Source organism: Agrobacterium sp. MCAB5, from assembly GCF_052114365.1.
In the GTDB taxonomy this organism is placed as follows: domain Bacteria; phylum Pseudomonadota; class Alphaproteobacteria; order Rhizobiales; family Rhizobiaceae; genus Agrobacterium; species Agrobacterium tumefaciens.
Genome location: NZ_JBFREP010000005.1, coordinates 283,232 through 339,969 on the forward strand (window position 1 = coordinate 283,232; position 56,738 = coordinate 339,969).

Genomic DNA, 56,738 nt, shown 5'->3' on the forward strand with positions numbered 1-56,738 from the left:
CGCCATCCGCCGCGGCCTGGATGCGGCCGGGCACCAGAACGTCGGCATCATGGCCTATGCCACGAAATTCTCCTCCGGCTATTACGGTCCGTATCGCGAGGCAATTTCGACGGCCGGACTGCTGAAGGGGGACAAGAACAGCTATTACATCAGCCCCGCCAACGGCATGGAGGCAATCCGCGACGCAGCGCTTGACGTGGAAGAAGGTGCTGACATGCTGATGGTCAAACCCGGCTTGCCCTATCTCGACATCTGTTGGCGGCTGAAAGAGAATTTCGGGCTGCCCACATTCGCCTATCAGGTGTCCGGTGAATATACCCAGATCAAGGCAGCGGCCATGCATGGCTGGATCGACGGCGAGCGCGTGATGATGGAAACGCTTCTCTGTTTCAAGCGTGCGGGCTGCGATGGCATTCTGAGCTATTTCGCAGTGGAAGCCGCACGCAAACTCGCGAAGGGCTGACAGCCGACGCTTATTGTATTCGGTCGTTTTCTTCCCATATTGTTTGCTGACACGGAATGCTGCCTGACGAAAAGCGCGTTTCGAGCTGTCATGTCTTCTCAGGAGAAAACGACCGATGAACCTCGACCAGAACCCTACCTATGTCGCACCGGACGACTGGCGCGCCTATAGCGGCGTACTGAGCCGACGGGTCTTCGCGTTCCTGATCGATTACGCGATCGTTCTCCTGCTTTGCATTCCAGCCGCCGTGATCGTCTTCTTTCTCGGCGTGATTACGCTGGGTCTCGGCTTCTTCCTCTATCCGGCCTTGTTCGTCATCGTCGCGGTCCTTTATTTCGGCGTGACGCTCAGCGGCCCGTCGCAGGCCTCACCCGGCATGCGGGCGATGGGAATCGCGATGGCGCGCATGGACGGACGGCGAATCGATTTCCTTCTGGCCACCGTGCACATTGCGCTTTTCTGGATCATCAACTCGGTTTTGACGCCGCTTATCCTGCTTGCAGGCCTGTTTACGGAGCGCTCTCGCCTCGTTCATGACTTCCTGCTCGGCACCGTCATGGTCAGAACCTACTGATATAAGGGAAAGCCACGAAAACGTGGCTTGCATATCAGGCAAATACCGCATGGTGCAGTTGACGTTTTCCGTCATTTTGCCATTCTGTGACATTATGCATGTCGCTTGAAGCGTCGCCGCACCCCGTGAAATCGCGGCGCGCTTTCACAACAGACGCAGGAGGCGATCACGGTTCGATGAACACGCAGGCGACGCCCTCTCCCCAATTCTATCTTACGGCACCGGCCACCTGCCCCTACTTGCCGAACCAGATGGAGCGGAAGGTTTTCACGCATCTGGTCGGCCCGCGTGCGTCGGAAATGAACGACCTTCTGACCCAGGGCGGCTTCAGGCGTTCACAAAACATCGCCTATCGCCCGGCGTGCGAAACCTGTCGAGCTTGCGTTTCCGTGCGCATCCTTGCCGAACAGTTCCAGCCGACGAAATCGATGCGGCGCGTTCTCTCCATCAACAAGGATGTCGTCGCCACCGTTCATGCCGCTGAGCCATCCACCGAACAGTTCTCACTGTTTCGCCGCTATCTCGACCATCGGCACCAGTCAGGCGGCATGTCCGAGATGTCGGCGCTCGACTATGCGATCATGATCGAAGACACGCACGTCAACACTCGCATCATCGAATACCGTGTGCGAGAGCCCGGCTCCGGCATCGATTCCAGCAAACGAGGTGAACTTCTCGCCGTAGCGCTGAGCGATGTGATGAGCGACGGGCTGTCGATGGTCTATTCCTTCTTCAACCCCGATCTAGAAAAGCGCTCGCTCGGCACTTTCATGATCATGGATCACATCACCCGCACACGCGCGCTCGGCCTGCCGCACGTCTATCTTGGCTACTGGGTCGATGGTTCTGAAAAGATGGGCTACAAGACGCGCTACCACCCGCAGGAGCATCTGACACCGCGTGGGTGGGAGGTTTATGTGCCTGCGGTAGAGACAGCCGAATAGATCAGTCCAACAACGGCATTGTCTCCACCCTGACGACCATGTTATAACTTAGTTATAACAGGAGTTGGCGTCATGAACATCACAATCCGGAAAATCGGTAATTCCGAAGGCATTATCATCCCAAAAGAAGTCCTGGATCGCATGGGTCTCAAGACGGGTGATACCCTTGAACTAAGGGAAGTCTCCGGGAACATCGAACTCGTCCCTGAACAAGCGGATTTGAGCGAGCAGCTTGAAGCTGCCCGGCGCGGCATGAAGAAATACCATGTGGCGCTGAGAGAACTCGCAAAATGAAAAGAATTAAGTGGCTGTCCCGAACTTCCATTGAAATAATACATCGGGAACAACTTGTTGAACATGGTGGCCTGCAAGGTCTAAAAGACGAGAACGCACTTGAGGCAGCTTTGGCACGCCCCCTTCACAAAGCCGCCTACGGTGAGGAAGACGCTCTAAGGCTTGCATCCGCCTATCTTTACGGGATAGCCCGCAACCACCCATTTTCAGATGGAAACAAACGAACCGCGTTTCTAGCGGCCTACACCTTCTTGTTCATCAACGGCCATGAAATCCACGCCGAGCAAGCTGATGTCATCGCTTTTGTTCTCGACGTCGCTGCCGGCAACATTGATGAGGACGGCGTTTATCTTTTTCTACGCGACCACGTCGTCCCACTCGATTAAACGGAAGCGCCGCACGTCTTTCGATATGCGGCGCTTCTTCTGTTTATATCGAGAGAGGACGGATTTACCCGCCAAATTTCCCGCTACGCGGAAAGCCCTTCGGTACGGTGCGGCCAACGGTGGCGCGGTCTGCCAGCCATTCGCGCAATTCCTCACCGACCTTGGTGAAGAGGCGCCCGGCCGTGTCGGACCAGCTCAAGCCGTCTGCGAGCGCGAAACATTTCACATCAACGACGCCGCCGTCCTTGTAGCGTTGCAGGCGCACGCCCTTACCGCGTGACATTTCCGGCACCTGCGACAGCGGGAAGGCAAGCAGCTTGCGGTTTTCGCCAACGACGGCGACATGGTCGCCCGTAACAGGTACGGCGAGCTTGGCTTCGTCAGGCATGGCGACATTCATGATCTGCTTGCCCTTGCGGGTATTTGCGACCATTTCGCTTTCGGCCACGATGAAGCCGTTGCCGCCAGTCGAGACGAGCAGAAGCTTGCGCGACGGATCGTGAACGAAGGCCGTCAGGATGTCCTGATCGTTCTCCATATCGACCATGATGCGGATCGGCTCGCCGTGACCACGCCCGCCGGGCAGCTTGTCGGCGCCGAGCGTGTAGGCCTTGCCACCGGTGGTCAGCAGCAGCAACTTGTCGGTCGTCTGCGCCGGGAACGCGAGCTTCGGGCCATCGCCCTCCTTGAAGGTCAGAGCCGACGTATCGGACATATGCCCCTTGAGCGCCCTGATCCACCCCTTCTGCGAGATGACGATGGTGACCGGTTCCTTCTCGATCATCGCCTGCTGGATGGCCTCGATGTCGGCATCCGGCGCATCCGCAAACTGCGTGCGGCGACGGCCGATCTCCGTTGCCTTGGCATATTTCTTTTTGACCTCGCCGATTTCCCAGGCGACGGTCTGCCATTGCTTTTCATCGGAGGCGAGCAGACCCTCGATTTCAGCCTTCTCGCTGCTGAGTTCGTCGAACTCCTTGCGGATTTCGAATTCCTCGAGCTTGCGCAGATTGCGCAGACGCATGTTGAGGATGGCTTCGGCCTGATTATCGGTGAGTGACCACTTGGCCATCATCACCTGTTTCGGCTCGTCCTCCTCGCGGATGATACGGATCACCTCATCGAGATTGAGATAGGCGACCAGCAGGCCGCCCAGAATCTCGAGCCTGCGATCGATGGCCGCAAGACGATGGCGGGAACGGCGGACCAGCACGTCCTTGCGGTGTGCCAGCCATTCGCTCAGCACCTCGTTCAGCGCCATGACCTTCGGCACCCTGCCAAGCGACAGTACGTTCATGTTGAGCGGCAGGCGGCTTTCAAGGTCGGACAGACGGAACAGCGATTCCATCAGCAGCGTCGCGTCGACAGTGCGGTTTTTCGGAACCAGCACGATACGCACGTCTTCGGCCGATTCGTCGCGGACATCCTCAAGCAGCGGTAGTTTGCGGGCGAGCAGCAGCTCGGCGATCTTTTCGATCAGCCGCGATTTCTGCACCTGGAACGGGATTTCGGTGATGACGATCTGATAGCCGCCACGTCCGAGGTCTTCCGTTTCCCATTTGGCGCGCACGCGGAAACCACCGCGCCCGGTCTTATAGGCTTCGAGAATGTTCTCGCGGCTTTCGATGATCACCCCGCCGGTCGGCAGGTCGGGGCCGGGAATGAATTCCACCAGCTTTTCAACCGTCGCATCCGGATGCTTGATGAGATGCAGAGCTGCGTCGCACAGTTCATGGGCGTTGTGCGGCGGGATGGACGTCGCCATGCCGACGGCAATGCCGGAGGCACCGTTGGCAAGCAGATTGGGGAACGCGCCCGGGAGGACGACCGGCTCCTCATCTTCCTCATTATAAGTAGCGCGGAAGTCAACCGCGTCCTCGCCGATGCCTTCGAGCAGCAGCGCTGCCACATCGGTCATGCGTGCTTCGGTATAACGATAGGCGGCGGCGCCGTCGCCATCGATATTGCCGAAATTGCCCTGCCCGTCCACGATCGGATAACGCTGCGAGAAATCCTGCGCGAGACGGACCAGCGCATCGTAGACCGACTGGTCGCCATGCGGATGGAACTTACCGATAACGTCACCAACGATACGGGCGCATTTCTTGAAAGCCGAGTTGGGGCGGATGCCCATTTCGCTCATGGCGTGGATGATGCGGCGGTGAACCGGCTTCAGTCCATCGCGCACATCCGGCAGCGCACGATGCATGATCGTGGACAAGGCGTAAGCGAGGTAGCGCTCTTCAAGCGCCGCCTTCAAATCGACCGGATGAATGTTATCGTCTCCGCCTGACGGAGGTACAAGATTTTTTCCCATGGTGCTTGACTAGCGGAAATGCCGATTCCCGGCAAGGAATTCGGGGGTCTCGGCTGTGGACGAAACGACGCCTTTTGTGAGGATTTTTATTAACTGCGTTGCGAATGCCGCAATGCCGCCGTCATACGAATCGATCTAAATCCTGTAGACCTTTGAATAATCGCGAATATAAATGTCACCATTCACATTTAGAACACGGTGCACATCCGCACATTGAGGGAAGAAACACTATGAGACTGAAATCCACCCGGCAGATTCTTTTCGCAAGTGCCGCGCTTCTCGCGCTTTCCGCACCGGCATTCGCACTGGATGGCAACGACGTTCTGAAAAAGATCAACGCCGCCTACGCCGCACAGGGCGGTGAAATCGCCGCCGGATCCGTCGCCGTCAACGGCGACACGGTGACGCTGAACGGCGTGACCTTCAATGCGGCTGCCGATCCGGCCAAAAAAATTCCGGTCGGCAACGTCACCCTTGAAGGCGTCGAGGAAAACAACGGCGGCTACAAGATCAAGAACGCGCGTTTCGACAATGTCGATTACAAGCAGGAAAACGTGGAGATCAAGGCCAACGACATCTACATGTCGGGTATCACCATCCCTGCCGATGCGACGACGGGCACGATTGATGCGCTGATGTTCTACGACGAGGCGCATAGCGGTCCGATTTCCGTCTCCATCGACGGCAAGCAGGCTTTCTCGCTCGAGGAAAGCAGCGCAACGATGTCTGTCAGCGACGACAAGGCCTCGATCGGCTTCGATCTCGACGCATCCGGCTTCAAAGCCGATCTCAGCGAAGTCAACGATCCGGCCACGAAAGACGCAATTGAAAAGCTCAATCTGCAGGCCCTTTCCGGCAACATGACCATGAGCGGAAGCTGGGAAGTTGCCTCCGGCACCGTAGACGTCGAGGAATATGCCATCGACCTCGACAAGGTCGGCCGTCTCAACATGTCGTTCGGTTTCTCCGGTTACACACTCGCCTTCATCAAATCGATGCAGGAGACGGTGAAGGCGCAGGCTGCAAATCCGAACAAGGAACAGGCCGAACAGGCAGCGGGCCTTGCCATGCTCGGCCTGATGCAGCAGCTTTCCTTCGTTAATGCCGAAATCAGCTTCGAAGATGCCAGCATCACCAAGCGCGCCATCGACTACGCTGCAAGCCAGCAGGGTATGACCAGCGATCAGCTTTCCCAGACCATCAAGGGCATGGCGCCCATCATGATGGCTTCGCTCAACGTTCCGGAATTGCAGAACATGGTGTCGGCTGCGATCAACGCCTACATCGACAATCCGAAGAGCTTCTCTATCTCGGCCGAACCGGAAAAGCCGGTTCCCTTCCCGATGATCATGGGCGCCGCCATGGGCGCGCCGAACACCCTGCCGACAATGCTCGGCGTGACGGTGACGGCAAACGAATAGCACAACAAAAAGCCCCGGTTACGCCGGGGCTTTTTACTTCCGGTCAGTGGATTGAGGCTGTCGCTCCATCCTGCTTGTCGTGCAGGGCGAAACGGTCGATCATATGGGCGCTCGCTTCGTTGACGCCGATCACCTCGACCGTCTTGCCGGTCTTGCGGAATTTCAGCACGACCTTGTCCAGCGCACCGACAGCCGAAATGTCCCACAGATGCGCCTGTGTGACGTCGATGGTGACCGTTTCCACGTCTTCGGCAAAATCGAAGGCGGCAATGAAGCTTTCCGTCGAGGCGAAGAAAATCTGCCCATCGACGCGGTAGATGCGGTGCCGACCATCCGCGACAAGCTCTGGACGAACGTGGAAGAGTTTTGAAACCTTCCCAGCGAAAAACACGCCGGAGAGAAGCACACCTGCGAGCACGCCTTTTGCGAGATCATGGGTCGCCAGCACGGTCCCGACCGTTACCAGCATGACGATGCTGGAAGACGGTGGATTGCGGCTGAGATCGAGAATCGAACGCCACGAGAAGGTGCCGATCGAAACCATGATCATGACAGCCACAAGAGCGGCCATTGGAATGATGCGGACAAGATCATCCAGCACCAGAATGAGGAACAGCAGGAAGGCGCCCGCCACAAAAGTGGAGAGCCTGCCCCTGCCGCCGGATCTGACGTTGATGACCGACTGGCCGATCATGGCGCAGCCGCCCATCCCGCCGATCAGCGCGGAGGCTATGTTGCCTGTCCCCTGCCCGATGCATTCCCGGCTCTTGTTGCTGCCGGTATCTGTCATGTCGTCAACGATCTGTGCCGTCAGCAGGGATTCCAGGAGACCGACGGCAGCCAGCGCTGCGGAATACGGAAAGATGATCTGCAGCGTTTCGAAAGTCAGCGGCACCTGTGGCAGGGCGAAGACCGGCAGCGTCGAGGGCAACTCGCCGAGATTGCCGACGGTGCGGATATCCATGCCGAAAAACACCGCTACGCAGGTCAAAACGACGATGGCGACCAGCGGCGACGGGATGATTTTCGTGACCAGCGGGAAGAGATAGATGATCGCAAGACCAGCCGCGATCATGACGTAGGTTGCGACAGGCACGCCTATCAGCTCGGGCAATTGCGCCATGAAGATCAGGATCGCCAGCGCATTGACGAAGCCGGTCATGACTGAGCGAGAGACGAAGCGCATCACCCGCCCGAGCCTTGCAAAGCCCGCAGCGATCTGCAGCACACCCATGAGGATGGTCGCCGCAAAGAGATATTGCAGGCCGTGTTCCTTCACCAGCGTCACCATCAGGACGGCTGTGGCGGCGGTTGCCGCGGAAATCATGCCCGGACGGCCACCGGTGAAGGCGCAGACGCAGGCAATGGCGAAAGAAGCAAACAACCCCACCTTCGGATCGACGCCGGCGATGACGGAAAAACCGATTGCTTCGGGAATGAGCGCGAGTGCGACGACAATGCCGGAAAGCACATCGCCGCGAATATTGGAAAACCACTCACGTCTGTAAGTCTGAAATCTGTTCATTTGATTTTTTCGCAAAGTATGACGCACCGGCCGGAAACGTGTCCGGTAGATTGAAAAAGAATGTCGGTGCTTTGCGTTGTCTGGCGGATCGGCGGCCAGAAGAGCCACCCGGAATTTCACCGGGTCCGTGGTGAGTGGTCCACCTATAGACGGCAAAAAAGCGGGCAGCAAGTTGCATGCCCGCTTTTCGATGCTGGCGATGCGCCTTACGAGGCTTCGCTGCGACCAATATTGGTGTTGTGCTGGGTTGGGCCGGTTCCCGACCAGTCGACCCTGCGGGTTGCGAACATGGTGGCAGCAATGGCGATGAAAGATATCAACGCGCCGGCCAGCAGCGCATATTCATCCTCATTCAGAACCAGATACATGACCCCATAAGCCACCGCCAGAACCGTAAACAGGGCTATCCCGTTCTGACGGCTATCGGTTGCGCTTCCGAGATAGGAGGAGATCAGGAGCGCTGTCAGAAGCGACGCCGCAGCATAGGCGATGGTGAAGCCCGTATGTTCCGCAAGTGCGAGCAGCAACACGTAGAAAACGATCAGCGCCAGCCCCGTCAGCACGTACTGGATCCAGTGCACGCTGCTGCCGCCCCTCAGTTCGACGATGAAGACGGCCAGGAACACCAGAGAGATGAAGCCTATCGAATATTTGAGTGTCCGGGCGATGATCTGGTAGAATTTCACGGGCTCGACGAGGTTGATCCTCATCAGACTGTCGGTCAGCGGCAGGCGCGAACTCTCGACCACGCGGTCTATGCCCCTTGCGAGATAGGGGATTGTCCAGTTGGCCGTGAAATCCGAGGCTGTGACGGTCTTTTCCTCCGGCAGGAACAGGCCTTCAAAGCCGGGATGCGGCCAGTTGGCCTTGGCCGCCAAACTGGTGGTCTGGCCGGCGGGCGCGACGGCAAAGCTGCCGGAACCATTCAGGGAGAAGGCTATATCGAAATCGAAGCCTTTCTCGACAAGGCCTCTTTCGATCGATCTGTGCACGCCGGCATCGGACCTGATGGACATGTCCTGCGCACCCGTGCGGGGCGCTATGACAGAGATATCACGCATGCCGGGATCGAACGGCAATACGGAACCGCCATCGATCCTGACACCGGCGCTCGAGCGAATGCCGGTCATATCCTGTATACTGAGAACGAGAATGGCGCTGTCGAGGCGGGGCGTGCCGGAGAAGCGGGCGAGATCCTGAAGGATGCCGGCACCGAACCGGCCTTTGAGGACAAGGTCGCCATTATAGACCGGCAGGCTGTAGATCGACAGCCGCTTCTCCTCGGTCTTCAGATCGGCCGTGACATCAAGCGTTTCCGGCATGACCAGCGCCCATTCGGTCGTGCGATCGACGATGCTCTGGCCGTTCACCTCGCGGCGTCTTTCCACGTCGAAAGGCACGGCGAGATAAGGGCCGTTCACCACCTGATCGCCACCCCAGCCGCTGGCGATACGGCCCGAAACATCCTCGGCCCGAGAGGCGCGCTCTTCCGTCAGCGCCCAGACGAGAAGCAGCGGTACGAGCAGAACCATCGATATGAAACCGATCATAAGAAACTTGGCGCCCGGTGAGCGCAGGCTGACGGCGAAGCCGTTGCGAGGCGGGGCTGGCGGCATCTGCCCACCGGCCGGGGCGAGGTCTTTTTCCGATTCATGTGCCATTCTGAAATCCTTATAAATATGATCGCGCCGCAACCTCAAGCGAAGTTCGGCCGGCGCTATCCCAAGTTTAAAATCCCCGATAGTCTTTGCGTCCCCAAAATGAGCGCAAAACTATACTGGGATCGGATTCCGGCTGATTACGTTCGGAATTCCGTTAAACTCGCGGTAAAATTGTGACTTTCACACGTTCGTTGCAGAAACAGAAAGGGCCGGCGTCGCCGCCAGCCCTTTTGTTCAAAACCCGTGGCGGTTGAGATCAGTCCTTCTTGGACGGAACCACGCGCAGCGCCAGCTCGCGAAGCTGGGTCGGCGTTGCCGGGGACGGCGCGTTCATCAGCAGGTCCTGTGCCTGCTGGTTCATCGGGAACAGCGTGATTTCGCGCAGGTTCTTCGCACCAACCAGAAGCATGACCACGCGGTCGATACCGAAGGCGCAACCGCCATGCGGAGGCGCACCGTACTGGAAGGCGCGGTAGAGACCGCCGAAGCGCTCTTCCACGTCGCTCTGCGACAGGCCGACCTTTTCGAAAGCCTTGACCATCAGCTCGGGCGACTGGTTACGGATAGAGCCGGAGGCGATTTCGAAGCCGTTGCAGACCGCGTCATACTGGAAAGCCTTGATGGAGAGCGGATCCTGTCCTTCCAGCGCTTCCATGCCACCCTGCGGCATGGAGAATGGGTTGTGGGCGAAATCGATCTTCTTTTCTTCGTCGTTGTATTCGAAGAAGGGGAAATCGACGATCCAGCACATTTCGAAACGGTCGCGGTCAATCAGGTTCAGCTCGTCGGCGGCACGGGTGCGCGCCTCGCCGGCAAACTTGTAGAACTTGGCGGGATCGCCCGCGACGAAGAAGCAGGCGTCGCCCGCCTCAAGGCCAAGCTGCTGGCGCAGCGCCTCGGTGCGTTCCTCGCCGATGTTCTTGGCAAGCGGACCGGAGCCGGCAACCTTGCCTTCTTCTTCCTTCCAGAAGATGTAGCCGAGGCCCGGCTGGCCCTGGCTCTGCGCCCAGGCGTTCATGCGATCACAGAATGCACGCGACCCACCGGTCTTGGCCGGGATAGCCCAGACCTGCACCTTGGGGTTGGAGGCGATCATGTTGGCGAAAACCTTGAAGCCCGAGCCATCAAAATGTTCGGTCACGGCTTCCATGACAATCGGGTTGCGCAGGTCCGGCTTGTCGGAGCCGTATTTACGGATCGATTCGTCATAGGGAATGCGCGGCCATTCTTTCGTCACCGGCTTGCCTTCGGCAAACTGTTCGAAAACGGCCGTCATCATGGGCTCCATCGTGGTCCAGACGTCTTCCTGGGTCACGAAGCTCATTTCGACGTCGAGCTGGTAGAATTCGCCCGGCAGACGGTCTGCACGCGGGTCTTCATCGCGGAAGCATGGAGCGATCTGGAAGTAGCGGTCGAAACCGGCCACCATCAGAAGCTGCTTGTACTGCTGAGGGGCCTGCGGCAGCGCGAAGAACTGGCCTTCGTGGATGCGCGAGGGAACGAGGAAGTCGCGCGCGCCTTCCGGCGAGGATGCGGTGAGGATCGGCGTCGTATATTCGGCAAAGCCCAGATCGCCCATACCCTTGCGCATGGAGGAGATGATCTGCGTGCGCTTGACGATGTTCTTGTGCAGGGTTTCGCGGCGCAGGTCGAGGAAGCGATACTTCAGGCGAACATCTTCGGGATATTCAGGCTCACCGAAGACGGGCAGCGGCAGTTCCTTGGCAACACCCAGAACCTCGATCTCCTGCGCATAAAGCTCGATCTCGCCAGTGGCCATGCCCTTGTTGATGGTGTCTTCGGACCGCGCCTTGACGAGACCGTCAATGCGGATCACCCATTCACCGCGCACCGTCTCGGCAACCTTGAAGGCCGGGCTATCGGGGTCGGCCACGACCTGGGTAATGCCGTAGTGGTCGCGAAGGTCGATAAAGAGAACGCCGCCATGATCTCGCACGCGATGAACCCAACCGGAAAGGCGAACGGTTTCGCCGACGTCGGACTTGCGGAGAGCGGCACAGGTGTGGCTGCGGTAACGATGCATTTTAATATCCTGGAGCGTGTCGTGGGCCAGATGGGCGGCACTGTCGAAATTTGCCGGAAAAGCGCATGACCAGCCCGATTTGTCAAGGCAAAGCACAACAATGTCGCGTTCAGCCTGTCCTTTCGCGCACCTTCGCTTTAGATAGTGCTTATTCAGCCCGCCAAACCGAGTCGGCCCGCAATGAGCCAGATCAGACCTCTTATCCCGCTTCTCGTCACCGCCGGCATTCTGATTGGCGGCAACGGTCTGCAGGGAACCTATATCGCGCTGCGGGGCCTGTCCGAAGGGTTTTCGGCCAGCACCATCGGCCTCATCAGCGCCGCCTACAGCATCGGATTCGCGCTCGGCTGCATTTCGGTGACGCGTCTTCTGCGCAAGATTGGCCATATCCGCACCTTCGCCACCATGGCGGCGGTCGCATCGGCCGCCTCGATCGCCATGCCGCTTGTTCTTCATCCCTTGTTCTGGATGTTGATGCGCTTCGTCATCGGTATTGCGGTCGCCTGTCTTTTCGCCGCGATCGAAAGCTGGATCAATGCGCAGGTGACGAATTCCAACCGTGCGCGCACGCTGTCCATCTATCGTTTCGTTGATCTCGGTTCCGTGACGCTCGCCCAATATATCATTCCCGTCGCCGGCATTGACGGGCCCGTGGTGTTTTCGCTGATCGCCATGGCGCTCACGCTGTCGCTGGTGCCGATCTCGATTGCCGACAAATCCAACCCCGCGCCGCCGAAACAGATCCCGTTCAATCTTTTCGCGGTGTGGCGCATCTCACCGCTTGCCGTCGTCGGCTGCGTGGCTGTCGGCCTCAGCATGGCGGCGTTTCGCAACATCGGGCCAATCTATGCCGAACAGATCGGCCTTTCCGTCACCGCCATCGCCACCTTCATGAGTGCGGGCATCATCGGCGGCGTGGTCTTGCAATATCCGCTCGGCGTCTATTCCGACCGTTACGACCGCCGCATCATCATTCTCGCCACCACGGCGTGCTCCGTGATTGTCGGTCTCTTTCTCGCCCTGTTCGCCGGCTCGGACGAATGGAGCAACATCATCGGCGTCTTCGTGTTCGGCGCCTTTGCCCTGCCGCTCTATTCACTCAGTTCCGCCCATGGAAATGACCATGCCAAAGAAGGCGAACATGCGATGGTGTCTGCCGGGCTGCTGTTCTTCTGGTCGGTGGGTGCAACCGTCGGGCCGCTGCTCGCCTCCGTCCTGATCGATCAGTTCGGTCCCAAAGCGCTGTTCAGCTACACGGCCGCGATCCAGATCGTTTTCATCGCCTACACCATATACCGGCTTAGGGTGCGCGAGGGTGTACCCGTTGAGGAGCGGAACTGGCGGTTCCGCCCGCTTTTGCGCACCTCGGCCTATTTTCAGAAGCTGGCCGCCCCTGCACCACCCAAAAACGACGGGCCGACGCCAAAACCACCTGAGAAAAACGATCCTTGAGCCTTCAAAAGCGGGCTTTGTATTGACATGCGCCCGGCAAAGGGAAAGTAAGACGGATAATTTTCACGAGTGGCCATTTGCAATGATTGAAACGACTGCCGCCCTCGCCGAAGCCTGCACGGAACTGGCGAAATCGGAATTCATTACCATCGACACCGAGTTTCTGCGTGAGACGACCTTCTGGCCCGAGCTTTGTCTCGTGCAGATGGCGAGCCCTACCCTTGAGGTACTGGTCGACCCGCTCGCCAAGGGTCTCGACCTAACGCCGCTGTTCGAACTCATGGCCAATCCCGATGTCGTGAAGGTTTTCCATGCGGCGCGTCAGGATATCGAAATCATCTATCATCTTGGCGGGCTTATTCCGCACCCGATCTTCGATACGCAGGTCGCGGCCATGGTGTGCGGTTTCGGCGATTCGATCTCTTACGACCAGCTGGTCCAGAGGATCAAGAATGTGCAGATCGACAAATCCTCACGTTTCACGGACTGGAGCCGCCGCCCGCTGACGGAAAAGCAGCTGGATTATGCGCTGGCCGACGTCACCCATCTGCGCGATGTCTATCTGGCGCTCAAGGCGCAGCTGGAGCGTGAAGGCCGCTCGCTTTGGCTGACCGAAGAGATGGACATTCTGGAATCGCGCGAAACCTATGACATGCATCCCGACGATGCCTGGCTGCGGTTGAAATCGCGCCTGCGCAAGCCGACGGAACTCGCCATCCTCAAATTTGTCGCCGCATGGCGTGAACGTGAGGCGCGGTCGCGCAACGTGCCGCGCTCACGCGTGCTGAAGGACGATGCGATCTTCGAAATTGCCCAACAGCAGCCGAAGGACACCGAGGCGCTGTCGCGGCTTCGCACCATCCCGAAGGGCTGGGAGCGCTCTTCCTCCGGCACGGCCATCATCGAGACCGTGAACGCGGCGCTGGCACTTCCGAAAGAGGAAATGCCGAAGGCGCCACGTCACAGCCACGCACCGGAAGGCTCCGGCGCTGCCGTGGAGCTGTTGAAAGTTCTCCTGAAGCTGACGGCAGACAAGCACGGCGTCGCAGCAAAGGTCATCGCCAACAGCGAAGATCTGGACAAGATCGCTTCCGAGGGCGAGGCTGCCACCGTGGCAGCGCTGACCGGTTGGCGGCGCGAACTGTTTGGCGATGTGGCGCTGAAGCTCATCAATGGCGAAGTGGCATTGCGTTTCGCCGGCAAGAAGGTCGAGGCGGTTGATGTGGCGGTGAGCGAGGCCTGATCGCCCGCGCCTCGCGCAGTTTTGCGCATTGTCCGGACGCAAAAGCGCCTCTGCTTTTACTGGACCTGCGCCAACCCAAATTTTGCCCGCATCGCGGTCCATCTCTTTGCAGATGGTCTCGCTTTGAGGGTATTTCCATGAAACCTGCCCGTGCTCTGCTGTTGGCCGCATCTATCGCGGCCGCAGGCATTTTCCCTACTCTTTCATCCACGTCAGCGCGCGCCGATGACGGCAAGGTCGATCTTCAGGGCGAATGGACGACCGATTGCCTTAAGATCGGCAAGAACGATCGTCACGGCATCGTCACTCGCATCACCATACGCGGTGGCCGCATGCATGCTGTCTCACAGATTTACGCCCGCAGCAGCTGCCAGCAGCCCACGGTGCAGGTGCGTTACGAAGGCACGCTGGATGGTGGCCTGAAGGACAACGACAGCATGCTCTTTGCCCATACCGTCACCTCAATCGCCATGACACCCAACGACCCCGCGGTTGTCGAGCATTATAATGGTGACCCGAAGGGTATCGGCTGCGGGTTCACTGGCTGGAAAGAGAATATTCCCTTCGATGTCGATGGTCGGACCTGCGCGGCCATCACCTTTGCCAGCAAGGGAGAAACCCTGTTCGACCGGGCATGGATAGACGGCAACCGGCTGCGTTTTGCCGCCTTCCCCGTCACATGGTCGAACCGCTCGCCGGACGACCGTCCGCAATCCCCGCTTGAAACGGTCTATTACAGAACATCCTATTAAGTAGTAGAGCCGGGTTCACAGCCCTTTTGCGGCAACGGGGCAACAGCCTTTCCAATCCTTCATGTGACCTTACCGAATGGTCACTTTTTGCAGCGCATTTTCCACATTAATGTCGCATATGACCTGAACAGAAGCTTCGCCTGACGGGGGCACGACGCTTCCCTTCCCCGAGATCAAGAACCGACATGAGAAAATTGCTGCCCATTCTGGATTACGTGGTGCTCTTCGTTGCCGTGGCCGGCAGCGGCGTGGCCTACGCGTTTCTGGAATACGGCGGCGGCGCGCTCATTGGCGCCACCTATGCGCTGTTCGCCTGTGCGCCCATCCTCGCCTTCGAGCGTGGTTACGTGCTGCCCGGTCTGTCGCGGCAGGTTAGCGCATTGCCGACACCGGCCTATATTGCCGTCGGCCTCATCATCTACGCCGTCCTCGTCTTCTGTGGCTTCGGGCTTGGCGGTACCATTCTGTGGGTTAGCGGCATATTTCCCGGCACCTGGAAACGGGCGGTGCATGCCGAGGTGCAGACACTGATCTTCACCCTTATCGTCTGCGGCATCATCGTTTTCATCATGCGCGTGCGCGAACTGCTGGGCCGTGACATCTTCATCGATCTCATACTTGGGCGCTATCGCCGTCCAGTCAGCGAAGACCGCGTCTTCATCTTCATCGACCTCGTCGGCTCCACTTCGTTTGCCGAAACCCATGGCGACCTGAAGGCGCAGGAGTTTCTGGGCGAAATCTTCGCGAGCTACGCAGCCCCCGTCAGAAGACATGGCGGCGTCATTGACGACTACATCGGCGACGCGGCCATCATCACCTGGCCCTATCACATGGCGATAAGGCGGGCAGCCTGCGTGCGCTGTGTTTTCGATATCCAGGCGACCATCGAGGACAAGCGCGACATGTGGCTCGCCCGTTTCGGTGAAGTGCCGCGCCTTCGCTTTGCGATTCATGGCGGGCCGGTCATAACAGCCGAAATCGGCGTCGATCACCACAAGATCACCTATTTTGGCGACACGGTGAACACCACTTCGCGGCTCGAATCACTGAGCAAGATGCTCGGCCATCCCGTGCTGATTTCGGCCGATCTCGCCCATCAGCTGGTGCTACCCAAAGGTGTACGCAGCGAATATCTCGGCGAACATGCTGTCAAGGGACGCGGCCAGACGCTCGGCGTGTGTACGCTCAGCCAATATCAGGCCCCAGCCGCCTGAAAAACCCCTGAAAACAAACGGGTAGCTTCGTTTCCGAGGCCGCCCGTCATCAAAATTCATCAAAGCTTCAAACTGCAATCACCTGCCTGTCATGTGGCACCCCTATCGCCTCAGTCCTGTCTTCAACAGGCATTGAGGGGTCTCCACCATGAAGCATATTCTTTTCGCACCTTTCGCCGTTCTTGCGCTCGCAACCGCATCCCATGCAGAGCAGGAGTTTCCGGCAAAGCTGGTCTCGCACGCCATTCTGCCGGCCAACACCATCATCGCAGCACCTGCCGATGCGCCGGAATATCTCAAGACATCCGCCAAGTTCACGACAGCCGACCGCAAGCGCGCCGAGGGTCTCGGCACCGTGCCCGGCAAGGATGGCGTTCGCCCGACCGGCCTCTCCATGCCGTTCAACGGCCAGGCCATGCAGGGCTTTTCCGGAATCAAGGCCATGGCGGACGGCAGCTTCTGGAGCCTTTCCGATAATGGTTTCGGCTCGAAACTCAACTCCAGCGACGCCATGCTGATGCTCCACCACATCAAATTCGACTGGGATGCCGGCAAGGTCAACGCGCTGGAGACCGTGTTCCTTTCCGACCCGGACAAGAAAGCTCCCTTCCCCATCGTCATGGAAGGTTCGACCAAACGTTACCTGACGGGCGCCGACTTCGACGTCGAATCCATTCAGCCCGTTGCCGACGGCTTCTGGGTGGGCGAAGAGTTCGGTCCCTACATCCTGAAATTCACCCGCGACGGCAAGCTGACCGACGTCATCGCCACCAAGGCCGGCGATATCGAGGTGAAGTCCCCGGATCATCCGACCCTGGCACTGCCCGGCAACCCCACGCAGAAATTGCCCGCTTTCAACCTGAAACGATCAGGTGGTTATGAAGGCATGGCGCTCTCCAAGGACGGCTCGAAGCTTTACGGCCTTCTCGAAGGCCCGCTCTACACCGCCGAAGGTCAGGTCGAAAAGACCGAAGACGGCTCAACCGCCCTTCGCATCATCGAGCTCGATACCGCCAAGAAGGAATGGACAGGCCGCACCTGGCTCTACCCGCTGGCGCAAGGTGGCGAAGCCATCGGCGATTTCAACATGCTGGACGAGAGCACCGCGCTGGTCATCGAGCGTGACAATGGCGCCGGCACCGCCGACAAGGCCTGCGCCGACCCGAAGAAGCCGGATGTAAACTGCTTTGCCGTACCTTCCAAGGTCAAGCGCATCTACAAGATCGAATTCAACGACGCCAATGCCGGCAAGGCAGCACGCAAGATCGGCTATATCGACCTGCTGAAGATCTCCGATCCTGATAACAGGAAGCGTCAGGGCGGCGGCAACGGTTTCTACGACATGCCGTTCGTCACCATCGAGAATGTCGACCGTGTCGACGCCACCCATATCATCGTCGGCAACGACAACAACCTGCCCTTCTCGGCCGGTCGTGCGCTGGACAAGGCTGACGACAACGAGTTCGTCCTGCTGGAAGTCAAGGACCTTCTCGACGCGAAGTAAGGAAAAGGGTGCCGGAATTCGTTCCGGCACCGTCAGCGCATCGGCGCAATCTCAACTGAACGGAGCGTTCCTGCGGCCTGAAAAAGGAAGCGAGGCGCTCCGTTACTGTACCGACCCAACCTGACCCGGAACCCGGTTCCGAAACAGGAAAGACCCGTCATGCAGGACAATGCCGAACGACTGTATTACGCCCTGAGGAAAAGCTGGTCGCTCGAAACCAGCAGCCTGTGGTCGAGGGAAAACCCAGCCAGGGGGCAAGGCGGCGTTACAGCTCTGGTGGTGCAGGATATTTTCGGTGGCGACCTCGCCAAAACCGTCGTTAGCGGCGCCGACCATTTCTACAATATCGTCAACGGCACCCGCTGGGATTTCACCTTCACCCAGTTCGATATTCCGGTCGGTTACGAGGACAGGCCCGCCACCCGCACGGAGGCGATGGCAAGGGCCACGCCCCTGCAATATGCCTATCTCAGCGCCTGTATCAGGAAGGCGCTGGGGCACGGTTGAATAATAACGGCTTGTAGCGAGGCGACCGGTTTGTCTCGGCGACAAACCGATTTCGGTCTGTCGTGTTTTTCGTTTGCGGTTCAAATCCACAACTTCAGCTTCTCCTCTCAAAGCAGACACAATCCATGGCATAGTACCGCAGGTAACGAGGTGTGCCGAGAGGAGAGTTGTGCGATGAGTGAGAGCTGCCAGGTCCTGACGCCCGCCGAACGGCAGGTTCAGGATATATTGCAACAGACAGAATCGGCGATGGTGTCCACTATTTTCGCAGCGCTTGAGCGTGCAAGCAAACAGACTGCTGTCGAACTCCAGTCAATCGGGTCTGAAATACAGCCACCGCCTCATGACTATTTTGCCGCTGTCGCACACCAGCAGCTTTTCCTGCTGTTATGCGGAGCCAACCTGGAAACATTCGAGGGCGGAGATCCCGAAGTCGCGCGTCACATCATTCAGAATGCCCAAAACATATCCGATCATTACTGGAAGTAAAAAAGCTGCGACCGCGGATGGTTCCGGCGGCTGACCGCGCTGTATGAAGCCAGATTTCGTTCCACGCAAAGCGCGCACACGATCTGCATTTCAAAAGGATATCTGGCCTAATCGGCTTGCCTTCGCAATTTCACGTCATATGCCCTTCATAGTCGCCGGTTACGCAGGCCGAAATCCGGAGACAGGCATGCACTCAACCGCACAACTCAATCGCCCCAAGCTCGCAGAGACAGTTATCCATTCGACGGCAAGCATAAGGGACTCGAACATAGGTAGCTGCTGCGAAATTTTGGCCGATACCTCTCTACACAACGTCGAACTCGGGAATTACTCCTACCTCGGACCCCGTTGTATTGTCGGTGATGCGACAATCGGGAAATTCTGCGCTATTGCCGCGGACGTCAGGATTGGCGCACCGAACCATCCAATGGACCGACCGTCCATGCACCGTTTCAGCTACTGCCCGGAATATTACGCTACAGAGGCGGTGCGCGACGACGCTTTTTTCGATCGCCGCAAGGAGGATCGCGCCGTCATCGGTCACGATGTCTGGATCGGTCACGGGGTCATCGTGCTGCCGGGCGTGAAGGTTGGAGACGGCGCCGTGCTTGCAGCAGGCGCGGTCGTCACCAAGGACGTGCCGCCCTACACCATCGTCGGGGGTGTTCCCGCGAAGATCATTCGCGAGCGGTTTTCGCAAACCGTGGCGGGGAAGCTTGCCAAAATCGCCTGGTGGGACTGGCCCTTCGAGACGATCATGGCGCGGCTAGCCTACTTTCAATCAAGCGATATCGACGCCTTTTGTCAGCGCTGGTCCTAGTATAGCCCAACAACTGCCTGCGGTGCCAAATGGCCGGCGTCTGCCCGTTACTCGAACACAAACGCCAACCGCTTGCCCGTCAGTTTCGCCAGTTGCTGCAGGCGTCCGTCCAGACGCTCGCCGGCAAAATCGCAATAGGCGTGTGGTACGACGAATTCCAGATCCAGATCCGGATTGGTGGATTTGCGGAATTTCAGGTGATCGACGACACCGGGCATGGAGGCTGAGAAGAGGTAAACGACGCGCAGCAGGCCGCCGAGCAACTTGCCGAGTTCCAGCAGGCGGTCACCCGCCATGGCGGCGAGCGGCTGTGTGGTACCGTTGTCGTTCAGCCCTTCGAAGCGGTAATAATTGGCAAGCGCAATATAGGCGCGGCCCGGATGGGTGATCGCCACGAAGGAGGAGTGGGCGATGATGTTGAGCGCCTGCAGGCCGCGATAGTCCGGATGTGCACGCCAGCTGATATCGGCCAGAAGGCAGGCCGCCTGCCGGTAACGGCTTTCCTCTTCCGTCTCCTCGATGCCGAAGACCGGAAAGGTGCGGCCGCTCCAGTCGGCCAGTTCGCGCGCATGTTCGGGCGAACGGGCACGCAGAATGGCAAGCTCGTCGGCCGTGACCAACAGCGGGTCGGTATCCCGCTCCGCTTCCGTCAGCAGCGAATAAAGATAACCTTCGCGTACGCCCTGCGCCGAGAAGGCGATCGTTGCCGGCTTCATCGCCTTTAGAACTTCACGCATGGCGATGGCGCCGAACGGCAGAAGCGAACGGCGGTTCTTGGAGACCGCCTGCCAGGCCGGGTCCTTGCTGTCCCTGGAGACGATGACTTCTTCCAGAAAATTCAGCATTTCCGCCAGCGGCAATTCATATCCCTGCATCATGTGCAGCGGATAACCCGTGATCTCCATGTGCAGCTTGGCGATGTTTCGCCACGTGCCGCCCACGGCATAAAAGGTACGCCCCTCGCCGGCCGCCAGCAGCTTTGCGAAGGATTTGACGTGCTTGCGGGCAATGGTCGTCGCCTTCTCCAGCGAGCCATCCGATTGCTCCGACAACCGAAGGCCGCCGAGCGGCAGGGTGATGCCCTCGCCGCAGTTCTTGCCTTTGATGTCGATGAGTTCCAGCGAACCGCCGCCCAGGTCGCCTGCAATGCCATCCGGGTCGTGGAAACCGCTGATCACGCCATAGGCGGAATAAAGCGCTTCCTTTTCGCCGGACAGCACCTCGATCTCGCAACCCAGTATGGCTTCGGCTTCACGGATGAAATCCGGGCCGTTTTCCGCTTCACGCGCTGCCGCTGTTGCCAGTACGTAGAGTTGCTGCGCCTGCGCCTGTTCGGAAAGCGCATGGAAGCGACGCAGTGCCATCAAAGCCCGGCTAACGCCTTCCTCATGCATCCGGCCCGTGAGGGCCAGTCCCTTGCCGAGACCGCAAAGGACCTTTTCGTTGAACAGCACGGCGGGCGCGCGGGAAAGACCTTCATATACGACGAGACGAACGGAGTTCGAACCAATATCTATGACGGAAACGGGGGCAAGGCCGGTCAGCCGCCCCTGTGCTTCTGATCGAGTCATTCAGCCTGTTTCTTGCGGGAAGAAATCAACCCGGCAATCAATTTGGGCGCACTTGATTTCAGGGCTTCACCACGTCCGGAAAGGCTGGGATTGGTCATGAAATAGTGCTGCGCGTTGAACGGTTCTTCGCCTTTACGCACCTCGATGCGCCTCGACGTTCCGTCCGCAAGTATCTCGTAGCTCTGCTGGTTGTCAATGAGATTGCCCAGCATAATCTGTGAAAGAACCTGCTCGTGCACGGTAGGGTTGGTGAGCGGCACCAGCGTTTCAACGCGGCGATCAAGGTTGCGCGGCATCATGTCGGCGGAGCCGATATAGACCAGCGCCTTGTCGGACGGCAGGCCGAAACCATTGCCGAAGCAGAAGATTCGGCTGTGCTCGAGGAAGCGGCCGACAATCGACTTGACGCGGATATTGTCCGACAGACCCGCAACCTGTGGGCGCAGGCAGCAAATGCCGCGCACGACGAGATCGATCTCCACGCCAGCCGCGCTGGCGCGGTAAAGCGTATCGATAATCTCGGGATCGACCAGCGAGTTCATCTTCATCCAGATCGCCGCCGGCGCACCGCGCTTGGCGTGCTCGATCTCTTCATTGATGTGCTTCACGATGCGCGCACGCAGCGTATAAGGCGAAATGGCGAGCTTCATGCCCTCTTCCGGTTCGCCGTAACCCGTGATGAAGTTGAAGATATTCGCCATGTCGTGGGCGATCTTCGGGTTGCAGGTGAAGAAGGACAGGTCGGTATAGATCTTGGCCGTGATCGGGTGGTAGTTGCCGGTGCCGAGGTGGCAATAGGTTCTGAGCTTGCCGTCCTCGCGGCGCACCACCATCGACATCTTGGCATGCGTCTTGAGTTCGATGAAGCCGAACACCACCTGCACGCCGGCCCGCTCCAGATCGCGCGCCCAACGGATGTTCGCCTCTTCGTCGAAACGCGCCTTCAATTCGACCAGCGCGGTAACGGATTTGCCGGCTTCCGCCGCGTCGATCAGCGCGCGAACGATCGGGCTGTCGTTGGAGGTGCGGTAAAGCGTCTGCTTGATGGCGAGCACTTCGGGGTCGCGCGCGGCCTGCAACAGGAACTGCACAACCACGTCGAAGCTTTCATAGGGGTGGTGAACCACCATGTCTTTTTCGCGGATGGCGGCAAGGCAATCGCCGGCATGTTCACGCACGCGCTCGGGGAAACGGGCGTTGTAAGGCTCGAACTTCAGGTCGTCGCGCGGTGCGCGCACGATTTCCGAGATGGTGTTGAGCGCGAGCAAGCCGGGCAGAACGGCAACGCGATTATCAGGCACGCCAAGCTCGTGCACCACGAACTGGCGGAGCGACTGCGGCATTTCGCTGTCGGTCTCAATGCGGATAACCGAACCGCGGCGGCGGCGCTTCAGCGCGCTTTCGAAGAAGCGGACCAGATCTTCCGCCTCTTCCTCCACCTCGATATCGCTGTCACGGATGATGCGGAACGTGCCGAATCCACGGACTGTATAGCCCGGATAAAGACGGTGAATGAACAGGCCGACCACATCTTCTAGCGTGATGTAGCGGATGGCGTTTTTCTCATCCGGCAAACGAACGAAGCGGTCGAGCGCCGTCGGAAGACGCAACAGCGCTGTCATCGGCTCGCGGCCGTTGACGCTGTCGAGCTGCAGGCCCATCGAGAAACCGAGGTTCGGAATGAAGGGGAACGGGTGCGCAGGGTCGATGGACAGCGGCGTCAGCACCGGGAAAATACGTTCCTCGAACTCGGTGCCCAGCCAGGTACGATCCGCTTCGGAAAGTGCGGCAGGCCGCACGATGAAGATTTCTTCCTTGGCGAGATATTGCTGCAGAACCGCAAGCGAAGCCTGCTGCTCCATCTGCAGGTTGTCGATTTCCTTCAAAATGTCTTCCAGCTGCTCGGCCGGTGTCTTGCCGTCAGGTGTCTTGACCGTAATCTTCTGGCGCACCTGGCCTTCGAGGCCGGCGACGCGGACCATGAAGAATTCATCGAGGTTGGCGGCGGAGATGGACAGAAAACGCAGCCGCTCCAACAGCGGATGATCCGTGTTCAGCGTTTCTTCCAGAACACGCCGATTGAACTGGAGCCAGGAGAATTCGCGGTTGATGAAGCGCGCGGGGCTGTCCCAGAGGTTCTCGCCCTCGGTCATCGGCTGAACCTTGTTGAAGTCGTCCTGCACAATAGCGTCCATGTCCTGTACCATCCCCTGACTTTCCGTCCCGTGATCCTGCTGCATCCCGCGATCGTCCCTCTTGCCCGTATAACAGTTTGACGACGGAACTGTGACAGTCAATCGACCTCCAGCCCGCTACCCCTTGTCCCTTCGCCTATCGCGTTAAGGACTTCCGCCGCCAAGGGACGGGTTATCCTTGTTCCACGCGAGAGCGCCAGCCTGTCGATACGGTCCACAATCGTCTGCGCCGTATCGAGTGAACGCTCCATTCTGTTGACGATGTAGCCTATGAGTTTGTCATCCATATAAAGCTGCCGGTCGGCGAAGAGTTTCACCAAAACCTGTGCCAGAAGACCCTCGTCGGGCTCGCCTGTCTCCACCACAGTCACGGCTTTCAGGCGTGAGCGCAGGTCCGGCAGGGTCACCGGCCATGCGGCCGGCCATTGCCGGCTGGTCATCAAAAGCGTGGTGCCGTGCTGGCGCACGCTGTTGATGACATGGAAAAGTTCGGTGTCGTCAAAACCGCGGCGATCGGCATCCTCGAACAGAACCGGTCCGGTTTCGGCAAGGCGCGCAGCGCCAACACCGGCTTGTGGGTGGATATCCTGCGCGCTGCTGATATTTTTCCAGATATTGGCGAGATGCGATTTTCCCGAACCCGGAGGCCCGGCCAGCACCACCACGGGCGAAGGCCAGTTCGGCCATTCATCCACAAGGCTGACGGCAGCCTTGAGCGAGTCGGACACGAGAAGATCGTCCCTTCCGGAAGCGGACTGGTGTGAGAATGCGAGCGGCAGCTGCTCGGCCTTCGACCGGGCGTTGTCGTTTTTGATTTGGTCAGTCATCGTTAGCCCTGAGAGTCAACCTTGCCGGAGGACGTTTCCTGTTCTTCCCAGGGAAGGTTGGCGGCGTGCCCATGGTAAAGATCGCTTTCAAGATATCGCGACAATGCAAAGCGGACAAGCACGCCAACGGCTGCCGCCGCCGGCACGGCGACCAGAAGGCCGACGAAACCGAAAAGCGCACCGAAGGCGAACAATGCGAACATCAGCCACACCGGATGCAGGCCGACGCTGCTGCCGACGAGCTTCGGCTGCAGGATGTTGCCTTCGATGAACTGGCCGGAAAAGAACACGGCAAGTGTCAGAAATACATAGATGTAATCAGGCCAGAACTGCACAATGGCGACGCCGACGGCAAGGATGAGGCCGACCATCGAACCAATATAGGGAATGAAGCTGATAAGGCCGGAGAAAAGGCCGATCAGCAGGCCGAAATTCAGGCCCACCAAGGACAGGCCGACAGCGTAATAAACACCAAGGATGAGGCAGAGCGACCCCTGCCCGCGCACGAAGCCGGCAATCGTCCTGTCCATGTCGCGGGCGATCTGGCGGACGGTATGCACGTAGTCGCGCGGTATCCAGCTATCGACCTTGTCGATCATCCGGTCCCAGTCGAGCAGCAGGTAGAAGGCGACGACGGGTGTGACGACCAGCAGCGACATGACATCGACCAGCGATTTGCCGGAATTCCAGATCTGCGTCAGCAGGGTGCCGATGAAGCCCGCGCCTTCGGTCAGCAGCTTGGAAAAATTCTCCTTCACTGCATTGATCTGGTTGCTCACCCAGTCAGGCAGCAGATTGGCGTCCGCACCGGCGATCAACTGCTGCAGGGACGAGATATATTGCGGGATGCGCGTGATGAATTCGGATGCCTGGGCGGCAATCAGCGGAATGATGATAATGAGCGACAGCGCGAAAATCAGCACGAAGGTGACGAGGATAACGACGGTCGCCATCAACCGGCTCAGGCCTCGGCGCTCCAGCCAGTCGGCAACCGGATCGAGAAAATAGGCAAGTGCCATGCCCGCCACGAAAGGTAGGAGGATGGAGCTGAAGACCATCAGGAAAAAGATAAAGACGGCAAGCACGCCTATCCAGAAAAAAACCTGCCGGCGCAGGCTCGTACCGCTCACATGGGGTTGCATCCGTTCATCCTCTTGTCGCCGCGCCGTCATTGCCCATGATGGAGATAGGATGCGCATATGCACATGGTCAAGGCCGGTGGTCCGGTAGCGATAGACACGGCGGTTACCAGGTCTGTGCAACGACGACGGGTTTTCAAGTCTGCGCTGCGCATATCGCTGTCGAGAGGCCCGAGGCACACAAAACGTCAAACCGTCGCAAAGCCGTTAAAAACCGGAGCTTTTGCCACTCAAACCCTTGCATCGGGCCCCGTCCCGTGCGAATGGCGACGCCAAAGGAACCAGCGGAGACGAGAGCGATGAGCCAGTCGGGCAAGAACGGTCTTACCTATAGTGACGCAGGTGTGGATATCGACGCCGGCAACCTGATGGTCGAAAAGATCAAACCGGCGGTGCGCTCGACGCGGCGTCCCGGCGCGGATGGCGAAATCGGCGGCTTCGGCGGCCTGTTCGATCTGAAGGCCGCAGGCTTTAACGACCCGGTTCTGGTGGCCGCCAATGACGGCGTCGGCACCAAGTTGAAGATCGCCATCGACGCGAATTTCCATGACACCGTCGGCATCGACCTCGTAGCCATGTGCGTCAACGATCTCGTCGTGCAGGGCGCAGAACCACTGTTCTTCCTCGACTATTTCGCGACCGGCAAGCTCGACCCGGATCAGGGCGCTGCCATCGTTTCCGGCATTGCTGCCGGCTGCCGCGAATCCGGCTGTGCGCTGATCGGTGGTGAAACTGCTGAAATGCCCGGCATGTATTCCGATGGCGACTATGATCTCGCGGGCTTTGCCGTGGGTGCTGCCGAACGTGGCCAGCTTCTGCCCGCCGGCGATATTTCCGAAGGCGACGTCATTCTCGGGCTTTCGTCCTCCGGCGTTCATTCCAACGGTTTTTCGCTGGTGCGCAAGATCGTTTCGGTCTCCGGCCTTGACTGGGACGCCCCGGCACCCTTCGCAGATGGCAAGAAGCTTGGCGAAGCGCTGCTGACGCCGACGCGCATCTATGTAAAGCCGCTTTTGAAGGCAATCCGCGAGACCGGCGCGCTGAAGGCGCTGGCGCATATTACCGGCGGCGGTTTCCCGGAAAATATTCCGCGCGTTCTGCCCAAACATCTCGCCGCCGAGATCGATCTCGACGCGATCGAGGTTCCGGCTGTGTTCTCGTGGCTTGCAAAAACCGGTGGCGTTGAAGCCAAAGAAATGCTGCGTACGTTCAACTGTGGTGTCGGCATGATCGTGGTCGTTTCGGCTGAAAATGCCGCCAAGGTCACCGATGCTCTGACGGCGGAAGGCGAGACCGTGTTCCCGCTCGGCCGCATGGTCGCCCGCGAAGAGGGTGCGCAGGGCACGATCTACAAGGGCGCCCTCAGCCTATGATGAGCGCCGCCTCTCGATCTGGCCGCGCACGTGTCGTCGTTTTCATTTCCGGTAGCGGTTCCAACATGGTGTCGCTTGCCAAGGCCTGTCAGGAAACGCATTTTCCGGCCGAGATCGCCTGTGTAATTTCAGACAAGGCGTCGGCAGGCGGGCTGGAAAAGGCGCGGGCGTTCGGTATTCCCACGCTCGTTTTCGAACGCAAGACCTATGCCAGCAAGGCCGAGCATGAGGGAGCCATTCTGGCCGCACTTGGCGAGATTGCGCCTGATATCATCTGTCTTGCCGGTTACATGCGGCTGATCTCAGGGGATTTCATCGCCCCCTACGAAGGCCGCATCATCAATATCCACCCTTCCCTGCTGCCGCTTTTCCCCGGCCTGCACACCCACCAGCGCGCCATCGACAGCGGCATGAAGATTTCCGGCTGCACCGTACATTTTGTAACCGAAGGCATGGACGAAGGCCCGACGATCGCGCAGGGCGCGGTGCCGGTTCTTTCCGACGACACGGCCGAGACGCTGGCAGCGCGGATACTCACCGTCGAACACCAGCTTTATCCACTTGCCCTGAAGCAGCTTGCGGAAGGCAAGGTGCGGATGGAAGGTGGAAAAGCCATTTCCAGCGGCGACGCAAGTAAATCCGAGTATCCCAGCCTGATTTCTGTTTACTGATAAATATTTCACTAAAGTACAAAGATACTTAAAGTGGTATTTCCTATAAAATAAACCGAACGTTTACCATAATCACCTCTAATGCCCGCAACGGCCCCGCATTTTGGAGCCCTCCGGTCATTCAGGAGCGATTATGCTATTTTCGAGGTTTTCCCTGCCGCTTTCGGCCGTTTTACTGGTGGGCACGAGCCTGCCGCTCGCCGCCGAGCAAAGCGGCATCACCGCTTCGCTCGATGCCGGTGTTCTAAACATCAAGGCCACCGAGACCTTTTACAACGGAAGCCACAAAAACAGTCAACTCGACTGGAAAACAACAAATGCCATGGCGTTACGCGGATCGCTTGGACTTGAGCTGTCGCCCGAGTGGCGCATAAAAACGGAAGGTCGAATCGGCTTTGCTGGCGATGGCTACATGACCGACTACGATTGGCTGCCTCCCTATTACAGGGATACATCGAAAACTGGATGGAGCGACCGCTCACAGCACGGCGATACCCGCCTCGACCACTACCTGACCGGAAGCATCGAACTCAACAGAACACTGCTGGAAGACCCGCTGCAGCACCTCAGTGCCGGTATCGGCTTTCGCTATACCGACGTGCAGTGGTCCGCCTATGGCGGTGACTACATCTACAGTTGGAGAGGATTTCGCAATAATGTCGGTGAGTTCAACAATAGCGAAAAAGCTATCACCTACCGGCAGCAAATCCCCGTATTTTACGGCAATGTGACCGGTGGGCGCAAATTCGGGAACTGGTCGCTGAATGCCGGCCTCGAAGGCGGCGCAATGATCTATGCGAAAGCCACGGACGATCACTGGATGCGTTCGATCCGCTTCACCGACAAATTCCATGTTGGCGGCATGTTCGGAGCAAAAGCGGGCATCGCCTATGCCCTGACTGAGAATGCCTCCCTCTACCTGGATGGCGCATACGAATATACGAGCTTCGGTCGCGGTGACAAAACCCTCACACCGACTGGCGGAACTACCGGCCTGTTTTATAAAGATTCGGCGGGCGGCGATATGCAGTCGCTTTTCGTTGGGGCCGGCGTAAAGGGCAGATTCTGAGTTGAAGGCTTCCGGTTGAGGCGGGGGAAGATGTTATTATCGCACGCAGAACGAAGCTGTGGCATGCCTCGTAAAAGCGATCGATCCTCAATCTCGTCGACACCTCATCTCTGCGATGCGGACAGAACGGTCGCAACGAAAAAAGACAACTCCGGATGAGGTCAAGGCGTGGAAAGAAGAAGGCCGCAAGTAATGGCCTTTGTCGTGGACGCCTCGGTAGTCGCGGCTTGGTTCCTGCCTTACGAGGACGGCACAATCGCCGATCACGTCTCCATCATCCGCCTGGCACGAAACATGCGCTTCCCGCCTATGATGCTGCCTACCTCTCGCTTGCGATTTCGCACAATGTGCCTTTAGCAACACATGATAGGAAGCTTGCGGCTGCGGCAAAGTTGGAAAACGTTGCGTTCGCTTAAGGTTTGCGTAGAGCCGCTCGATTCAACATGGCCCACTGCAACAGAATAATCGTCTTGGAATCGGTGATTTCGCCGGACGCGATCATCGCGAAGGCTTCGTCGAGGCCGTAGGTCAGAACCTCCAGATCCTCGCCTTCGGTTTCCAGACCGCCACCGCTGCCGGCCTGCACGTCGAGATCGATGCGGGCGACGAAGAGGCTGACTTTTTCGGTGAGCGTTCCCGGGCTGGCATACATGTCGAACAGGTATTCGACCTTTTCCACCGCGTAGCCAGATTCTTCCATGGCCTCGCGGCGAATGGCGTCGGCCGCGTTGTCGTCATCGAGGAGCCCCGCTGGCACTTCGATCATGAAGCTTGGATCGCCGTTCACGAAGACGGCAGGGCGGAACTGGCGCACCATCACCACGCTGTCGCGTTTGGCATCGTATAGAAGGATGGCGGCGGCGCTGCCGTGATCGTGGACTTCCCTGATGATGCGGATTGTCTTGCCATCCGGCATGCGCTGATCGAAAATGAGCTTCTGCATATGCACGAAGCCCTTCCACACCGTTTCCTTTTCCACCAGCCGGACCCTGCCGGAATCAGTGTCGGCCGGAACGTTTTTCGCTTGCGTCTGTGTCACCGGATATTCCCTTGCCTGTCGCGGAAGTGTTCAGCTTGGCCCTGTTGCGGTGCAATATCAAGCCTTTCAGGCTTCGTCGTCGCGGTGGAGCCACACCTTATTGTCGTGGAAAGCCGCGCCGCCATAGGGGGCGACGGCATCGGCGCCCGTCAGAACATTGATACCCTCGCCGTCCAGATGCGCCTTGTTGGGCCACAACCCTTCGGCAACCAGAACGCCGGGCCTCGCACCCTCCACGATTTTCGCGTGAAGACGCACTTCGCCGCGGCCATTGCCGATACGCACGATGTCGCCATCGGCTATACCGTTGCGGGTGGCGTCCTCGGAACAGATCATCACTTCCGGACGGCCTTCCTTCTGCACGGAGGTTTTCGTTTCCGCGAAGGTGGAGTTGAGGAAGTTGCGCGCTGGCGATGTCGCCAGTCGGAAAGGATGCTCTCCGTCGGCGGTTTCGATGACATCTACCTGATCCGGGAATTTCGGAAATTGCGCAACCGGCCCCATCACGCCGATGTTTTTCGGCGGTTTGTTTGGAGACGGCCCTGTCGCCCATTCGGGGCTGAAACGGAATTTTCCGTCACCATAACCAAAGCCCTCGAGATAATGCGCCACCTCGAAAGAGGGCTGCGCATCGATCCATTTTTCTTCCGCCAACGTATCGAAATCGCCCCAGCCGCTGACTTTCAGCATATGATCGACATGGTCGCGGGCTGAAAGACCGAAGCCCGGCATATGGTCAATACCAAGACGTTTCGCCAGTTCTTCAATGACGAAGAGATTGCTGCGCACGGTTTCCGGCGGCTCCACCAGCTTGGGGCCAAGCAGAATGTGGTTCTGGCCACCGGCGCGGTAGATGTCGTCATGTTCAAGGAACATGGTGGCCGGCAGCACGATATCGGCCAACTCGGCCGTCTCCGTCATGAATTGCTCATGCACGGCAACAAAAAGATCGTCGCGCAGGAAACCCTGTTTCACCAGCCGCTGCTCGGGTGCGACATTGACGGGGTTGGTGTTCTGGATGAGCAGCGCCGTCACCGGGCCACCATGTCGCAGCGCTTCCGCATCCCCCGTCAGCACGCGGCCGATCTGCGACTGGTCGAGCTGGCGCACGTTGGGGTCGGCATAGGCTGTGCCCATCAGTTCCGCCTTGTTGAGCCGGAAGATATCGCCGTTATTGTGGAAGGCGCCGCCGCCTTCATATTGCCAGGAGCCAAGAACGGTGGCGATAGAAAGAGCCGCGTGCATGGCGACCGCGCCGTTGCGTTGGCGGGCGAAACCATAACCGAGCCGGAAGAACGTCTTTTTCGTCGTGCCCACGAGCCTTGCGAAATCCTCGATTTCCTCCAGGGAAAGACCGGTGATTTCGGACGCCCATTGCGGCGTCTTCGATTTCAGATGCTCTTCAAGTCCCACCGGATCGTCAGCGAAGCGCGCCATGTAATCGCGGTCGGCATAACCATCGCGGAAGGCAATGTGCATGATGGCGCAGGCGAGCGCCGCATCGGTGCCTGGACGCAGGACGATGCGCATATCGGCCTGTTTCATGGTCGGATTGTCATAGATATCGACGACGACGATCTTCGCGCCACGTTCCTTGCGGGCTTTTACCGCATGGGTCATGACGTTGACCTGCGTGGCGACAGCATTCGTGCCCCAGATGACGACGACATCGGCCTTGCCGATTTCGCGCGGATCGGGCCCGCGCAGCGCGCCTGTACCCATCACATAACCCGTCCAGGCCATGTTGGTGCAGATCGATCCGAAAAAGCCGGAATATTTCTTGGCGTGACGCAGGCGCTCGATGGAATCGCGCTGAACCTGTCCCATGGTTCCGGCATAGAAATAAGGCCAGACGGCCTCGGCGCCGTGCTTTGCCTCGGCTTTGACGAAGGCGTCGGCAACCTCGTCCAGTGCCGCCGCCCAGGATATCTCCTGCCAGTCGCCAGCACCCTTCGCACCCTTGCGGCGCTTCGGGGTCAAAAGACGGCCGGGATGATAGATACGCTCGGAGTAACGCGCCACCTTGGCGCAGATGACGCCGGCAGTGTAAGTATTGGCATTGGCGCCGCGCACGCGGCCGATGCGGCCATCGGCATTGATGTCCACTTCCAGCGCGCAGGCGCTCGGACAGTCGTGCGGACAGACCGTGTGGCCGATGCGCGTGGCACTTTCGGCTTTCGGGGCGGCGTTTTTAGCGGAAATCGGGGTCGCAAGGTTCATGTCTTTTCTATATTGCATCAGCGACGCGGCAAAAAGGCCGAAGTGACGTCCATCAAGAATATTCATCATCCCCATCGGGAAGCGAGACACATCCCATGAACTATCGCCACATCTACCACGCCGGCAATTTCGCGGATGTTCTCAAACACGCCGTTCTCGCGCGTCTCGTCCGTTACCTGCAGAACAAGGACAAGGCGTTTCGCGTGCTGGATACTCATGCCGGCATCGGCCTCTACGACCTGTCGTCGGAAGAGGCGCAGAAGACAGGCGAATGGCAGACCGGCATCGGCAAGCTGATGGACGCCGATCTGCCGGCCCCTGTCGCCGAATTGCTGGAACCCTATCTTTCCACCGTCAGGGAACTCAACCCCGAAGGCGGCATGCAGTTCTACCCCGGCTCACCGAAGCTCGCGCGCATGCTGTTCCGCCCGCAGGACAGGCTTTCGGCCATGGAACTGCACCCGGACGACGCACGCGCGCTGGCGCGTCTGTTCGAGGGAGATTATCAGGTTCGGGTGACGGAGCTCGATGGCTGGCTGTCGCTTGGCGCGCATCTGCCGCCGAAGGAAAAACGCGGCCTCATCCTCGTCGATCCGCCTTTCGAGCTTGAAAATGAATATCAGCGGCTGGCGGATGGGTTGAACAAGGCATATCGGCGTTTCTCCACCGGCACCTATTGCCTGTGGTATCCGCTCAAAAAAGGTGCACCGATCAAGGATTTCCACGAGCGGCTGCAATCCTTCGACATACCGAAGATGCTGTGCGCGGAACTTTCCGTGAAAAGCGACCGGCTGGAAGGCTTGAGCGGCTCAGGCCTCATCGTCGTCAACCCGCCCTACACGCTGAAGGACGAGCTGCACACGCTGCTGCCATTCCTGAAGACGGTGATGGCGCAGGACAGATACGCCTCGCACCGCGCCTTCTGGCTGCGCGGCGAGGAAAAGCCGGAAGAGGATTGAGGGCTTACCTCACCCCTTCCGCGCCTGTGCAAGCTGCGATCGCTCAAAGAACAGGATCACGAAAAGCGCCATGATGAACGGGATGATGAGGTAGAACAGCCGGAACACCAGCAGCGCTGCAATCACGTCAGCCGGGTTCATATCAGGCAGGCCGGTGACGAACACCAGCTCCAGCACGCCAAGCCCGCCCGGCGCGTGCGAGATGAGCGCCGCTGAAAAGGAAATCAGGAAAATCCCGAGAATGATCATGAAACCGGGATTTCCGGCTTCCGGCAGCGCGAAATAGATGATGCCTGCAGCTCCGATCAGTTCGATCGGACCGATGACCAGCTGTTGCGCCACCAGTTTCGGCACGGGATATGGCAGAAAAAACGAACCGATTTTCAGCGGCCGCAGCTTCAAAAGACTGCCGAGCACATAAAGTGCGACGATGCCGAGCAGCAGGACGCCGGTTGTCGTTGATGCTTCCACGGGCAGGATGCCGGTAAAGCGCTCGGTAATGTCCGGTTCGTAGACCAGCACCAGACCGATGAGCATGATCGTTCCGATGATGAAGGTGAAGGAACAAAGGCCGACGAGAATGCCGACTTCGGCAGCGCTCAACCCCTTGGACGTATAGGCCCGGTATCGGACGACGGCACCGGAAAACACGGATGCCCCGACATTGTGGGAAAGCGCGTAGGTGGTGAAGGAGGTGAGCGTGATGAAGAACCAGTTTACCTTCCGGCCGAGATGCTGGAGAGCGATGCGGTCGTAACCGGCAAGGGCGGCATAGGCGACAAGCGTCGACAGGCCGGAGCACACCCAGTCCCGCGCGCGAATGGCCGTGAGGCTTTCCCATAGATCATCGAGTGAAAGACCGCGCAGCTCGTGATAGAGCAGCCAGGCCGAAAAACCGATCGTTGCCAGACCAATGACGGGCCAGATGTATTTCTTCAATGTCATGCGGTCATGCCCGCCTATTTCCCCCAGCTTCACCCCAACCCGATTTCCGCACTCCGCAGAAGATTCGTTCGACTCTATTCGTTATGCGGCGAAGCTTTCAACCTTTTTGCCCGTTTGCCTCGTTCACAAATTTATGTAAGACCGCTTTGTCGTCTGCGGGCGATACGAGGTCGTCCATTTTCCGGAGAACGTGCACGAAATGAAGCGTTATGCCGGTTTCATCGCCCTCGGTCTTCTGTCGCTTGCGGCCCTTTGGTTTTCGCGGGAAAATCCGGCCCCGACCGGTTCTGCAACCAACCGGCAGACCCAATCCCAAACGCAGCCCGCCGGCAATTCCAGGCCCGAAAAATCCCAGCCGGAAATTGCCCGACGAGACACGGGCAAAAACCCTGTGCCCGCCGGAACAGGCTTCGATTTTTATGTGCTTTCGCTCTCCTGGTCGCCGGCGTTCTGCGCCAGCTCCGAAGGTTCCGGCAATCGCCAGCAATGCGGCAGCGACAGGCGGTACGGTTTCGTCGTACACGGGCTCTGGCCGCAAAACGAAACCGGATACCCCGAATTCTGCACGAGCAGCGAGCCGGACCGTGTGCCCGACGCAATCGGCCGCACGATGTTCGACATCATGCCCTCCATGGGCCTGATCGGCCACCAGTGGCGCAAGCACGGCGCCTGCTCCGGCCTTTCGCAGAAGGATTATTTTTCGGCAACACGAACCGCCTTCGAGGCGGTCAAGCTGCCGGAGACGATTGCCTCGGGCGCTAAAGGCGCCACCCTTTCCGCCGACGCCATCGAAACCGCCTTCACCGACGCCAACCCAGGCATGTCGAAACGCGGCGTCTCGATCAGCTGCGACGGAAAACGCCTTGAGGAAGTCCGTATCTGCCTCAACAAGGACATGACATTCCGCGATTGCCCTGAGCTTGACCGCAAGGGCTGCCGCGTCAGCGCTACCGAAATCGTCCCCATTCGCTAATACCCACACATCAACATACGTCAGGACCCGGCTATGGAACTGCTTTACTCCGTCACTTCCCCCTACTCCGCCAAGGTGCGCATGGCCGCCCGCCATCTCGGCATCGACATTACCAACGTCGCCGTCGACACCAATGCCGAGCCCGCGACGCTGGTTGACAACAATCCGCTCGGCAAAATTCCGGTCCTGCTTCTGGACGATGGCGGCTCGGTCTATGACAGCGTCGCGATCATGCACTATCTAGACCGCCTTTCGGGCGGCAAGCTCTACCCGAAAAAGAACGGCAAGCGCACCGAAGCGGAAATTCTGGAAGCGCTCTGCGACGGCATCATGGATTGCCTGCTGGCCATCGTTTACGAGCGCCGTTCCCGCCCGGAAGACAGAGTTCACCAGCCATGGATCGACAAGCAGTGGAAAAAGGCGGTGAAGGGTCTGGATCATCTCAACGCCAACCTGCCGAAAACCGGCAAGAAGCTGCATGGCGGACATTTCGCCCTTGCGGCGTTGATCGGTTATCTCGATCTGCGTTTTGCAGGTGAATGGGCCGAAGGGCACGAGGCGCTGGCGCAATGGCCGGAAACATTCGGCAAGCGTTTTGAAGCCTATAAGGACATGAGGGCCGCCGCCTGACACCAATGTGAGCGCCATGCCTGGCCTGATCGCCGGGCATGGATGCTGTAACTGATGGCAAAAACGAAAAAGCCGGGGCGTAAACCCCGGCTTTTCTTTTACCGATCCTTGAAGGATCAGAACTTGACGCCGATACCGGCCTTGACGGAGTGGTCGTCGAAGCCGCGCGAGAACGCGCCGGAGTCCAGGCTGTAGTCCTTCTTCTGGTAGTCGCTGTAGCGATATTCCAGACGGGCAGTGATGTTGTCCGTAACCATGGCTTCAACGCCGGCACCAACGGTGTAGCCGAGGGCGGTTGCGCTGTCCTTGGAGGTCGCGTCACGTACCTTGTTGTCGGAGGCTGCGAGACCAGCCGTACCGTACAGCAGGAACGGGTTCATGTCGTAACCGACGCGAGCACGCAGCGAGCCGTTGACGCCCTGCTTGCCTTCGACGGCGTTGCCACCAACCGTACCAGCGGAACCGCGCTCGCGGCCGAGGTTAACGTCTGCTTCGGCACCGTAAACGATCTGGCCGCTCTGCATGTTGTAACCGCCGTAGATGCCGCCGCCGGCGCCCTTGGCGTCACGGCCGTCGTTGCTGGAGCTGAAACGGCCCCAATCGTAGTTGGCGGTACCACCGAGGTAAGCGCCGGTCCAGTTCTTGACCGGAGCGGGCTGGTCGTAGGCTACCGGTGCCTGCGGCACGTCGTTTACGGCGTCAGCGGCGTGAGCAGCCGAGAAACCGGCGGCTGCAATGGTCGAAGCCATAATGGTTGCTACGAAAATACGCATGTTATTCTCCTTTCAGGACCGCGCCGTACTCAAAACATTGTTTTTAGACGCGGTAAATTCGTCGGGTTAATCGCCCCTCTGAAAATTGAATTTGATGGGAGAATGCGGAGATCAAAGAGCCAAAATGTGAATTGTTTGGGGCAGACACGTGACTAGAATTAGACGTTGCCTAATTGCCACAAGGGTTTTATTAACCCTACCGGAAACTTAATTTCCAATATATCGAATTTAAACTTAGTTATATTCAAATTAAATTTAAATTACATTACCAATAAAAATCCACACAATTCTTTTACGGCCCACGGACAGCTTGCGATTTGCGATTATATCCAGCAAATAGGGCGTGTATGAGCAAATGCAGGTCCGCTGTGAAAGAAAATATACCGAAGACAGTCTTGATAACGGGTGCCGCCCGGCGGCTCGGGCGGGCGATCGCCACGGATTTGGCCTCGCATGGCTTTGCGATTGCCGTCCACGCCAATGCCTCTATGGGGCAAGCCGAGGAATTCGCTAACGAAATAAGGCAAAAAGGCGGCAAGGCCGTTGCCATTCAGGCGGATCTGACACAATCATCGCCAACAATGGCGCTTGTCGAACAGGCATCTTCGGCGCTCGGCCCGATAGGCGTCGTCGTCAACAATGCATCCATTTTTCTGGACGATTCGGCAGAAACGCCCGATCCGGCAATCTTCGACGCGCATTTTTCCGTGCATGTGCGGGCGCCTTCCCTCATCGCGGCCGCCTTCGTTCAGCAATTGCCTCAGGATAAATCCGGACTGATCGTCAACATCATCGATCAGCGCGTACTTGCGCTTACGCCGCGTTTTTATTCCTATACGCTTTCGAAATCGGCCCTTTGGACAGCCACACGGACGATGGCGCAGAGTTTTGCGCCGCGGGTGCGCGTCAACGCCATCGGGCCGGGTCCCTCCTTCAAAAGCGAAAGACAGGCGCCGGAGGACTTTCAGGCGCAGATCGACGGCCTTATATTAAAGCGCGGTCCGGAACCCGACGAGTTCGGGCGGACGATTCGCTTTCTTTTTGATACGCCGTCGATCACCGGACAAATGATCGCGCTCGATGGCGGCCAGCATCTTGGCTGGGAAACCCCTGATGTGGCGGAGATACCTGAATGAACGGAAAGAAGCTGCCTGACGGCGGTATTCTCTTCGATGAAACCGATGACGAAGACGACGATGCAAACCTTGCCGCGACAGACGCGGCCGAGGCACCGCGCGACGTTGCCGGCATGGACTGGAATGCCGGCTGGAAAAACGAATCCGGCCTGAAGGGCATGGATCTTATCGGCGAATTCGTCAAACACCTGCCGAACTCGCCGGGTGTCTACCGCATGTTCAACGAGGCGAACGACGTTCTTTACGTCGGCAAGGCGCGCTCGCTGAAGAAGCGCGTCGGCAACTATGCCCAGGGTCGCGTGCATTCCAACCGCATTGCGCAGATGGTGCGGCTGACCGCCCATATGGAATTCGTCACCACCCGCACGGAGACCGAGGCGCTTCTCCTGGAAGCTAACCTCATCAAACGCTTGCGGCCGCGCTTTAACGTGCTTTTGCGCGACGACAAGTCATTTCCCTATATCCTGATCACAGCCGACAATCGTGCACCGGCGATTTTCAAGCACCGGGGTGCGCGGGCGCGCAAGGGCGACTACTTCGGACCCTTCGCCTCTGCCGGAGCCGTTGGACGCACGATCAATTCACTGCAACGCGCGTTCTTGATCCGCACCTGCACCGACAGCGTTTTCGAAACCCGCACGCGTCCCTGTCTTCTTTACCAGATCAAACGCTGTTCCGGCCCCTGCACACATGAGGTGAGCGATGAGGGGTATGCGGAACTCGTCAAGGAAGCCAAGGATTTCCTGTCAGGCAAGAGCCAGAGCGTCAAGACCGCGATTGCCCGGCAGATGAACGAGGCGGCCGAGGATCTCGACTTCGAGCGCGCCGCCGTCTATCGCGACCGGCTGGCAGCGCTCTCGCACGTCCAGAGCCATCAGGGCATCAATCCGGCCGGCATCGAGGAGGCGGATGTTTTCGCCATCCATCACGAGGGCGGCATATCCTGCATCCAGGTGTTCTTTTTCCGCACCGGCCAGAACTGGGGCAACCGCGCTTATTTCCCGAAGGCCGACCCGTCCCTGCCCGGCTCGGAAATCCTCAATGCGTTCCTGGCGCAATTTTACGACGACAAACCGGTGCCGAAGCAGATCCTGCTTTCCGAAACCGTGGAGGAACAGGAATTGCTGGCCGCTGCTCTCGGCGAAAAAGCCGGACACAAGGTCACGATCAGCGTGCCGCAGCGCGGCGAGAAGAAGGACATCACCGACCATGTTCTTGCCAATGCCCGCGAGGCGCATGGCCGCAAGCTGGCGGAAACCTCGTCTCAGGCGCGGTTGCTGAAGGGGTTCGCGGAAACCTTCAACCTTCCCTACGTGCCGCGCCGGATCGAGATTTACGACAACTCGCACATCATGGGCACAAATGCCGTGGGCGGCATGGTGGTGGCGGGGCCGGAAGGCTTCGTGAAAAACCAGTATCGCAAGTTCAACATCAAATCGACTGACATCACTCCCGGTGACGACTTCGGCATGATGCGTGAGGTCATGACCCGCCGCTTCTCGCGCCTGTTGAAGGAAGAGGGCAAGCCCGACCGCGCACAGACGCTGACGCCCACACCCGAGGAAGCCGCGGACATGCCCTTCCCCGCCTGGCCGGACGTTATCCTGATCGATGGTGGTCAGGGACAGATGACGGCGGTGCGTGCCATCCTCGATGAGCTCGACATTCGCGACAGCGTGATTGCCATCGGCGTCGCCAAGGGTGTGGACCGCGAGGCGGGCCGCGAGCGCTTCTTTGCGGATGGCCGCAGCGATTTTTCCCTGCCGCCGCGCGATCCCGTGCTTTACTTCATCCAGCGCATGCGCGACGAGGCCCACCGTTTTGCCATCGGCTCACACCGGGCGCGGCGCAAGAAGGAAATGGTGCGCAATCCGCTGGATGAAATTTCGGGGATCGGCCCAGGACGCAAGCGCTCGCTGCTGCAGCATTTCGGTACGGCCAAGGCGGTTTCACGCGCAGGCCTCAACGATCTGATGAATGTCACCGGCATTTCAGAAGCCGTAGCGCGGCAAATCTACAATCACTTCCATGAGAGCAGTGGCGATTGAAGGCGCACTGTCGCAACGAACTGCTAAAAAAACATAATAACGTGTTGACCCTATGCGTCAGGGGCGGCATCAAGGCAGCTTATCCAGACTGACAGGTTTCCCATGGCTTCGCGCGCATACAGCATTCCCAACCTTCTCACCTATGCCCGCATTCTGGCGGTTCCCGTCATCGTTTTGTGTTTTTACATCGAAGGAAAGCTGGAAAGCTCGGATTTTGCGCGCTGGACGGCCCTCTGGCTGTTCATCGTCGCCTCGCTGACCGATTTTCTGGATGGTTATCTGGCGCGTATCTGGAATCAGACCTCCAATATCGGCCGCATGCTGGACCCGATCGCCGACAAGCTGCTGGTCGCCTCGGTGCTGCTCTTGATGGCAGCGGACGGCACCATTGCCGGCTGGTCGCTGTGGGCCGCCATCACCATTCTCTGCCGCGAAATTCTGGTCTCGGGCCTGCGTGAATATCTGGCGGCGCTGAAGGTCAGCGTTCCCGTCACCCGCATCGCGAAGTGGAAGACCACCATCCAGATGGTAGCCATCGCCTTTCTTCTTGCCGGTCCCGCGGGAGACAAGGTTCTGCCCTACACGACCGAGATGGGAATTACGCTTCTCTGGCTTGCAGCAGCGCTAACCATGTACACCGGCTACGACTACTTCAAGGCGGGTCTCAAGCACATCGTGGACGAAGAATGATGGCGCGGATCGTTTATTTCGCCTGGGTTCGCGAAAAGATCGGCACGGCGGAAGAGGAGCTGGATATCCCCTCCTCCGTTACCACGGCCGGTGAGCTGATCGCCTATCTCTCAACCCTTGGTGAAAACTACGAAGCCGCCTTCGAATTTCCGGATGTGATCCGCGTTGCGGTCAATCAGGAACATGTTGAACATGACGAGAGCATTGCCGGTGCGCGCGAGATCGGCATCTTCCCCCCCATGACGGGGGGATAACCGGATGCAGCCCACTGTCCGCGTGCAGGCACAGGATTTCGACGCTGCGGAAGAAACCCGCAGGCTGACGGAAGGCGACAAGAGCATCGGCGCGGTGGTGGCCTTCACCGGGCTTTGTCGCGATGATGGCGGCACGCTCGCGGCGCTGGAACTCGAGCATTATCCCGGCATGGCCGAAGCGGAAATGACCCGCATCGCGCAACTCGCCATCGAACGCTTCGACCTCCTCGGCCTCACCGCCATTCATCGCCATGGCAAGATCGCCACCGGCGAGAATATCGTCCTCGTCATTGCCGCTTCCCGGCACCGGCAGGCCGCTTTTGACGGTGCAAATTTCGTGATGGACTACCTCAAGACGTCCGCCCCGTTCTGGAAAAAGGAACATGGCAAGGATGGCACGAAGGGCGACTGGGTTGCCGCAAAGACGACCGACGACACGGCCAAGGACAAATGGCGGTAACGCTTTGTGTTTTCCCGCACTTCCGGACGAAAACCGGACGCCACCCCTACTGGCAATGCTCTAGGGCGCTTCCACTCTGCTGCGCATGACGATCAGCCAGCCCACCAGAAGTGCCAGAACCGCCGCATCCCGCCAGATAACCGGGCCGTAACCGACCCATAGCGTTTCCGCGAACCCGACGGCAGCAGCCCCGAGCGCGCAGACGAGCGGGCTTGCATAACCGCCCGCTGCCGAAATCAGTACGACCTTCAGGCCGAACACCAGACCGGCACCGAAATCCATGGTGCCGTAATAAAAAGTGGCGAGGACGCCGGCGATGGCGGCAAGCAGACCCGCTGCACAGTAAGACAGCAGGAACACCCTGCCTGCATTTACCCCGCACAGTGACGCGGCGAGAGCATCGTCCGACACCGCCTTCCAGCGTCTGCCAAAGCCGGAACGCTGGAGGTAGAAAGTGCCTGCGAGAACGAGCAGGCAGAAGACAGCCGTGTTCAGCATCTGCATCGACGTCAGGGTGGCGGCGAAGTTTCCATCGGCCCAGAATCGCACCGGTTCCGACAAAAGCGGTGGCAGCCATAATTGTCGCGTGCCGGCGGCAAGTCTGGCACTTTCGGTGAGCGCGATCAGCACGCCAATGGCGGCGACCGTCACCGCATTGGGGGAGGCTTTCGCCAGGGGCCGCATCACCGCCCTGCCGATGAAAGCCGCCGCCCACAGACCGCCGAAAAGACCGGCCCCTGCCCCAAGCGCGAGTGTTGCAGGCAAGATCAGCCACAGCCGGTTCCAGCCAAAATCGGCAAACAGCAGACAGGTCTGACCGGCGAAAGCGAAAATCGCGCCATAGGTGACATCGGCCCGTTTCGTGACCGAAAAGGCGATGGCATAGCCGAACGCCAGAACCGCATAAAGCGAGGCTACTGGTACGGCATTCAGCAATTGTTGCAGGAAATAAGCCAATCCGTCCTCCCCATCGCATTATAACTGTTAAAATCCATTTTGATAGTTATAATGTCGCCATGACATTTCGCTGGACAGAACATCGTTTCGCAGGCGGCGCATTGGCCCTCGATGTCGCCAATAGCGTCATCCTGCGCGCGGACGCGGCAAAATCGGTCGACCGTTTTGCTGTGCCTGAGCAGATCGCCACCTTTGCCGAGGCGTCGACCCGACTCGGAGCGGAGCGCGACAGGTTTCCCGCACTCATCGCGCCCGAAGCGGACAGGAGGCAGGTATTTCTCGATCTTCGCGAGGCGATCGACGATTATTTCCGCTCTTCGATGACGAATGGCGACGATGACGACGGCCGGCTGGCAGGGCTTCTCTTCGCTTGCGGCACGGCACTAAAGTTGTTTCCTCTGCGAGAGAGCCTTGCCAATGCGACCGCCCATTCAGCTCTGTCGCTGCTTGCGGCGGAGACGCGGAAACGGCTGCGGATTTGCGGCAATTGCGGTTGGCTTTTCATCGACCGCAGCAAGAACAGAAGCCGCATCTGGTGCGACATGACGGTGTGCGGCAACCGCCAGAAAGCCAGCCGGCATTATCACCGCAAGAAGGAAGCGCAGGCATGAGAGGAATAACCATTCCGTTGCTGGCGATCACTATGGTGCTCGGTCTTTCCGGTTGTCAGCGGGACGAGCCGCGCGATGTCGCGAAGGTTTCCGGCCGCATGTTCGTCTTCAACTACCGTGTGGCGATTGCCACCTATCTCGTGACCTTGCAGCGCATCGCCCCCATCCGCGACGGCAGCACGCTGGAAGCGACCTTCGAAAATCCCCGCGGCGGAACCGAGCTGGCGACCAGGGAGAAGATTTTCCCGGCAGATGAAAAGATCGCCGTTCAAAGTCCGCCGGTCGAATGCGTCAAGCAGGACCGCCCCTACAAGGTCACGATCCGCATCAAAGGGCCGGAAGGCGATGTACTGCAGACGATAGAGACCACCATCCGCTCCGACACAGACCAATCGCTCCTTCCCGCCAAACCGCTGACGGTCGGCCCGCTCTACACACCCAATCCGGACGTGTTCAAAGCGGACGGCACGACGGATATGCGTCCTGTCGAGGGGTGTCCGGCGTCGTGACGATCGTCGGAGGAGACGAAGCGAAAATTGAACCTCCCCTCACTCCTGTGCTTGTCACAGGAATGAGGGGGGCGGATGCTCGGCACAGGAAAAAATCTACCAAAACAAAAAAACGGAGCCTTTCGGCTCCGTTTCATCGAGTCTTTTCAGCGGCTTCATGCCATCGCCTGAGAGGGCGATTCAAGCCGTTGATATTTTGAATCAGCCGACGATTTCAGTTTCGGCGAACCAGTAGGCGATTTCCTGTGCGGCGGTTTCAGGGGCGTCCGAACCGTGAACGGAGTTTTCGCCGATGGAAAGCGCGAAGCTCTTGCGGATGGTGCCTTCAGCAGCCTGGGCCGGGTTGGTTGCGCCCATGATTTCGCGGTTCTTGAGGATAGCGTTTTCGCCTTCCAGAACCTGAACGATGGTCGGGCCGGAGGTCATGCCTTCAACGAGTTCGCCGAAGAAGGGACGCTCTTTGTGAACGGCGTAGAAGCCTTCGGCTTCGCGCTTGCTCATCCAGACGCGCTTGGAGGCGACGATGCGCAGACCGTTGTCTTCAAATACCTTGGTGATCGCGCCAGTCAGGTTACGCTTGGTTGCGTCCGGCTTGATCATCGAAAATGTGCGTTCAATCGCCATGTGTCCGTTTCCTTTTCCTATAGAGAAAGTGGGCGGTCTTTACCCGCCCAAAGGCCCGAAAACAAGGGGGATCAACCACATTGCGACGATGGCTGCAGACATTTCACGCCGCTGTCACACTGCGGCCTCTGGCGTCGTGGAGGTCTAGGCAGCCTTCGAACCAGTCCCGGACGGGGTCGTTTTCGGAAAACAGATCCGCTCCGGTGGTAATCCTTGCCCATTGCAGCGCACCGAAAACGATGTAATCCGCAAACAGCGGCGATGAGCCGCCGATGAAAGGCTGGAAGCCCAGCATGCGGCGGATCGGCGCCAGGAGCGCTGGGAAGGCCGCGATTTCCGCCTCACGGTTCGCCACCACATCCTCGAGCGTCCTGCCGAGCGCCTTCGTCCTGCTGTCGCGGAAATAAAGGCGGTCAGGCTCATCAAGCATATTGTGGATATCTAGCACGGCAATGCGGGTGATGGCCGGGTGCAGCACCGTCTGCGACCAGCTTTCAACGAAACGCGCCATCGCCTTGCCGCCTTCCCCGTTAAACAGCGACGGCCGCTCCGGATAGGCCTCATCCAGATAAAGGGCGATCTCGAAACTGTCGCTCACCAGCTGGTCGCCATCACGAAGGATCGGCACGGTCCTCGAAAAACCGTCCTCCACCGTCGGGATGACCGTGAAGGGTAAGGGACGTTCCTCGAAATCCAGCCCCTTATGCGCCAGCGAAAGGACTGTTTTCCAGCAATGGGGAGAAAACGGCCGTGCGCTATCGCTTCCGCAAAGTGAATATAAGGTTCTGGAGGTCGTCATAGGCTGCACCCTCTTCTGCTACATCGATTATGCGATATAAAAACGACCGCCGCCTGAAATCAAATCAGGATTTGTCATACTACTGATCAACAAACGCATCCGGCGCTCAACCGTCCCCTCCACGAGAATTGGGGTCTCACGGCAATGAAAACCTCGTCAGGTTTAGCCTATTTTAAACCGTTGCTTGTAAGAATAATCGTGTTCAACAATCGGTTATCACCGGTGCATTCATAATTTATTGGTATTGGGGCTGTCAGTGACGTCAACGGCGGGCGATAAAAAACGCGAGAAGGCAAGGAACGGTCTCGTCTTTACAAAAATTGCTCAGTTCATCGACAAGATGAATATTGCACCGCTGCCGCGAAACTACGAACTGATCTACGAAATATTGTCGGGGCATAACCCGGCGATGGGACGCGATATTCTCGCCCTTGGCAACGCGCCGCAACAGCATGAAATCGATATTGTCGGCCAGAGACACAATCTGCCGGGTTTTTCGAAGATCGAGGCCGAGCAGATGGCAGCGACGGCCTTCGAGACGCTGAAGCAGATTTCCGCGCGACTGGAAGCCGGCCTGCAACGCACCGAAACATTTATTGCCAGTCTTTCCGGGCAAGATCACTCCGAGCTGCCTGCAACGGAGCGGCTTGCGCAATTGATGGGCGATATTCACGAGGAACAAACGAGTCTCCGGCATTTCGTTTCCATGGGGCTGATGAAAATCCGCGAGGTTGAGAAAAGCCGGACCGATCTTCAGGCGAATTCCCTGCGTGATGCCTTGACGGCGCTTCCCAACCGGGCGGCTTTCCTCGAGAAGCTCGGCGACCTGTTTTCGGGCGCTCAGGGGGCATCAGCTACATCGCTTGTGCTGCTCAACATCGACCATTTCCGCGAAATCAACGGCAAATACGGCCCCACTGCCGGCAACAAGGCGCTGCGCCGGCTGGCAGCGCTTTTCCGCAAGACGATCAAGAAGGACGATTTCGTAGCCCGCATCGGCGGAAACGAGTTCGCTTTTCTGTTTGCCGGCGTCTCGCAAAATACAGCTGAAGCAATTGCGGAGCGGTTGCGGCAGAACGTCGAGGCGCTACGTTTCGTCACCAGTGAGGGCGACGGCGAGCATCTGACCGTATCGATCGGCGTTGCGGCAGTGGACTGCACCGCGACATCAGCGGAATTTTTCAGCCATGCCGAGCTCGCCCTGCTGTCCGCACGCTGCGGCACGCGCAATTGCGTCATAGGCTACTCCCGGGACGTGGCTCAACGCAGCCGCAGCAGCTATCTGGCGCAGCTCGGCTGTTGAAGCTGCATATCTGATCTGGTGTGGCGCGCGCGCTCTTGCCTTGGCCACGCAGTTCGGCCAAAACGGCGCCATGATTACGATTACCGATCTCTCCGCCCGCATCGCCGGGCGCCTGCTTCTCGACCACGCCAGCGTGACGCTTCCGGCTGGCGTGAAGGTGGGCCTCGTTGGCCGCAACGGCGCCGGCAAATCTACTCTTTTCCGGGTCATCACCGGTGACTTTTCAGCGGAAAGCGGTTCGGTAACGATCCCGAAACTGGCGCGCATCGGCCAGGTTGCGCAGGAAGCGCCGGGAACGGAACAATCGCTGATTTCCATCGTGCTTTCCGCCGACAAGGAGCGCAGCGCGCTGCTGGCCGAGGCGGAAACCGCAACAGACCCGCACCGGATCGCGGAAATTCAGGTGCGGTTGGTCGATATCGACGCGCATTCGGCGGAAGCCCGCGCGTCCAGCATTCTTGCCGGTCTTGGCTTCGATCACGAGGCGCAGCTTCGCCCCGCCTCTTCGTTCTCCGGCGGCTGGCGCATGCGCGTGGCGCTCGCGTCCGTGCTGTTTGCCGAACCCGACCTCCTGCTGCTCGACGAGCCGACCAACTATCTCGACCTTGAAGGCACGCTCTGGCTGGAAGACTATATCCGGCGTTATCCGCATACCGTCATCATCATCAGCCACGACCGCGATCTGCTGAACAATGCCGTCAATTCCATCGTGCATCTGGACCAGAAAAAACTGACCTTCTATCGCGGCGGATACGACCAGTTCGAGCGCCAGAAAGCCGAAGCAGACGAATTGCAGATGAAGGCGAAGGTGAAAAACGACGCCGCGCGCAAACATCTGCAAAGCTTCATCGACCGTTTTCGCGCCAAGGCCACCAAGGCGCGCCAGGCGCAGAGCCGTATCAAGGCGCTGGAGCGCATGGGCACCGTCGCCGCCGTGATCGAGGACCACGTCCAGCCGATCACGTTCCCGGAGCCGGAAAAGCAGCCCGCCTCACCCATCGTCGCCATCAATGGCGGTGCCGTGGGTTACGAGCCGGGCAAATCCATTCTGAAGCAGCTCAATCTCCGCATCGATAATGACGACCGCATCGCGCTGCTCGGTTCCAACGGCAACGGCAAATCGACCTTTGCGAAATTCATCTCCGGTCGGCTTGCGCCGCAAGCGGGCGATCTTCGCATCGCCCCGGGCCTGAAGATCGGCTTCTTTGCGCAGCATCAGCTGGACGATCTCGTGCCGGACCAGACACCGGTCGAACACGTGCGCAAGCTGATGCCGCTGGCGTCTGAAGCGCAGGTGCGGGCGCGGGTTGCGCAGATGGGACTTGCGACGGAGAAGATGGCGACGGCGGCGAAAGACCTTTCCGGCGGTGAAAAGGCCCGGCTGCTGATGGGACTTGCGGCCTTCCATGCGCCAAATCTGCTCATCCTCGACGAACCGACCAACCATCTCGACATCGACAGTCGCCGGGCGCTGATCGAGGCGCTGAACGACTATAACGGCGCCGTCATCCTCATCTCGCACGACCGGCATCTCATCGAGGCAACTGTCGACCGCCTATGGCTGGTGGCCGACGGCACGGTGAAGACCTTTGAAGGCGACATGGAGGAATATCGCGACCTCGTCGTATCTTCCGGAAAAAAGAAGGAAGAGAAGACAGAAGCCGCCGCCGACCAGACATCGAAAGCCGACCAGCGCAAGGCCAACGCCGAAAAACGCGCCCAGCTTGCGCCGCTGAAGAAAAAGATCAATGAAATCGAATCTTTGACGGCGAAGCTTGAGAAAGTGATTCAGTCGCTCGACAAGGAACTGGCGGACCCTGCTTTGTACGAAAAGGCACCTGCCAAGGCCGCGCAGAAAGTCAAAGAGCGTGGCGAAGCCGCGAGTAAGCTTTCAGACGCCGAGGAGCAGTGGCTGATGCTTTCGAGCGAATATGAGGATGCGATGACGCAGTGATGCGTCATGATGCTGGTGCGAAAATCTAAGCGCATTCCCTGCGAGGCTGTAGCCGCTCGAGCGGCACGGCCGGCGAATAAAGATAGCCCTGACCGAAACGGATTCCCATCTGCATGAGCAGCCTGCTCTGCTCTTCCGTTTCTATACCTTCCGTCACCAGCGTGGCGCCGTAACGTTCGGCGCTTTCGAAGGCGAGCGCGATGGCCTCCCGGAACCGCGACTGTTCAAGCCGGGACGTCATCCAGTGATCGATCTTGACCTCCTCGAAGGGGAACCGCGCAAGCAAGGTGAGTGCCGCATAACCGGTGCCAAAATCATCGAGCGCCAGCCGCACGCCCGCTTCGCTCAGCCTGTCGAAATTCTGCTGCACAATGTCGATCGCCGGTATCCTGCTCATCTCCGTCACTTCGATCGACAGACGGTGCGCCGGGACCCCCATCTCGTTCAAAAAGGCCACAACCCGCTCTCCGAAGCCCGCAGTGGCAAAAGACGATGCGGAAATGTTCACCGCCAGATGAAAGTCCGGGTCGAGACCCCGCAGGTCGATGAGGTCGCGGACAACGGCTTCGATCGTCGACCATTCAAACTCCACCAGCAGCCGGTGACGCTCGGCAATCTCCAGCACATAATAGGGCGAAAGCGGCTGTCCGCGCGCATCCACCGCCCGTAAAAGAGCCTCCGCGCCAATCATGCGGCGATTGTGCATTTCGAATTTCGGCTGATAAAATATCGGCGGCTTGCCGGATCTGATCCAGTTGACCAGCATCTGGCGCACCCCCTCGTCCCGCGTGGCCTTATCGGCGAAGGAGAAGGGGAATATCTGCACCGGATTTTCGCTTCCTCGCAGCGCAAGACTAAGCTGCCGGAGGAAGGAAGCCACGTTCTGCCGGGAAAGCTTATCCAGATTAGCGGCGCCGATTTTCAGATGCGGCACCGGTTCTGGATCCGCAGACCGTGAAAATGTACTTAACCCGTCGTGGAGACGCATTATCAGCCTTGTGCTTTCCGACTTCTCGAGCGAAATCGCCGACATGACGACTGCAAGCGTGGTATCGCCGAACATGAAGCTGCGCGGTGCATTGGAACTCGACAGCAGGCCGTTGTCATCGTTGCAGATTTCCTGTGCCAGCCTCGGCCAGAAAAGATCGCCCCAATCCTCGCCCTGGCAGGCGGCGACATCGGCCATATTGACGATTTCTATGAGAAGGAGAGCGTGCGGAACGGCCGGCTCCTGCCGCATCACGACTTCGATATGGTCTTTGAGGGCGCGCCTGTTTGGAAGGCCCGTCAACGAATCCGTCCGCGCCGCAGCATCGCGTTTCCTTGCCTCTTCACGCGCCCGCGCCTCTCTGCGCAGTAACAGAAACAGACAGGCGATCATCGGCAACCCGACCAACGAACCGAAGATGCGCCGTCCGACGTTACTGAGAAAAACGTCCTGATTTATCATGCTGAGACTGTAGGTCACGCAAACAGCGAACAACGCCGCGAAAATCCTGACCGCGAATACGCCGAAGACCTCGCGGACGCCGAGTTCAGTGAGACTGCGCCTGCGCATCCAGCCATACATTGCCATCCCGAAAGCCGAGATAATGCTCATATCCAGAAAAGCGGCCCCAAAGAGTGCCGGACCACCAAACAAAAATCGCCCTGCGGAGACGAGCGCCAGGCTTATCAAGCCGCCTTGCCAGGACCCCAACACGCCAGCCAGGAACAGCAGGTCAGAGCGGATATAGGGCTTGGAAGGCAGCTTGATGAACTCGGATACCAGTAGCGTCAGCAAGAAACCGGTAACCCCGAAGATGATGCCGTAGTAGATTTTATAACGAGCGTCATCGAGAGCGATGTTTCGCTGCAGAAGGATCAGCACCGACACCATGCCGACAAGGGCCGCAGCCTGGAGCAGCAGGAACGGCAACTCGGCGGCTGACGCGGCCGCCTGGGCGGCGATCAATTCCATCATCTCTGCATGCCCCCCCGGTCATTACTATTCTTTTGCCGTGGTTCCGGCGTTTGACCTTCACAAATCCCGCGTTTACGCAGGAAAATCAGTACATATAGCCAATCGCTCCACACGACCTGTCGCTCCACCGCGGGCTGCCCCCGGCGAAATCGCCGGACAGGTGCCAACAGCAAGCGGCTGACAAGACACGAGTTCGAGTACCTCCTCACCGCCGGCGTCGCACAATGCCGAGCAGGAAAATCAAGAAACGAAGCGAAGCGCCAACCAACAACCGAACGAAAAAACCATCGAGACAGTCTAACTAACGAATTTTACGTCGAAACTAAAGAACTTAGCGTAGATAAATATGCAAGAATTACGCTGTATGTATTTAGTTTACAATTGCCTTCGTCTAACTACTTACAAAATCCATATAAATATGTATTTTAAATTCTGACTATAATACATTCAATAATGAAATTGAAATTGATTTACATATAAAATATACGTTAATATTTCGGAACTTAACTTCGAGTTCGAATTTTAAAAGCATTAAGTTATAAAAATCAATACTTTTAAATTTGAAACAATATTTTCACATTTCAAATATTAGGCAACATAAAATATGCATACCGATTTTTGCCATGCCGTTACGCACGGAAAAAAGACGAGACCTGCAAGGACGATCGCCTTGCTCCTTTGATCGTTTCTGTTAAAAAACTCGTAAAGTCACACTTTATCCCACGCATCATACAAATGGGTCCCACTTCATGTCAGCCACCAAGCTTGCCATCGTCGGCGTCGGCAAAATCGTTCGCGACCAGCACCTTCCCGCCATCGCAGGCAATCCGGATTTTGAATTGATCTGCACGGCCAGCCGCCACGGTACCGTGGATGGCGTCGCTTCTTACGGTACCATCGAGACCATGCTGGAGGCCGTCGAGGATATCGAGGCCGTATCGCTCTGCATGCCGCCACAGTACCGTTACGAGGCTGCTTATGCGGCGTTGAATGCCGGCAAGCACGTTTTCCTCGAAAAGCCGCCGGGCGCAACGCTTTCGGAAGTTCAGGATCTCGTTCGACTTGCGGATTCGAAGGGTCTTTCGCTATTTGCAAGCTGGCACTCGCGTTATGCGCCGGGCGTTGAAGCTGCAAAGGCGTTTCTCGCCTCGACAAAAATCGACAGCGTGCATGTCATCTGGAAAGAGGATGTGCGCCACTGGCACCCCAACCAGGCATGGATCTGGCAGGCGGGCGGTCTCGGTGTGTTCGATCCCGGCATCAATGCGCTGTCGATCATCACCCACATCCTGCCCCGCGCGCTGTTCCTGACCAAGGCAACGCTTGAGTTCCCGGAAAACCGCGACGCGCCCATCGCTGCCGAGCTGCATTTTTCCGACGTTACGAAAATGCCCGTGCGCGCCGAGTTCGACTGGCGCCAGACCGGCAAACAGAGCTGGGATATCGTTGCCGAAACGGCGGCCGGGCAGATGGTGCTTTCGGAAGGCGGCGCGAAGCTCTCCATCAATGGCGAGCAGGCGGTGTCGGAACCCGAGCGGGAATATCCGGCGCTCTACGAGCGTTTTGCGGAAATCATCAAGGCCGGACGCTCTGATGTCGATCTTGCGCCATTGACTCATGTGGCCGATGCCTTCCTGCTCGGCCGCCACAAATTCGTGGATTCCTTCTACGACTGAGGAGCCGAAAGGCTTTTGGAAGCCTTCCGGAAGACAGGTGCATCAAAGGGCGCGGCTGACGAAACGGTCGCGCCCTGACTTTTTTGCCTGATACAGTGCCTCGTCAACGCTGCGCAAAAGCGTGGCGCGGTCAGCACCGGCCTGAGGGGCGATGGCGCCGCCAATGCTGAGACGCGCACCGACCGCCTGCCCGTCAACATCAAAGGGTTCACGGAAGGCTGCCAGAAGCCTGTCTGCCAGTCCGTTCATCACCTCAGACCTGCTGGGACGGGGTATGAAAATGGCGAATTCGTCGCCTCCCATGCGCACCACCGTATCTTCGCTGCGGATCGAATTGCGAATGCGGTCGGCGGCGGCGGTCAGTACCCGGTCACCCGCCGGGTGACCGAACGTGTCATTGATCGCCTTGAAACCGTCCAGATCGAGATAGAGCACGCCGAAGGCCTCGTTCTCACGCAGAGCCGCGCCAAGCTGGCCATCGACAATCGCCTCCAGCGCCTTGCGATTGTAAAAGCCGGTCAACGGATCAGTCATCACCGCATCCCGCAATTCACGCTCCGCCAGACTCATTGTGAAATTGGCCTTCTGTAGACGCAGGAGTGCGGCCGCCAGCAGCGCGAAGTGCTTCAGATTGTCAATTTCGCTTTGAGAGAATTTTCTCGGCACCGTATCGACAAGGCAAAAGGCGCCGACCACAAGACCCGGTTCCAGCTCGATCGGCGCGCCAGCATAGGAACGCAATCCGGGACCGCCCTTCACATAGGACATGAAGCGGAAATCCGGATGCTGGGTCAGATCGGAAATGACCACGACATCCTGCCTGGCAATTACTCGGTTGCAGATCGACAGATCGCGCGGGCATTCCGAAAGTTGCATTCCCGCCTGTTCGGCAATATGGAGCCAGTCCTCATCGACGATATGGACGGCCGCACGCGGGACGTCAAAGACGCCCTGCCCCAATCGAGACAGCACTTCCAGTTCCGGCATCTCGGCATTCTTGACGGACATGATTGACCGCACCGCGACCAGACGCTCTATTTCCCCGTCGGGCTGTGAAATCGCCTGTCCCATGATGATGTCCTTCTGCTGTTTCGTCTGTGGCAGCCGCCACCGTCCGTCACCTGTCGGCCGGATCAGACAGCTATGTCTGATTCGGCTCATAATGCGAAAACCGGCAGGCTGCGCCACATGCGAATTTTTGCCAGTCTTTTTGTGTGGGAAACTGTGATCAGGCCTTCTTCTGCCAGCGACCTTCCGGCGATTGCTGCCAATAGGTCAGCGCATGACCTTCGGTCTTCAGCCTTTTCCAGTGATTCCGCGCCATTTCCAGCTGGTAGGCATCGTATCCGTCGAACATGAACACTATCCGCTCATAGCCCTCCACCGCCGGCGGTTCGGCACCGTCGACGAGAAACCGGACACTCGCCTCGTTACCGTTCGCATTCGACGCCGTCAAAAGAATCGGCTGGTTTTGCGGCGCGGCAGAGCTATCCGTTGCGTGCGGCAGAAAACTGTCGTCACGAAAGGTCCACAGATGCGTGTCGAGGAAATCGCGGCGCTCCTCGTCCACCGTCTGGATCGCGACCTTCCAGCCGCGTTCCAGCGATTTTTCGAGCAAGGGCGGCAATGCATCCTCCAGCTTCGATTCCGTCAGATGGTAGAACAGGATTTCAGTCATCTGCGGACTTGCAGCTCCGGTCGCATCAATCTTCGTAATGGGCGCGAACGAGTTCGTTCAGCAACCGCACACCGTAGCCGGATCCCCAGGACTGGTTGATCTCGGTCATCGGCGAACCCATGGCGGTGCCGGCGATATCGAGATGCGCCCAGGGTGTTTCGCCCACGAAACGCTTGAGGAACTGAGCGGCGGTGACAGAGCCCGCCAGACGGCCGGAGCTGTTCTTCATGTCGGCGAATTTGGAATCAATAATCTTGTCGTAATCCTTGCCCAGCGGCATGCGCCACAGCTTTTCCGCCGTAACATCGCCCGCCTGCGAAAGACGTGCAGCCAACTCGTCATCATTCGAGAAAAGGCCAGCCTGAAGATTGCCGAGTGCAACCGTGATCGCTCCCGTCAAGGTGGCGAGGTTGATCATGAATTTCGGGTTGAAACGCTCCTTGGTGTACCAGAGCGCATCGGCGAGAACCAGCCGGCCTTCGGCGTCGGTATTGATGATCTCGATGGTCTGGCCGGACATGGAGGCGACGATATCGCCGGGACGCTGGGCGTTACCATCAGGCATGTTCTCCACCAGACCGATGACTCCGATCACATTGGCTTTCGCCTTGCGGGCCGCGAGCGTGTGCATGAGGCCGGTCACGGCGGCAGCGCCACCCATGTCGCCCTTCATGTCTTCCATGTTAAGGCCGGGCTTCAGCGAGATACCGCCGGTATCGAACACGACGCCCTTGCCGACGAAGGCGATAGGCTCATCCTTCTTGGAGCCCCCGTTCCACTGCATGACCGCAAGCCGTGGCGGACGCGCCGAACCCTGCGCCACACCGAGAAGCGCGTTCATGCCAAGCTTCTTCAGCTCCTTCTCGCCGAGAATTTCGACCTCGACACCGAGCTTCTTTAACTCTTCCGCCTTTTCAGCGAACTCGACAGGACCAAGAACATTCGGCGGCAGGTTGACGAGATCACGCGCCAGGACAACGCCGCCCGCGACGGCCTCCGACACGGCAAAGGCCTTTTCCGCCTCCTGATGGACTGCCGTCACGATGACGATTTCTACTTTCTTCGGCGACTTCTCATCATCGGATTTCTTCTTGGTCTTATAGGCATCGAAGCTATAGGCACGCAGCAGCAGGCCAAGCGCAAAATCCGCAGCCGCCTGCGCACCGACATCGACGCCCGGGGCATCTAGATAGACGGCAACCTTGTCCGCCTTCCTGAAATTGGCGGCAGCGGTGCCGCCGGCACGCAACCAGTCATGGGCGACAAGTTTCGCCGGCTTGCCGAGGCCAATGACGAGAAGCCGGTCGGCGCCCGAACCCTGCGGCGCAATCACGTCGAGTGTGGTCATGGACTTTGCGGAAAAGCCCGAAATCTTTGCCGCCCGTTCAAGCACGCCACCCGGATCGGCTTCCGATGCGCCGGCAGCTGCCTGCGCCTCACCCGAGGCTTGCAGCACAACGGCAAGGGTATTTTCAAGCGAGGCGGAATTGGCGAAAGAAATATCGAATTTGGCGGACATGTTTTCCTGCTCTTCGTGGATAACTTGCGTGTGCGCCCGATCATGGCCTTTTCGGCCCCCGGCGCAACCCTGCATTTTTAAAGGCTCACATTCTTTAAAGGCCGACATTCGCTAAAGGAAAGGCATTTTTGTGGAATGGCCGATCGCGTCATGAAACCGACAGCTTGTTCCACAAAAAGACACAGGCGGTGGAAAAATCATCGTGCAAAACATATTTGTGAGCGTGCCGGAATAGCCAATTGCAAACGATGCGATTAGATAGGCGGAAATCCGGCGAGCGATCGCGCAGAAAAACAATGTCGACAAGGGCAGTATGAAGCTTCTCGAGAACTATATCCTGCGACGGACAACGCAGATGTTTCTGGTCGCGCTGCTGCCGGTGCTGGCCATCATCTGGACCATCCAGGTTCTCCAGAGAATCAACCTCGTCACCGATACCGGCCAGTCGATGGGCTCCTTCATGGCGCTGGCGACGATGATCCTGCCGACGCTGATCCCCGTCGTGTTGCCTTTCGCCCTCGTCATCGGCATCACCCAGACATTCACGGCGATGAACAACGATTCCGAGCTTGCCATCATCGATGCGGCCGGATCGTCACGCTCCGTGATGTTTCGCCCGGTTATCATTCTGGCTGCCGTTCTAAGTGCGCTGTCCTTCACCATCACCAACTTCATCGAGCCGCCTGCCCGAAATTCGGCCAGGCAGATGGTGGCGGCTGCCTATGCCGACCTCCTCTCGTCGGTGATCGAGGAAAAGACCTTCCGCGCTGTTCAGGACGGCCTCTATGTGCAGATCGCCCAGCGTCAGGGCCGTATCCTCAAGGGCCTGTTCGTCGCCGACCGCCGCGATCCCAATTTCGATCTTATCTATTACGCCAAGGAAGGCATGATCGATGAAAGCGGCACGTCGCTGACGATGCGCGACGGCGAAGTCCAGCAGAAAACACCTGATGGCAAGGTCTCCATCGTCAAGTTCCTGTCCTATGCCTTCGACCTTTCGACCATGTCGGAAAAGCAGACTTCCGAACCGTCGCTTTCTCCGGGCGATGCGAGCCTCGGTTTCCTTCTCTCGCCAGACGAGAACAACGCGAGTTACAAGCGGTCTCCCGAAAGCTTCCGCAGTGAGTTGCACAAGCGCCTGTCGGACTGGATGTTCGCCTTCGCCTTCGCACTGATATCGCTGGTCATAGCCGCTGATGCACGCTCGCATCGTGAAGCGCGGATGCATCCGATGGTCGCTGCGCTGGTGACGGCCTTCATGCTGCGCTGGCTCGGTTTTTACGTCACCAACCAGGTCAAGCAGAGCGCGGCCTTCATTCCGCTGGTCTATGCCGTGCCGGGCCTCAGCGGCGCCGCCGCCGCCTTTATTCTCATCACGGGTCGCAAGCCGAGAATGCCGAAGATCATCGCGGATACGGCCAGCCGTCTGCGCCGTCTTTTCTCCAGCCGGCTGGCGCGAAGCTCGGGGAGCGGTAACGCATGATTTTCAGCACCCTCGCCCGGTATTTCCTCAAACGGTATCTGATCACGGCCATCTGGTTCCTGCTCGGCGTATCGGCAATTATCTATCTTGCCGATTTCAGCGAAACGGCGCGGCGCATGTCCAGCGTGCCAGGCTATTCTGTTCCAGGCGCACTTGGCCTCACCGCGCTTCGCCTGCCGCTGATCCTGCAGCAGACTATTCCCTTCATCGCGCTCTTCGTCGGCATGACGACGCTGATCTCGCTCAACCGGCGTTACGAGCTCGTCGTCACGCGTGCGGCAGGCGTCTCCGCCTGGCAATTCATCCTTCCTTTTGTCCTTGGTGCGGTCTTTCTCGGCATCCTGTCCGTCCTCGTCCTCAACCCTATCGCCGCCTGGGGGCAAAACCAGTCGCTGTCGATGGAAGCGGGCTGGCGTAACGAAGGCAGCGGCGGCCGCCAGCAGGACATCATTCCCTGGATGCGCCAGTCGAGCGGCGGCCAGGATACGATCATCGGCGCCAAGAGCTTCGAAGACAACGGGACCATGCTTCTCGACGTGGTTCTGATACACCTCGACAAGGCCGGCAACATCGTCTCCCGGCAGGACGCGAAGTCGGCAAAGTTGGAAGATGGTTACTGGCTTCTTAACGGCGTCGCGGAAACCCGCGCGGGACATGTGCCAGTTCGGCAAGAGAGCACGCGGATCAGTACCAATCTGAGACGGGAATTCGTTCAGGAACGCATGACACAGACGGAAACCGTTGCTTTCTTTGATCTTTCTCACAAGATCGAAGTTGCAAAGTCTTTTGGACTGTCTTCGAAAGCGCTTGAGACGCAGTATCATTTCCTGCTATCGACGCCCCTGCTTCTGGTTGCGATGACCTTGATCGCCGCGACAGTTTCATTAAAGTTCAGCCGCTTCGCCCAGTCGCGCTCCGTGATTCTGGGTGGAATCGTTTCCGGCTTCGTGCTTTATGTAGTAACCGTGCTCGTAAGGGCATTCGGGAGTGGTGGCGTTGTCCCTCCCACCGTCGCGGTCTGGGTTCCAGTCATCGTGGCGTTGGCTTTGGGGGCAACCATTCTGCTTCATCAGGAGGACG

At 58.5% G+C, this 56,738-nt stretch carries 51 protein-coding genes and 1 other annotated feature (2 of these 52 running past the window's edge); of the genes, 32 read left to right on the forward strand and 19 right to left on the reverse strand.

Features of this window, described 5'->3' with window-relative positions; all coding sequences use genetic code 11:
• From hemB to AB4Z23_RS14610, 5 genes are all read left to right on the forward strand, one after another.
• A protein-coding gene (gene hemB, locus AB4Z23_RS14590) for a porphobilinogen synthase (protein ID WP_003512495.1) crosses the window boundary here: on the forward strand, positions 1–463 show its 3' end. The gene continues 551 nt to the left of window position 1, outside the view; 463 of the gene's 1,014 nt are visible here — the last part of the coding sequence; its start codon lies beyond the left edge, outside the window; the stop codon is at positions 461–463.
• Positions 464–578: 115 nt separating this feature from the next.
• Positions 579–1,037 carry an RDD family protein gene (locus AB4Z23_RS14595; RefSeq protein WP_038490628.1) on the forward strand — a complete coding sequence of 153 codons (459 nt, stop codon included), beginning with the start codon at positions 579–581 and terminating at the stop codon, positions 1,035–1,037.
• 176 nt (positions 1,038–1,213) lie between these two features.
• Positions 1,214–1,981, forward strand: a complete 768-nt coding sequence (locus AB4Z23_RS14600; protein ID WP_441360296.1) for an arginyltransferase — start codon at positions 1,214–1,216, stop codon at positions 1,979–1,981.
• Positions 1,982–2,053: 72 nt separating this feature from the next.
• Entirely contained in the window at positions 2,054–2,275 is a 222-nt protein-coding gene (locus AB4Z23_RS14605; RefSeq protein ID WP_038490623.1) for an AbrB/MazE/SpoVT family DNA-binding domain-containing protein, read from the forward strand.
• Positions 2,272–2,661 (forward strand): type II toxin-antitoxin system death-on-curing family toxin, encoded by a 390-nt coding sequence (locus AB4Z23_RS14610; RefSeq protein ID WP_038490620.1) that lies wholly within the window; start codon positions 2,272–2,274, stop codon positions 2,659–2,661. Before AB4Z23_RS14605 ends, AB4Z23_RS14610 begins: the two co-directional genes overlap by 4 nt.
• Before the next feature lie 64 nt (positions 2,662–2,725).
• Here AB4Z23_RS14610 and parC read toward each other — a convergent pair whose 3' ends face one another.
• Positions 2,726–4,978: a DNA topoisomerase IV subunit A gene (gene parC, locus AB4Z23_RS14615; RefSeq protein ID WP_013635880.1), complete on the reverse strand. Its 2,253-nt coding sequence runs from the start codon at positions 4,976–4,978 to the stop codon at positions 2,726–2,728.
• A 230-nt stretch (positions 4,979–5,208) separates the two neighbouring features.
• Here parC and AB4Z23_RS14620 point away from each other — a divergent pair, with 230 nt between their 5' ends.
• Positions 5,209–6,399 (forward strand): hypothetical protein, encoded by a 1,191-nt coding sequence (locus AB4Z23_RS14620; protein WP_112496651.1) that lies wholly within the window; start codon positions 5,209–5,211, stop codon positions 6,397–6,399.
• A gap of 43 nt (positions 6,400–6,442) precedes the next feature.
• Here the strand turns inward: AB4Z23_RS14620 and AB4Z23_RS14625 are convergent, their stop codons facing one another.
• The 3 genes from AB4Z23_RS14625 to aspS all read right to left on the reverse strand — a co-directional run bounded on the left by AB4Z23_RS14625 (position 6,443) and on the right by aspS (position 11,629).
• A complete protein-coding gene (locus AB4Z23_RS14625; protein ID WP_065688204.1) occupies positions 6,443–7,924 on the reverse strand; it encodes a SulP family inorganic anion transporter in 1,482 nt (493 codons plus the stop codon).
• A gap of 74 nt (positions 7,925–7,998) precedes the next feature.
• Positions 7,999–8,054 (reverse strand) — a sequence feature (sul1 is cis-regulatory element that is thought to sense ions involved in sulfur or methionine metabolism; They are found in Alphaproteobacteria).
• A 76-nt stretch (positions 8,055–8,130) separates the two neighbouring features.
• Positions 8,131–9,585, reverse strand: coding sequence for a cell envelope integrity protein CreD (creD, locus tag AB4Z23_RS14630; protein WP_003512481.1), 1,455 nt, complete (start codon positions 9,583–9,585; stop codon positions 8,131–8,133).
• Between the two features lie 256 nt (positions 9,586–9,841).
• Positions 9,842–11,629 (reverse strand): aspartate--tRNA ligase, encoded by a 1,788-nt coding sequence (gene aspS / locus AB4Z23_RS14635; protein ID WP_003512477.1) that lies wholly within the window; start codon positions 11,627–11,629, stop codon positions 9,842–9,844.
• 180 nt (positions 11,630–11,809) lie between these two features.
• Between aspS and AB4Z23_RS14640 the strand changes: the two genes are divergently transcribed.
• From AB4Z23_RS14640 to AB4Z23_RS14675, 8 genes are all read left to right on the forward strand, one after another.
• Entirely contained in the window at positions 11,810–13,081 is a 1,272-nt protein-coding gene (locus AB4Z23_RS14640; RefSeq protein ID WP_003512472.1) for an MFS transporter, read from the forward strand.
• Positions 13,082–13,163: 82 nt separating this feature from the next.
• On the forward strand, positions 13,164–14,324 hold the full coding sequence (rnd, locus tag AB4Z23_RS14645) for a ribonuclease D (protein WP_003512471.1): 1,161 nt from the start codon (positions 13,164–13,166) through the stop codon (positions 14,322–14,324).
• 137 nt (positions 14,325–14,461) lie between these two features.
• Positions 14,462–15,076 (forward strand): hypothetical protein, encoded by a 615-nt coding sequence (locus AB4Z23_RS14650; RefSeq protein ID WP_162724299.1) that lies wholly within the window; start codon positions 14,462–14,464, stop codon positions 15,074–15,076.
• A gap of 185 nt (positions 15,077–15,261) precedes the next feature.
• Positions 15,262–16,290, forward strand: a complete 1,029-nt coding sequence (locus tag AB4Z23_RS14655) for an adenylate/guanylate cyclase domain-containing protein (protein ID WP_003512469.1) — start codon at positions 15,262–15,264, stop codon at positions 16,288–16,290.
• A gap of 148 nt (positions 16,291–16,438) precedes the next feature.
• Positions 16,439–17,794 carry an esterase-like activity of phytase family protein gene (locus tag AB4Z23_RS14660; RefSeq protein WP_112959025.1) on the forward strand — a complete coding sequence of 452 codons (1,356 nt, stop codon included), beginning with the start codon at positions 16,439–16,441 and terminating at the stop codon, positions 17,792–17,794.
• A 159-nt stretch (positions 17,795–17,953) separates the two neighbouring features.
• On the forward strand, positions 17,954–18,301 hold the full coding sequence (locus AB4Z23_RS14665) for a YunG family protein (RefSeq protein ID WP_003512467.1): 348 nt from the start codon (positions 17,954–17,956) through the stop codon (positions 18,299–18,301).
• Between the two features lie 174 nt (positions 18,302–18,475).
• On the forward strand, positions 18,476–18,790 hold the full coding sequence (locus AB4Z23_RS14670; protein WP_112674507.1) for a hypothetical protein: 315 nt from the start codon (positions 18,476–18,478) through the stop codon (positions 18,788–18,790).
• A gap of 187 nt (positions 18,791–18,977) precedes the next feature.
• Positions 18,978–19,610, forward strand: a complete 633-nt coding sequence (locus AB4Z23_RS14675; RefSeq protein WP_112290002.1) for a DapH/DapD/GlmU-related protein — start codon at positions 18,978–18,980, stop codon at positions 19,608–19,610.
• Between the two features lie 47 nt (positions 19,611–19,657).
• Here AB4Z23_RS14675 and ppx read toward each other — a convergent pair whose 3' ends face one another.
• From ppx to AB4Z23_RS14695, 4 genes are all read right to left on the reverse strand, one after another.
• Positions 19,658–21,181, reverse strand: coding sequence for an exopolyphosphatase (ppx, locus tag AB4Z23_RS14680; protein ID WP_003512464.1), 1,524 nt, complete (start codon positions 21,179–21,181; stop codon positions 19,658–19,660).
• Positions 21,178–23,376 carry an RNA degradosome polyphosphate kinase gene (locus tag AB4Z23_RS14685; protein WP_075807550.1) on the reverse strand — a complete coding sequence of 733 codons (2,199 nt, stop codon included), beginning with the start codon at positions 23,374–23,376 and terminating at the stop codon, positions 21,178–21,180. Before AB4Z23_RS14685 ends, ppx begins: the two co-directional genes overlap by 4 nt.
• Positions 23,377–23,474: 98 nt before the next feature.
• Positions 23,475–24,203, reverse strand: a complete 729-nt coding sequence (gene hdaA, locus AB4Z23_RS14690) for a DnaA regulatory inactivator HdaA (RefSeq protein ID WP_421476470.1) — start codon at positions 24,201–24,203, stop codon at positions 23,475–23,477.
• 2 nt (positions 24,204–24,205) lie between these two features.
• A complete protein-coding gene (locus AB4Z23_RS14695) occupies positions 24,206–25,345 on the reverse strand; it encodes an AI-2E family transporter (protein WP_013635868.1) in 1,140 nt (379 codons plus the stop codon).
• Between the two features lie 296 nt (positions 25,346–25,641).
• Here AB4Z23_RS14695 and purM point away from each other — a divergent pair, with 296 nt between their 5' ends.
• The 3 genes from purM to AB4Z23_RS14710 all read left to right on the forward strand — a co-directional run bounded on the left by purM (position 25,642) and on the right by AB4Z23_RS14710 (position 28,455).
• A complete protein-coding gene (gene purM / locus AB4Z23_RS14700) occupies positions 25,642–26,715 on the forward strand; it encodes a phosphoribosylformylglycinamidine cyclo-ligase (RefSeq protein ID WP_112289778.1) in 1,074 nt (357 codons plus the stop codon).
• Positions 26,712–27,386: a phosphoribosylglycinamide formyltransferase gene (gene purN, locus AB4Z23_RS14705; protein ID WP_025593013.1), complete on the forward strand. Its 675-nt coding sequence runs from the start codon at positions 26,712–26,714 to the stop codon at positions 27,384–27,386. Before purM ends, purN begins: the two co-directional genes overlap by 4 nt.
• A gap of 133 nt (positions 27,387–27,519) precedes the next feature.
• Positions 27,520–28,455 (forward strand): omptin family outer membrane protease, encoded by a 936-nt coding sequence (locus tag AB4Z23_RS14710; RefSeq protein WP_025593011.1) that lies wholly within the window; start codon positions 27,520–27,522, stop codon positions 28,453–28,455.
• 412 nt (positions 28,456–28,867) lie between these two features.
• Here the strand turns inward: AB4Z23_RS14710 and AB4Z23_RS14715 are convergent, their stop codons facing one another.
• Positions 28,868–29,494 carry an NUDIX domain-containing protein gene (locus AB4Z23_RS14715; protein ID WP_025593009.1) on the reverse strand — a complete coding sequence of 209 codons (627 nt, stop codon included), beginning with the start codon at positions 29,492–29,494 and terminating at the stop codon, positions 28,868–28,870.
• A 66-nt stretch (positions 29,495–29,560) separates the two neighbouring features.
• A complete protein-coding gene (locus tag AB4Z23_RS14720; protein WP_162711022.1) occupies positions 29,561–31,780 on the reverse strand; it encodes a molybdopterin-containing oxidoreductase family protein in 2,220 nt (739 codons plus the stop codon).
• A gap of 29 nt (positions 31,781–31,809) precedes the next feature.
• On the opposite strand from AB4Z23_RS14720, the gene AB4Z23_RS14725 reads away from it, so the two are divergent.
• Entirely contained in the window at positions 31,810–32,673 is an 864-nt protein-coding gene (locus tag AB4Z23_RS14725; RefSeq protein ID WP_003512446.1) for a 23S rRNA (adenine(2030)-N(6))-methyltransferase RlmJ, read from the forward strand.
• 9 nt (positions 32,674–32,682) lie between these two features.
• Here the strand turns inward: AB4Z23_RS14725 and AB4Z23_RS14730 are convergent, their stop codons facing one another.
• Positions 32,683–33,618 carry a lysylphosphatidylglycerol synthase domain-containing protein gene (locus tag AB4Z23_RS14730; protein ID WP_421476473.1) on the reverse strand — a complete coding sequence of 312 codons (936 nt, stop codon included), beginning with the start codon at positions 33,616–33,618 and terminating at the stop codon, positions 32,683–32,685.
• Positions 33,619–33,817: 199 nt separating this feature from the next.
• On the opposite strand from AB4Z23_RS14730, the gene AB4Z23_RS14735 reads away from it, so the two are divergent.
• Both AB4Z23_RS14735 and AB4Z23_RS14740 read left to right on the forward strand, forming a co-directional pair.
• Positions 33,818–34,591: a ribonuclease T2 family protein gene (locus AB4Z23_RS14735; protein WP_003512443.1), complete on the forward strand. Its 774-nt coding sequence runs from the start codon at positions 33,818–33,820 to the stop codon at positions 34,589–34,591.
• A gap of 33 nt (positions 34,592–34,624) precedes the next feature.
• Positions 34,625–35,221, forward strand: coding sequence for a glutathione S-transferase (locus tag AB4Z23_RS14740; protein WP_003512441.1), 597 nt, complete (start codon positions 34,625–34,627; stop codon positions 35,219–35,221).
• A gap of 116 nt (positions 35,222–35,337) precedes the next feature.
• Here AB4Z23_RS14740 and AB4Z23_RS14745 read toward each other — a convergent pair whose 3' ends face one another.
• Positions 35,338–35,994 carry an outer membrane protein gene (locus tag AB4Z23_RS14745; protein ID WP_421476476.1) on the reverse strand — a complete coding sequence of 219 codons (657 nt, stop codon included), beginning with the start codon at positions 35,992–35,994 and terminating at the stop codon, positions 35,338–35,340.
• A gap of 347 nt (positions 35,995–36,341) precedes the next feature.
• On the opposite strand from AB4Z23_RS14745, the gene AB4Z23_RS14750 reads away from it, so the two are divergent.
• From AB4Z23_RS14750 to AB4Z23_RS14770, 5 genes are all read left to right on the forward strand, one after another.
• A complete protein-coding gene (locus tag AB4Z23_RS14750; RefSeq protein ID WP_113473824.1) occupies positions 36,342–37,130 on the forward strand; it encodes an SDR family oxidoreductase in 789 nt (262 codons plus the stop codon).
• Positions 37,127–39,178 carry an excinuclease ABC subunit UvrC gene (uvrC, locus tag AB4Z23_RS14755; protein WP_013635857.1) on the forward strand — a complete coding sequence of 684 codons (2,052 nt, stop codon included), beginning with the start codon at positions 37,127–37,129 and terminating at the stop codon, positions 39,176–39,178. Before AB4Z23_RS14750 ends, uvrC begins: the two co-directional genes overlap by 4 nt.
• A gap of 102 nt (positions 39,179–39,280) precedes the next feature.
• Positions 39,281–39,868, forward strand: coding sequence for a CDP-diacylglycerol--glycerol-3-phosphate 3-phosphatidyltransferase (pgsA, locus tag AB4Z23_RS14760; RefSeq protein ID WP_003512433.1), 588 nt, complete (start codon positions 39,281–39,283; stop codon positions 39,866–39,868).
• Entirely contained in the window at positions 39,868–40,122 is a 255-nt protein-coding gene (gene moaD / locus AB4Z23_RS14765) for a molybdopterin converting factor subunit 1 (protein ID WP_019565410.1), read from the forward strand. The genes pgsA and moaD overlap by 1 nt, the downstream gene beginning before the upstream one ends.
• Before the next feature lie 4 nt (positions 40,123–40,126).
• Positions 40,127–40,582 (forward strand): molybdenum cofactor biosynthesis protein MoaE, encoded by a 456-nt coding sequence (locus AB4Z23_RS14770; RefSeq protein WP_013635855.1) that lies wholly within the window; start codon positions 40,127–40,129, stop codon positions 40,580–40,582.
• A 60-nt stretch (positions 40,583–40,642) separates the two neighbouring features.
• Here the strand turns inward: AB4Z23_RS14770 and AB4Z23_RS14775 are convergent, their stop codons facing one another.
• Entirely contained in the window at positions 40,643–41,539 is an 897-nt protein-coding gene (locus AB4Z23_RS14775) for a branched-chain amino acid ABC transporter permease (protein WP_421476480.1), read from the reverse strand.
• A gap of 59 nt (positions 41,540–41,598) precedes the next feature.
• Here AB4Z23_RS14775 and AB4Z23_RS14780 point away from each other — a divergent pair, with 59 nt between their 5' ends.
• On the forward strand, positions 41,599–42,150 hold the full coding sequence (locus tag AB4Z23_RS14780; protein ID WP_333704157.1) for a CGNR zinc finger domain-containing protein: 552 nt from the start codon (positions 41,599–41,601) through the stop codon (positions 42,148–42,150).
• Positions 42,147–42,659: a hypothetical protein gene (locus tag AB4Z23_RS14785; protein ID WP_333704156.1), complete on the forward strand. Its 513-nt coding sequence runs from the start codon at positions 42,147–42,149 to the stop codon at positions 42,657–42,659. Before AB4Z23_RS14780 ends, AB4Z23_RS14785 begins: the two co-directional genes overlap by 4 nt.
• A gap of 201 nt (positions 42,660–42,860) precedes the next feature.
• Here the strand turns inward: AB4Z23_RS14785 and ndk are convergent, their stop codons facing one another.
• A complete protein-coding gene (ndk, locus tag AB4Z23_RS14790; protein ID WP_003502118.1) occupies positions 42,861–43,283 on the reverse strand; it encodes a nucleoside-diphosphate kinase in 423 nt (140 codons plus the stop codon).
• Between the two features lie 103 nt (positions 43,284–43,386).
• On the reverse strand, positions 43,387–44,082 hold the full coding sequence (locus AB4Z23_RS14795) for a glutathione S-transferase family protein (RefSeq protein WP_038490568.1): 696 nt from the start codon (positions 44,080–44,082) through the stop codon (positions 43,387–43,389).
• 256 nt (positions 44,083–44,338) lie between these two features.
• On the opposite strand from AB4Z23_RS14795, the gene AB4Z23_RS14800 reads away from it, so the two are divergent.
• Positions 44,339–45,385 (forward strand): GGDEF domain-containing protein, encoded by a 1,047-nt coding sequence (locus AB4Z23_RS14800; protein ID WP_003512413.1) that lies wholly within the window; start codon positions 44,339–44,341, stop codon positions 45,383–45,385.
• A gap of 70 nt (positions 45,386–45,455) precedes the next feature.
• Positions 45,456–47,339, forward strand: a complete 1,884-nt coding sequence (gene abc-f, locus AB4Z23_RS14805) for a ribosomal protection-like ABC-F family protein (protein ID WP_038490565.1) — start codon at positions 45,456–45,458, stop codon at positions 47,337–47,339.
• A gap of 25 nt (positions 47,340–47,364) precedes the next feature.
• Here abc-f and AB4Z23_RS14810 read toward each other — a convergent pair whose 3' ends face one another.
• Complete coding sequence (locus tag AB4Z23_RS14810) at positions 47,365–49,302, reverse strand: EAL domain-containing protein (protein WP_441360297.1); 1,938 nt, start codon at positions 49,300–49,302, stop codon at positions 47,365–47,367.
• A 749-nt stretch (positions 49,303–50,051) separates the two neighbouring features.
• On the opposite strand from AB4Z23_RS14810, the gene AB4Z23_RS14815 reads away from it, so the two are divergent.
• Complete coding sequence (locus tag AB4Z23_RS14815) at positions 50,052–50,978, forward strand: Gfo/Idh/MocA family protein (protein WP_003512408.1); 927 nt, start codon at positions 50,052–50,054, stop codon at positions 50,976–50,978.
• A 42-nt stretch (positions 50,979–51,020) separates the two neighbouring features.
• Here AB4Z23_RS14815 and AB4Z23_RS14820 read toward each other — a convergent pair whose 3' ends face one another.
• The 3 genes from AB4Z23_RS14820 to AB4Z23_RS14830 all read right to left on the reverse strand — a co-directional run bounded on the left by AB4Z23_RS14820 (position 51,021) and on the right by AB4Z23_RS14830 (position 54,175).
• Positions 51,021–52,049 carry a sensor domain-containing diguanylate cyclase gene (locus AB4Z23_RS14820; protein ID WP_421476507.1) on the reverse strand — a complete coding sequence of 343 codons (1,029 nt, stop codon included), beginning with the start codon at positions 52,047–52,049 and terminating at the stop codon, positions 51,021–51,023.
• Between the two features lie 157 nt (positions 52,050–52,206).
• Positions 52,207–52,656, reverse strand: coding sequence for a DNA polymerase III subunit chi (locus tag AB4Z23_RS14825; protein WP_003512404.1), 450 nt, complete (start codon positions 52,654–52,656; stop codon positions 52,207–52,209).
• A gap of 25 nt (positions 52,657–52,681) precedes the next feature.
• The gene (locus AB4Z23_RS14830) at positions 52,682–54,175 is read right to left on the reverse strand and encodes a leucyl aminopeptidase (protein WP_111783173.1); all 1,494 of its coding nucleotides are present in this window, start codon (positions 54,173–54,175) and stop codon (positions 52,682–52,684) included.
• A gap of 313 nt (positions 54,176–54,488) precedes the next feature.
• On the opposite strand from AB4Z23_RS14830, the gene AB4Z23_RS14835 reads away from it, so the two are divergent.
• Together AB4Z23_RS14835 and lptG are read left to right on the forward strand one after the other, a co-directional pair.
• Positions 54,489–55,658: an LptF/LptG family permease gene (locus AB4Z23_RS14835; protein WP_003512402.1), complete on the forward strand. Its 1,170-nt coding sequence runs from the start codon at positions 54,489–54,491 to the stop codon at positions 55,656–55,658.
• On the forward strand, positions 55,655–56,738 hold the 5' portion of the coding sequence (lptG, locus tag AB4Z23_RS14840; RefSeq protein ID WP_003512400.1) for an LPS export ABC transporter permease LptG. Its footprint extends 5 nt past the window's final position; 1,084 of the gene's 1,089 nt are visible here — the first part of the coding sequence; its start codon is at positions 55,655–55,657; its stop codon lies off the right edge, out of view. The genes AB4Z23_RS14835 and lptG overlap by 4 nt, the downstream gene beginning before the upstream one ends.

Bases quoted from the DNA above. Each gene is read 5' to 3' on its own strand.
- AB4Z23_RS14595 (WP_038490628.1), top strand. From the start codon at position 579: ATGAACCTCGACCAGAACCCTACCTATGTCGCACCGGACGACTGGCGC.
- AB4Z23_RS14600 (WP_441360296.1), top strand. From the start codon at position 1,214: ATGAACACGCAGGCGACGCCCTCTCCCCAATTCTATCTTACGGCACCG.
- AB4Z23_RS14605 (WP_038490623.1), top strand. From the start codon at position 2,054: ATGAACATCACAATCCGGAAAATCGGTAATTCCGAAGGCATTATCATC.
- AB4Z23_RS14610 (WP_038490620.1), top strand. From the start codon at position 2,272: ATGAAAAGAATTAAGTGGCTGTCCCGAACTTCCATTGAAATAATACAT.
- parC (WP_013635880.1), bottom strand. From the start codon at position 4,978: ATGGGAAAAAATCTTGTACCTCCGTCAGGCGGAGACGATAACATTCAT.
- AB4Z23_RS14620 (WP_112496651.1), top strand. From the start codon at position 5,209: ATGAGACTGAAATCCACCCGGCAGATTCTTTTCGCAAGTGCCGCGCTT.
- AB4Z23_RS14625 (WP_065688204.1), bottom strand. From the start codon at position 7,924: ATGAACAGATTTCAGACTTACAGACGTGAGTGGTTTTCCAATATTCGC.
- creD (WP_003512481.1), bottom strand. From the start codon at position 9,585: ATGGCACATGAATCGGAAAAAGACCTCGCCCCGGCCGGTGGGCAGATG.
- aspS (WP_003512477.1), bottom strand. From the start codon at position 11,629: ATGCATCGTTACCGCAGCCACACCTGTGCCGCTCTCCGCAAGTCCGAC.
- AB4Z23_RS14640 (WP_003512472.1), top strand. From the start codon at position 11,810: ATGAGCCAGATCAGACCTCTTATCCCGCTTCTCGTCACCGCCGGCATT.
- rnd (WP_003512471.1), top strand. From the start codon at position 13,164: ATGATTGAAACGACTGCCGCCCTCGCCGAAGCCTGCACGGAACTGGCG.
- AB4Z23_RS14650 (WP_162724299.1), top strand. From the start codon at position 14,462: ATGAAACCTGCCCGTGCTCTGCTGTTGGCCGCATCTATCGCGGCCGCA.
- AB4Z23_RS14655 (WP_003512469.1), top strand. From the start codon at position 15,262: ATGAGAAAATTGCTGCCCATTCTGGATTACGTGGTGCTCTTCGTTGCC.
- AB4Z23_RS14660 (WP_112959025.1), top strand. From the start codon at position 16,439: ATGAAGCATATTCTTTTCGCACCTTTCGCCGTTCTTGCGCTCGCAACC.
- AB4Z23_RS14665 (WP_003512467.1), top strand. From the start codon at position 17,954: ATGCAGGACAATGCCGAACGACTGTATTACGCCCTGAGGAAAAGCTGG.
- AB4Z23_RS14670 (WP_112674507.1), top strand. From the start codon at position 18,476: ATGAGTGAGAGCTGCCAGGTCCTGACGCCCGCCGAACGGCAGGTTCAG.
- AB4Z23_RS14675 (WP_112290002.1), top strand. From the start codon at position 18,978: ATGCACTCAACCGCACAACTCAATCGCCCCAAGCTCGCAGAGACAGTT.
- ppx (WP_003512464.1), bottom strand. From the start codon at position 21,181: ATGACTCGATCAGAAGCACAGGGGCGGCTGACCGGCCTTGCCCCCGTT.
- AB4Z23_RS14685 (WP_075807550.1), bottom strand. From the start codon at position 23,376: ATGGACGCTATTGTGCAGGACGACTTCAACAAGGTTCAGCCGATGACC.
- hdaA (WP_421476470.1), bottom strand. From the start codon at position 24,203: ATGACTGACCAAATCAAAAACGACAACGCCCGGTCGAAGGCCGAGCAG.
- AB4Z23_RS14695 (WP_013635868.1), bottom strand. From the start codon at position 25,345: ATGCAACCCCATGTGAGCGGTACGAGCCTGCGCCGGCAGGTTTTTTTC.
- purM (WP_112289778.1), top strand. From the start codon at position 25,642: ATGAGCCAGTCGGGCAAGAACGGTCTTACCTATAGTGACGCAGGTGTG.
- purN (WP_025593013.1), top strand. From the start codon at position 26,712: ATGATGAGCGCCGCCTCTCGATCTGGCCGCGCACGTGTCGTCGTTTTC.
- AB4Z23_RS14710 (WP_025593011.1), top strand. From the start codon at position 27,520: ATGCTATTTTCGAGGTTTTCCCTGCCGCTTTCGGCCGTTTTACTGGTG.
- AB4Z23_RS14720 (WP_162711022.1), bottom strand. From the start codon at position 31,780: ATGAATATTCTTGATGGACGTCACTTCGGCCTTTTTGCCGCGTCGCTG.
- AB4Z23_RS14725 (WP_003512446.1), top strand. From the start codon at position 31,810: ATGAACTATCGCCACATCTACCACGCCGGCAATTTCGCGGATGTTCTC.
- AB4Z23_RS14730 (WP_421476473.1), bottom strand. From the start codon at position 33,618: ATGACATTGAAGAAATACATCTGGCCCGTCATTGGTCTGGCAACGATC.
- AB4Z23_RS14735 (WP_003512443.1), top strand. From the start codon at position 33,818: ATGAAGCGTTATGCCGGTTTCATCGCCCTCGGTCTTCTGTCGCTTGCG.
- AB4Z23_RS14740 (WP_003512441.1), top strand. From the start codon at position 34,625: ATGGAACTGCTTTACTCCGTCACTTCCCCCTACTCCGCCAAGGTGCGC.
- AB4Z23_RS14745 (WP_421476476.1), bottom strand. From the start codon at position 35,994: ATGCGTATTTTCGTAGCAACCATTATGGCTTCGACCATTGCAGCCGCC.
- AB4Z23_RS14750 (WP_113473824.1), top strand. From the start codon at position 36,342: ATGAGCAAATGCAGGTCCGCTGTGAAAGAAAATATACCGAAGACAGTC.
- uvrC (WP_013635857.1), top strand. From the start codon at position 37,127: ATGAACGGAAAGAAGCTGCCTGACGGCGGTATTCTCTTCGATGAAACC.
- pgsA (WP_003512433.1), top strand. From the start codon at position 39,281: ATGGCTTCGCGCGCATACAGCATTCCCAACCTTCTCACCTATGCCCGC.
- moaD (WP_019565410.1), top strand. From the start codon at position 39,868: ATGGCGCGGATCGTTTATTTCGCCTGGGTTCGCGAAAAGATCGGCACG.
- AB4Z23_RS14770 (WP_013635855.1), top strand. From the start codon at position 40,127: ATGCAGCCCACTGTCCGCGTGCAGGCACAGGATTTCGACGCTGCGGAA.
- AB4Z23_RS14780 (WP_333704157.1), top strand. From the start codon at position 41,599: ATGACATTTCGCTGGACAGAACATCGTTTCGCAGGCGGCGCATTGGCC.
- AB4Z23_RS14785 (WP_333704156.1), top strand. From the start codon at position 42,147: ATGAGAGGAATAACCATTCCGTTGCTGGCGATCACTATGGTGCTCGGT.
- ndk (WP_003502118.1), bottom strand. From the start codon at position 43,283: ATGGCGATTGAACGCACATTTTCGATGATCAAGCCGGACGCAACCAAG.
- AB4Z23_RS14795 (WP_038490568.1), bottom strand. From the start codon at position 44,082: ATGACGACCTCCAGAACCTTATATTCACTTTGCGGAAGCGATAGCGCA.
- abc-f (WP_038490565.1), top strand. From the start codon at position 45,456: ATGATTACGATTACCGATCTCTCCGCCCGCATCGCCGGGCGCCTGCTT.
- AB4Z23_RS14810 (WP_441360297.1), bottom strand. From the start codon at position 49,302: ATGATGGAATTGATCGCCGCCCAGGCGGCCGCGTCAGCCGCCGAGTTG.
- AB4Z23_RS14815 (WP_003512408.1), top strand. From the start codon at position 50,052: ATGTCAGCCACCAAGCTTGCCATCGTCGGCGTCGGCAAAATCGTTCGC.
- AB4Z23_RS14820 (WP_421476507.1), bottom strand. From the start codon at position 52,049: ATGGGACAGGCGATTTCACAGCCCGACGGGGAAATAGAGCGTCTGGTC.
- AB4Z23_RS14825 (WP_003512404.1), bottom strand. From the start codon at position 52,656: ATGACTGAAATCCTGTTCTACCATCTGACGGAATCGAAGCTGGAGGAT.
- AB4Z23_RS14830 (WP_111783173.1), bottom strand. From the start codon at position 54,175: ATGTCCGCCAAATTCGATATTTCTTTCGCCAATTCCGCCTCGCTTGAA.
- AB4Z23_RS14835 (WP_003512402.1), top strand. From the start codon at position 54,489: ATGAAGCTTCTCGAGAACTATATCCTGCGACGGACAACGCAGATGTTT.